This is a genomic window from Rubritalea squalenifaciens DSM 18772 (assembly GCF_900141815.1).
Taxonomy (GTDB): domain Bacteria; phylum Verrucomicrobiota; class Verrucomicrobiia; order Verrucomicrobiales; family Akkermansiaceae; genus Rubritalea; species Rubritalea squalenifaciens.
The window spans coordinates 1-57,671 of record NZ_FQYR01000007.1 but is presented as its reverse complement, the minus strand read 5'-3'; the positions used below and the strand labels follow the sequence as shown (position 1 = coordinate 57,671).

Here is a 57,671-nt window from a genome sequence, read left to right as displayed (position 1 = left end):
CTAGGGGGAGAAAAATGAGGCCACAGTGGAAGCCTGCCACTAAGGATAATATTCAGCGTAGCCTCAGTGCTATCCAAAGTACTCCATTGGTGTGGGGAACTGCTTGGGAGGCTCCAATCGAAATGGCTCTTGATATGAATCCTGCACCGGATGTGGTTTTCTTCATGACTGATGGTAGTGCTGGTCCTGATTCCGAGAAAATTGCCAAGCGCATGGGGCATAGGGCCAAGCGTCGTGGTGTAGTGGTTAATACCATTGCTCTGATGGAGCCACAGGTGAAAGGGGCGATGGCTACTTTGGCTCAGGAGACTGGTGGGGCATTCTCACTCGTTGATCAAAACGGTAAGAGTACCGTGATTGTTAAGCCCAAGGAAAAATAATCGTCCAAGCCGACGCAGAGTATTTAGCGAAGGGCTCAGGTTTATCTGAGCCCTTTTTTGAGTCTGAATTAGATGGTGTAGTGAGGCAGTAGCTGCGGAAGATGAAAGATTGAACTAGGTGAATCTCCCGAGGAGGGGCTTACATCAAGCTCGGATAGGAGCGTTTAGCCAAGTCTACGCTAAGCTCAAGCACCTCACTGCTGAATCGGCAAGCAAGGGCCTCATCGGCCATGACTGAGCAGGCAGCATGGGAGAGGGAGCGAATGGCCTTCTTGATCTTTGGCAGTTGGTGGGTGCCCACTGAGAGTTCATCGACACCCAACCCGATAAGGAGTGGTATGAGGTTGAGGTCGCTGGCCATTTCTCCACAAACGCCAGTCCAGATGCCATTTGCATTGGCGGCCTCGACAGTGCGCTTGATGAGTCGAATGACGGCAGGGTTGGTTGGCTTGTATAAGCCGGCAACATGCGGGTTCACTCGGTCCACGGCTATCGTGTACTGAATGAGGTCATTCGTTCCGATAGAGAAAAAGTCTACTTCCTTGGCTAGTTCGTCAGCCATGATGGCGGCAGAGGGAACTTCGATCATCACGCCGATTTCGATGCCTGGATCGTACGGGATGCGTTCTCTGTCGAGTTCGTCCATGCACTCGTGGAGTGCGCTCTTGGCTGCAATCAGTTCACCAATGCCGGAGACGAGAGGGAACATGACGCCGATGCGTCCATGCGCGCTTGCGCGTAGGATGGCTCTGAGCTGCTCTTTGAACATGCCTCTGCGGGCAAGTGATACGCGAATGCCACGCCATCCTAAGAACGGGTTTGGTTCGGGCTCAGGTAGCGGCTCGGCTGGTAGTTTGTCGCCGCCCGCGTCTAGCGTGCGAATAATGGCCTGATGCGGGGAAGTGCATTTTGCGGCTTCCGCATAAACTTCATACTGGCGTTGTTCGTCTGGGATTTCGCCGCCGCTGAGTAGATAGAATTCCGTGCGGAAGAGGCCAATGCCTTCTGCGCCGCTTTCTTCGACCTGTGGGAACTCGTGCTTGAATTCCACGTTGGCAGAGAGGGTGATTTTTCTCTCGTCGGTCGTGTGGGTGTCTCTTCCTCGTAGACTGGAAAGTTCTTGGTCTCCCTTATCTTTCTGGTCCTTGAGGTTCTGGTAAGCCGCAATGGTGGATGGCTTGGGGTTGATGATCATCTTACCCTCGTAGCCGTCCAGAATGGCGAAGCTTAGAGATTGTACCTCAATCACGGCTCCTTTGAGGCCCACTACGGCTGGAATGCCAAGGGAGCGGGCTAGAATCGCGGTGTGGGAGTTGATGCTGCCTTGTTCCGTAGCGAAGCCAAGTGTGCGGCTGCGATCCATGGAGGCCGTGTCTGACGGAGTCAGGTCGTAGGCGATCACCAAATGCTGATGGTCAGGTGAGTCATCGCCCTCCTCTTGCTCAGATGCGGAGAAGTTTCTCAGAACGCGTTGGGCGATGTCATCAATATCTACGGCTCGTTCCGATAGGTAGGGGTCGTTTACCCTACGCATGGCTTCGACGTAGTTTTGAATGACGGCGTAGAAGGCGTATTCGGCATTTTGCCTTCTTTCCTCGATAGCCTTGTCTACTCGTTTGGTGAGTGTCTTGTCCTCAAGGATCATGATGTGAGCCTCGAAGATCCGGCCTTCAGCCTCGCCGGAGATATCGTTGATGTGCTTCTGTAGTTGGTTGATCTGTCCTTTGGTGCGATCAAGTGCTTCAGCAAATCGAAATTTTTCAGCTTCAACTTTGTTCGGTGAGATCTCGTAGACCTCAGGAGCTGTCATGCCACGGGCAATGACGTGCACAGGTGCAAATGCTAACCCCGGAGATACGGGAGTGCCCTCAAAGATCACTTCCTGGTTGTTTGGGATTAGTGGCATCTTGTTTTCTCAGATCAAATTGAACGCGTAAATTCGTAGGTTAACGCAGTGAGGTTACCGGCGTTTGGCAGTTACCTGTAGCGTAGGAGGCAGAAATCTTACTCCTCAAAGTCTCTGGCGATAAGGTCACCTAGAGCTTGAAGTGCAGCATCTGCATCAGTTCCTTCGGTTGTGATCGTGAGGAGTGAGCCGTGTCCAGCCGCCAACATCATCAGACCCATAATGCTCTTGCCATCGACTTCTTCACCATCTTTTTCCACAGTGATGTCTGCTTCATAGGCGTTGGCTGTCTTCACGAACTGAGCCGCAGGTCTGGCGTGAATACCGAGCTTATTGGTGATGGTGAATTCCTTTGTAGGCATATATGTTATAGGTGCAATTTGTCGGGGCTGCGGTGACTTTAGTGCGTCAGTTAGGCTTGGGGAAGGGAAAATTTTATAGAATCTGAAAAATGTTTATTTTCAGGGGGTTGCGGTGCTGTTTTTAGGCTAAAAATGGTTTTGCTGGGCCGCGAGTTTCTCCTGAAGGCGGTGATTGAACTCCTCAGCCATGTCAAATCCCATCCTGCGAAGCTGAAGTTCCAAGGCGGTCACGGCGACTAGACGTACGGTGTCTCGTCCCGGAGCCACAGGGATGTCTACGCAGGGGACTTCGACTCCGAGTACGTTCTCTTTTTCTCGAGTGATTCCCAATCGGTCGACTTCGTTCAAGTCGCTGTGGGGTCTGAGGTTGACGATGAGATCTAGTGGAGCGTCGGGGCGCAAAGAGCCTAGGCCATAGATATTGGTGACGTTGATGATGCCGATACCTCGCATTTCGATGAAGCCTCTTGAGAAGCCTTCGGTGAAGGCGGTGAGCTGGCCGTTGACATTACGGATTTTTACATGGTCATCAGCGATCAGGGCGCCTCCGCGCTCAATCAAACCAATGGCTGTCTCACTCTTACCTGCGCCGCTCTTGCCTTTGATAAGTACGCCGATACCGCGGTAGTCGATCATGCACCCATGGGCTGTCGTGGTGCGTGCAAACTCATGTTCCAGGTGAAAGGTTGCTGCGTTTGCGAATCGCATCGTGCTGCGGGGAGTTTTGAAGATGGGGGTGTTGAGTGACTCGGCAGCGTTGATCATATCTTGCTCAAGTTTGGCTCCACGGCATACGACTAGGCAGGGGACGCCAGTGCTGCAGATGTCCTTGACTCGCTGCACGCGCACTGCTGAGGGTTGCGAGTGTAGGTAGGAAACTTCAGAGTTTCCAAGGACTTGAACCCGATTTTTGGCGAAATGCTCCAAAAAGCCAGCTAGGGCCAATCCGGGGCGGTTCACTGCGGGCTCAGAGATGGTGCGTTCGAAGCCGTGATCTGAGGTGATGAGCTCTAGTTTGAGATCTTCTCCGTGATTTTCATAGAATTTACCGACACTGATGTGAGGGATACGTTTGGTCTTCCGCGCCATGGGCGTGATTGTAGTTAGAAATGGACCTCGCAGAAATAAGAAAAAGCCTCACCCAAATAAAAATTCAGATGAGGCGGTGATTACGGGGTTTGGGTGATTTTAAAACTTACCGTTCACGGAGATGCCGAGGATACTGACGTCCCCCTCGGAAGTTCCCTCAAATGTAGCTCCAGGCCCCAGGGCTTCGACTATTTTGACTTTTTCCGAGAAAATATAGGTGAAGGCGAGATCGACTGAGTAGCAGTCATTGATCTGGTAGGTGGCGCCTGTACTAAGCCAATAGCGGTCAGAATCGGGAATACGGAGGGTGCGGTCTTCGGCATTCCGGACAGGGGATTCATCAAATGCCGCGCCAGCACGGAATGTCCACTTGTCATTGTGTTTATAGGTGGCACCTACCGCCAAGCGGAAGGTGTCTTTCCAGTTCTCTGGTGTCACAGGAAGTGGACCGAAGTCGTCTGTCTGGGGAGCTAGCTCATCAAACGTGCTCCAGCGGGTCCAAAGGATGTCTCCGTGGATTGCCCAGCAATTGTTGATCTCGTGATAGACACTGAATTCGATGGAATCCGGGAGTTCGGCTTCCAGGGTGGCATCGCTTTTTCCTCCGGGTGGAATGAGGAGAGGGAAGCCGGTGTCTGAACTGGCGTCACCATCAAGCTTCAAATCAATACTGGAGTGATAGGCTAGACCGATTCGGGTTTTGTCTGAAAACTCGTAGAGTAAGCCGATATTGAATCCGTAGCCCCAGTCATCTCCTTGGAGGCCCAGCAATTTTGCTCCGTTGACTTGGTTGGTGAGCTCTCCGTCAGCATAAACGGCATCAAAGCCTACGCCTAGTGAGAGTCTGTCAGTTGCCTTGTAGCTGAGCTTTGGGCTGATATAGATGGTTTTGATCTCACTGTTGTCTGCAACTGCTCCCGCAGCGAAGCTATTTCCATAATCTGTGCTGAGACCAAATCTGGAGTGAAGGGCTAAACCGACTGCCCACTCTTCGTTGAATTTGTGTGTGGCGTAAAGATGGGGGACGAAAGCATGCTGGCCTGGGCCTCCATCATTGGCGGGGACGACTCCGTTGATTCTTCCTTTAACTGTCAGATCGGGGCTTATAAAGGCAAGTCCTGCCGAGACGGCATTATCTCCCAGCAGGGTCATGATGGCTGGGTTGGAGGCGATAGCTGTGGCATCATCTCCAATAGCGGCTTCACCTGAAAATGCGCGGCCTAAGCCAGAGGTGGAGCGTTCTTGCAGGGCAAAGCCTGCTGAGTGGGCTGAGTGGACAGCAAGGAAGGTAATAGCAACGGGTGCTAAGTATCTTGGATGGCTCATGACATTTGGGGATTGGATTGACACTCTGGTATAGAGTGTCGAGCATCCTAGCAGATAATATTAACTAAAGTCAATATTTTGATGAGCGGGATTACTTAGGGCGAGCGATGACAATGCCCGCGTGCTTTTTGAAGTCCTGAAGATAGTCTGAGATAGATTTGTCTACGACGACCTTCTTGTAAGTCGTGGAGGCGTGCATGAAGCGGGCTACCTTGTTGGAGTCCCTGATGATTATGCCGACGTGCGAGCAGTAGGAGCCATTGTCGTGGCGCACGATGCCGATGATGTCGCCATTACGAAGCTGTGACTCGATCGCTTTTACTTTTGATTTTGGGATGAACTCCACTTTCATCGCTGTGAGTCGCTTCTCGTGCTGAGCCATGCCGGTTCTGAGGTCCGGATTGTGCTTGAGGTAGCGATAATGTTTCCAGAGCTGAGTCATCTCTTCACATCGGTTTTGTGCGATGGATGTAGGAAATTTTCTGGTGATGTCCGTGATGGTGCGGCGCTTTGCGTTGTCGCGGTACCAATCAATCAGGTAGTGGAGACGATCAAGGTAATTGCCTTGGCACTTTCCGTCACGGTAGCGGGTGTGCTCTATTTGAGCGAGTAGATCGGAGGGGGTGTAGCTGGGTTTTTCTTTTTCCAGCATGCGGGCCATGCCGAGAACCGTTTCAAAGAATGTCCAGCAATCGAGTCCTTGGAAATTGACGGAGGGGGATTCGATTTTGTCGTGAATTTCCAGGGTGTAGGCTTTGTAAGGAATCCCTTCCAGTTCCATGGCGATTTTAGCCATGCGATCACCGATAGGGAGTTGGCTCCATCGGCCATCGATGGCCTTGCGCGTAATGCTCTCGAATTTGCTTTTCCCAATGAAGGTGACCGATTGTGGTAGGAACTCCCTAGCTGTAAGCGGAAGTATTAGGAAAAGCAGGGTGAGCAGTATACGCATCATGGAGAATGGTGTGGATTTCTATCCTTGTGGAATCTCAGGGAGAGCGTCGAGCAGCTCCTTGTATCGAGCGATGTCGAAATCCCGTTTGTCGATGAACATGCGATTGGACTCATCGGCCAGACAGATAGCCATCATATAAAGGACATCCTCTTCATCGGTTTCCTCGTCTTTCATGAGGCGCTCATAGGTCTTCTTGACGAAAGGGGTTTCTGGAGATTCGAGTTGTTGTTCGATGGCGGGAATGAGGGAGGCGACGAGATCTGTATCTTCCATGGTGTTTGTTAGCGTTGAAGCTGTTGTCATACTACCTGATTGGATGGGCATCCTGCGAGGTAGTTTTTGATGTTTTCTACGAGGCCGTCCAGCAGGCGGTGGCGGGCCTCGATTGTCGCCCAAGCAGTATGTGGTGTGATGAAGAGATTCGGGTGCTGTGAATGGATCAAAGGGTTGTCCTCAGCGGGTGGTTCTACGGAGAGCACATCAAGACCGGCACCGGCAATGATGCCCTTGTCCAGCGCTTCGGCGAGGTCAGGTTCATTGATGAGTGGTCCACGACCCGTATTGATGAGGAAGGCGGTGGATTTCATCATGGAGAGAGACTCTCGGTTGATGAGGTGTTTTGTTTCTTCAGTGAGCGGGCAGTGGAGGGAAATGACATCCGAGGTTTTTAGTAAAGCCTCTAGGTTTACTCGGGGGATTTCTCCTGATGGTGCGCTGGAGGCAGAACTATTCAGAGCTTGGACATTCATGCCAAAGGCTTGGGCTATCTTTGCTACTTCTTTACCGATGGCTCCCAAGCCAATGATTCCGAGTGTTTTGCCCTGTAGGTCGAATGCCGGATAGTCCAAACGAGTGAAAATGGGCGATTGTGGCCATTGCTGCTTCTCGGAATCGAGTTTCGGGATGCTCGTAGCGAAGTTGAGTAGAAAGGTGAAAGCATGCTGGGCTACTGAGGGGGTGGAGTATCCGGCCACATTGCAGACGGTGATGTCGTGGGCTTTAGCGGCTTCGAGATCAATCTGGTTCACGCCCGTGGCGGCGGATAGGATGAGCTTCAGGTTTTTGGCTCCCTCGATCAGCTCTTTGTTGAGGACGGCTTTGTTGGTGATGACGATCTCCGCATCTGCTATTCTGGTGGCAATTTCCTCGATGCTGGATGTCTCATAAAGCGTGAGATCTCCGAACTGCTTCAATGGTGAGAGATCGAGATCATTCTTGTGATGGAGGGTAGAGGAATCGAGGAAAGTGATGTTCATGCATCAGTTCTCATGGATGGGTGAGGATTTGTCAGTGATTTTTCCTCATGGTTTTCAGTGATTCTATGGGTGAGAAATGTGGCGTGTTGGGCTTGTGCGGGTCGGAGAGCTGAGGTATGGGAGCTTTATGAGGATGAGCGGGTTTCAAAAGGTGGCGCTGGCAGCGCTGGTTTTTGTGGTAATGCTGATATTTGTCGGCGCCATCGTACGTGTGTCTGGTGCTGGAATGGGCTGTCCAGATTGGCCGAAATGCTACGGGCAATACATTCCACCTATGAGTGTGGAGGAGCTGGATACGAGCCTGCTAGATATTGATAAATTCAAAGAGAAGGCGGAGAAGCACGGAAGAGATCCGGATGCGATCACCGAGGAATCCATCGTGGCAGAGTTTAATGCGGTGCACACCTGGACGGAGTTCATCAATCGTCTATTCTCTTTACCTATTGGTATTTTTACCATGCTCACATTTATCATGTCCCTCTGGTGGCTCAAGAAGAGGCCGGCGGTGACGATAGGGGCTTTTCTGGCTGTCCTACTTGTGGGAATCAACGCTTGGATGGGAGCTAAGATCGTCTACTCGGGTCTAAGGCCGGGAACAATCACTACGCATATGGCGCTGGCCATTCTTCTGATGTGTGTGCAGACCTTTGTGGTCTGGGCTGCAGCTGAAAAGAAGTGGGCTATCAAGTACTCTTCTTCAGGGAATACTCTTCGCTGGGTGGCAGTGACGGCCTTTCTCTTTATCCTTCTTGAAGGGGTGATGGGGAGTCAGGTGCGTGAGGTGACGGATGCTCTGAAGAAGAGTCATGGCAATGCCCCACGGATCGAGTGGGTGGCTGAGCTGGAGCATACCTGGATGTACCTCGTGCATCGTAGTTTCTCCTGGGTAGTCTTGCTCTCCGCCATCGCTTTCTATGTCTTGAGTGGGCAAAAGCGTGAAGGTGGTCGCGGGTGGCATGAGCATGTCATCTTGGGGATTGTGCTGGCGCAAATGGTTCTCGGGCTGGTGCTTTCACAGGTTGGCATTTTGGCGGTGGTACAGGTATTGCACATTGGCTTGAGTTCCATCTTGGCCTGCGTCTTTTTCCACTGGCTGCTTGGGGCATTTAATAGAGAGAAGACTGCGTGACGGAAGTCGTAGAAAAGAAAGTCTGGCAAAAGACCTTTGGTTTGGATCTGCTCCGGGCGGTTCCGATGGGGATTGTGGAGACGGTCGGCTCTACCTTCGCCATGTTTGTGGCGGTGGGTATTCTTGAAGTTGGCACCCTCTCGAAGAGTGCGATCATTGGTGGTCCTGCCTTGGGGCTGCTGATCAGTCTGTTTAGTGTGGCCATGGTGCGGCGCATGGGGATGTCAGTGAATGTGGCGTCGGCACTTGGTTGGGGCGTGAGTGCGGCGAGTTTTGCCGCTGCGGCTCTATTTCCGCACCAGGCCGGCATCTATGTCTTTGGCATCGTCTTGGCAGCTTTGACCCACACCTTGGCTTCGCCTTTGCAGTCTCAGATCTACCGGCAGTTGTACCCGGATAAGATACGCGGCAAATTATTCTCAAGCGTGGGTTTTGTGCGGGCGGGAGCGGCTGCCTTGTTCGGGTTTTATGGTGGTCGCTGGCTGGTAGCTCAGGGGGTTGATTATAGCGGGCTGTTCTGGGTGTTTGCGGGCTGTAGTCTCTTAAAGGCGGTCTTCACACTTTGTATGGACCGGGTGTATTTAAGGAAAACCGGTAAATTGTCGCTACTCTCTGCTTTCGAGCATTTGCGCGATGACGCGCCATTCCGGAAGTTGATCCTGACCTGGATGTTGCTTGGGCTTGGCAACTTGATCTGCATGGCCCTCTTCGTGGAATACATCACCAATCCACTCTATGGCTTTGGTTTTGGCGCGGAGAAGGTGAGTATGGTGACGACCACGGTTCCTATGCTGGCCTTCATTCTCTCTGTCATTGTCTGGGGGGTGATATACGACCGGGTGGAATTTTATCGTTTGCGGGTCATTGTGAATCTATTCTTCATCGCAGGTGTGCTCGTTTACTATCTCTCGCCGGGCTATCTGGGGCTCTGCATTGGCATGGCTTTACACGGAATGGGCAAAGCTGGCGGAAATGTGCTCTGGAGTCTCTGGGTGACCAAGTTTGCGCCAGCGGACCGGGTAGGGGAGTACATGAGTGTGCATACCTGTTTTACCGGGATTCGTGGGGTGATTTCAGCCTTTGCTGCTTTCCAAATTGCCTTGATTCTGGGGCCGACTGCACTGGGGATCATCGGAGGATCATTGATGCTGCTATCCTCCTGCCTTTTGATTCCTGAGGTGAGGGCAAATTGGGGGAAGTGAGACTACTACTTAGCCATGGTTAAATTCCTCAAGCGCTAGCTTGAAACTTTGGATCGGCCTGACATGGTGCACGCGTGTTACGGATAATCACCATCGGACTCTTGTTACTTAGCTTGGTTATTGGGCCTCTCTATATGGGGTCTTATTACGGTGAGTACCGCTGGCCGTTGATCTACATCTCATTACTAGCTGGAGTCATGCTGACGATTGTTCCCACGGGGGCGCGCTTGAAGCGTGGCCGGCTGGGTATGGTGGTTTTGGCTCTCAGTCTGGTGGCGCTCGCTGCCCAAGGTATCTGGATGTGGTGGAATGCGCGTTGGGATTTTGTCCAGCAGTCCACGGAGGTGAGTGGTGGGGTTCCCTGGAGTATGCTGCCTGTAGAAAATGTGCCCTTTCCTGATATGCCAGGAGCTGCCGCAAAGAATGAGGCCTGGGATCGTCTGACCTATATTTGTCCGGCTTTGTTACTCATCTGGGGGGTAGCGCGCTGGGTGTCTCGTAAACCAGCGGTAGGCATCTGGATCTGCCAGACGATCTTTGTCACTGGGGCCTTGGTAGCGGTCTTGGGCCTAGCCATGCGTTGGACGAATGCTGAGGCGGCCTACTGGATGTCTGCTGAAAAAGGTTCACAGTATAATCTCTTTTTCGCCACCTTCCGCAGTCCAGCGATTGCCACGGTGTATATGAATATCGCCCTGGCTTTGGGTTTGTCTCTCTTCCTGCGTGCGTTATGCGGAGTGCTAAGAGATCGTCGTGGATTGGGCTTCGCCATGCTCTATCTAGTTGGAGTGGTGGTTCTATTCAATGGCGTCATGGGGGCAGGTTCTAAAGCGGGTATGGTCATGACCGGGGTCACTTTGATCCTCTGGGGCGTGATGAATTGGCGGGCTTTGTGGGATGTCCTGAAGCAATCAGCCTCACTCTTACCGAGTGGCAGTCCATTGGAGAGAAATCTCCTATTTGGCGCTGTAGCGCTTATCTTGATTCTTTCTGGCCTGAGTTGGGCCGAGACCACGGTGGTTCGATGGCAAGACGCCATGGATAAGGAGTACACGACTCTGGATGCCCGCTCAGCGATCAATACGGTGCAAATCAAGATGATGAAAGATCCAGACTGGAGCGTGCTTGGCTTTGGGCCGGGCTCTTTCCATCCCTTGTTTCCTTATTACAGTCACAATGCGGAGCTGAAAGGCATTGTCGTCTACGCTCATAACGACCACTTCCAGACTCTGGTGGAGTGGGGCTCGGTAGGTTTTGCTCTCTTCGTAGTTCTCATTGCTGGGGCTTGCTTGATCTTGCTCAGTCATTCCTATGCAGCGGAAAAAGGGGGGCTAAGTCGCCGAGGGCGCGTGATGCAGCGGGGGATGTTCATCGCGATCCTAGTGAGTTTGATTCACGCCTGTGTTGATTTTCCTTATCAGATCGAATCCATAGCGATCACTCTGGCGGCTCTGCTTGGTGTGGCCTGGGGTGGTGTTGGATATGGTCGGCGTTCTTCTAAAAAGCCTAAGGCTGAGCAGGAAGAAGAAGTTGTTCCTGCTTAACTTGGGGTGAACTTCTTCCGTTCTTTGTCGTGATTTCTCGTCAGGGTAGGTTGGCTCGAAGCGCTAAATTAGTATCATGTTTTGGCTGCGAGTTTCGCAGGTGAAGGGTAAGTTCCTCATCTGGTGCTGTCTATCAATTTATATGTTGGTCTGGAGGCTCAAGAAATCACCGAGCTATCTAGGCATGACATTTCGTTCATCTTAAAGATCGTGCTTGACGCTAGCCCTCTAGCTTGCTGACTTATGCCGTACTAACACATCAAACGATTATTTATGACTAAAAATCCTATGATCACAACACAAGGCCGCACAGCACTACTGTTGATGGCTGCCGCCATGACCAGCCCACTCTGTGTAGCTGGTGGATTCTCCGATGAGGAGCCAGTAACACCAGTAGTGATGGAGCAGCAATCCTCCTCTGATTGGCGTGATTGGGTAAGCGCTACTATCTCTGGTAGCCTGCGTTACGATGATAACATTTTCCTTCAGGAGGAAGATGAGGAGAGTGACTTGATCGCTTCCTTGGCTCCAACTCTCTCCATCGCAAACTCCGAAGACGCCACCAACCAGTGGTCCTTCGACTACACTCCAGCTGCTCGTTTCTACTTCGATAACAGCGATCTCGATAGTCTTGATCACGATGTGAATGCCAAGTACGCCAAGCGTCTTCCGAAGACAAGCTTCGACGCTCACGCATACTACTCACTGGCTTCTGGTAGTAACCGTTACGTCTCTGGTTACATCGATTCCACCAACTACGGTCTCAAGTCCAACGTGAGCCACTCTCTCAGCGGAAAGACTCGTCTTGATGCCAACTTCGTCTACGACGTCAATGAGTTTGACGCATCCAACATTTTCGACCGTACCAAGTACTTCCTTCGCCTAGGTGGAGTTTATCAGGTGACTGGTAAGATTAATGTCGGTCCTTACGTTTCCTACGAGAACATCGACGTTGTCGGTGGTGTGGACCACGAAGCTTACGGTGCTGGTGCCAAGTTCGAGTATCAGGCTACTGGTAAGACTCTCTTGACTGGTTTCTTCGGTTGGGAAAACCGTGAGTTCAATGGTGATAACGGTGACGACCGCAATGCTTTCGTCTACGAAGTAGGTGCTACTCACCAGTACACAGCTAAGACTCGCTTCTCTGGTGCTATCTACCGCAACTCCCAGCCTTCTTACAGCTCCGGTCTGGAAGGTTTCGAGACCACAGGTATCAACTTCCGTACCGATTACCAATACTCTGAAAAGCTTAACTTCTTCGGCCTCGCAGCCTTTGAGGTGACTGATTATTACGCGACTCAGTCCGGTGGTACTTCCGAGGATAGAGATGCTGACTACTACTACATTCGTGTGGGTGGTGACTACCGCTTCAATGAAGACTGGACTTTTGGGGCTTCCGCTCTCTACCGCGAGAATGGGGCTGATTCATCCATCTACGACTACGAGAACTTCCAGTTCTTGGTGAATGCAACCTACGAATTTTAATCGGGATAAATTACTCTGGACAAAGCTCTAAGAGATTCATTTACTCTCAGAAACCTCGAAATAACTAGATTATGAAAATTTCTCAAAAATTCGCCTTTGGTGGTGTCACTACAGCTCTCCTCCTCACTGGTGCGATGGTGGCCAATGTGTCCGCCCAGCAAGCTGTGAAAGAGACTCAGGGTGCAACTCAAACTGCACAGAAGAGCGGACTTACTGTGACTGTTCCAGAAGGTTCAGGTACTGTGAAGTACACTGTCGGCGGTCAGGAATACAAGATTCTCCCAGGTAACTCAGGATTCATTCCAGAAGGAGCTACCAAGGTCAAGCTCACCAAAGGTTGTGAAGTTCGCGTCACCAAGGTGAAGGACAATGGCAAAGTGGCAGTCACTCACTACACCGTAGATTCAGCTGTTGAGGTAGCAGTTCTTGATGTTTCCGGTTACGAAACTCTGAACGGTGCCATGAGTGTGATTACAGCACTTGATAAGGTGAATGTGATTCCTGGTCCAGCTACTGCCACTGGTGGTAAGAAGAACAATGGTCCGAACGGGAATACCGGCGTGAACCCAAGTAACGTTCTCGGTCCAAACCAGACCGACGGCAACGACTAATCATTTGATCATTTCGGAGCTGTCATTTGATTAATGGCGAGATTGCCTTACAATCTGACAGTATCCCAAATTTTACACGAGGTGGTGGGGTCAAACCCACCGCCTTTTTCATCCTCACCTCTAAATCTCCTCAATTGCTGCCATGAAGACCTTGCTAGCCCTCAGTGCCTTGCTCTTTTTGTTGAATCTCTTCCCATCTGCTTATGCAGAGGGGGAATATGTGCTTAAAAAGGATGACACTGTCCGTATGACGGTCTTCCAGGAAGACGAGCTGGCGACTCAAGCTCAGATCGGAAAATCCGGTGCCGTTTCTTTCCCGCTGATTGGAAATGTTCAGCTGGTTGGTCTCTCGGTAAAAGATGCTGAGCAAAAAGTCAGGGATCTTTACGAGAAAGACTATCTGGTCAATGCTCAGGTAAATATCGCGGTTCTCGCTTATGCTGAAAAGTGGGTGATTGTCGGTGGTGATGTACGTCGTCCAGGAACCATTAACATGCCTGAGGAGGGTGCTCTTGACTTGCGAGGAGCGATCGCTCAGGCCGGAGGAGTCGCAGAATCTGCCAATACCAGCAGTATTGTGGTGCGCTCTAAGGACGGTAATGTCCGTACACTCAGCTTGGATGGATCCGGTAGCGTAGTACTCAAGCACGGGGACAGTGTGACTGTCGGTCGTAGTACGCTGAATCGATCCACCGTGACAGTTTCTGGTAACGTCAACCGCCCGGGTATCATCGAATTCCCCAAAGTAGGTAGTCTGGATATTGTGACCGCCATTGCCCAAGCTGGTGGGTTTACACGTATTGCGAATACCAAAGAGGTGATTGTGCGTCGCGACAAGAAGCAGTACACAGTCAGCTTGAAAGACATCGAGCGAGGCTCTGCCAAGATGTTTTACTTGAGAGCTGGTGACCTGGTGATCGTGCAAGAAAGCCGTTGGTAGTATTTATAGTCCTACTTATTTTTAGTGCTGATTCATGAAGCTTCTTGTTTTTCTTCGTTGAAATGAATCAGCACCTGACTAGAACGTGTGTGTCTTTAGTGACAGCTCTCACTGTATCTGGTGATTTGCTGTGTTAAGGGCCTCGATAAGATTTTAACAAGTTTCTGAGCTTAACAAGTTTCTGAGCTGGCTGGCGTCAGCTCCATTTAAATTTCATACCTATGAAGAACGATATTGATCCATTTGCCGATGTGGAGAGCAGCAATGAGCGCAAAGGGGATATGGATGAGGTAGTGGTGAGCCGTTTTGGTAGTGGCAGTATTCGCCAGGCTCTATCTCGCTGGTGGATGATGCTCGTCTTTGGTGGCTTGGGCTACGCTGCAGCCCTCTACTACATGTCCATCATGCCGCTAAAAACAGAAGCTGTGGCGGTTCTTGAGGTGGATATCAAGCAGCGCCAAGTCATGGGGGAAGAGCTGGAGACCGATCGTATGTCTCCTGAGTTGGTTTTGGCGACTACGGCGAGCAAACTGACTTCACCTGCCATTTTGGCTAAAGTGGCCAACAGCCCCGAAGTTCAGGCCCTGCAGCGTGTCGTTCCTCCCGAGTTTTCCTTCAAGCCTCGCTACTGGCGTGCGGAAGATGAACTGGAGTTTAAGCCCGCTTCTGCGGTAGAGACCGTCGAGATCGTCGACATGATGGCAAAAGAGTGGGTGAGCATTAGTGGCCGCCGAAATACCTCTCTGATCGATATCAAGGTCAAGCATCCTGATCCCGAGGCAGCTCGTACCATTGCCGATACCATCCTGCGAGTCTTTATGGATCAGGAGGAAGAGTCCAAGAGTGGTGGTGCCAGTGCCGTATTTCAGTCTCTGAAGCAGGAGGCGGAAGCGGCTCGCGAAGATCTCGAAGAGGCACAGAACTCTTTACAGGTCTATGTCGCGGCCACCAAGTTGAGCGAACAGATTCAGGTGGCTCGTGCTGAATTGATTAATCTCCGGCAGCGTTATAAATCCAAACATCCGAAACTCGTCCAGTTCACCGCCGTCTACAAGGATTTGAATCAGCGTTTCCGCATCGAGATTAAGCGTGCTTCCAATACGGCCAGTGAAAAAGCCTTCTGGCTGAAGTACAGTGAGCAACTTGATCAGCTGGATGCCAAAATCAAGCAGGAGGATGATCATTTAGGGAAATCCTCAGACGAATGGCTGTCTATAGCCCAAAATGCCCTGGCGACTCGTGCTCACTTGCTCAACGCTCGAATTACACAGGGTCAGCAGCTTTATGAGAAGCTCACCCAGCGTCTGACCGAGCTAGACGTGGCTGATGAAGAGAATGTGGATGATTACAAGATCGTCCAGTCTGCCTTCATCGGGCTGGCTGAGGATTCTTTGCGTTTGATTTACTTGGCTGCGGGCACGGTTCTTGGTGCTGCAGTGGGCTTTGGCTTTGCCTACCTGATGGGGGTTATCGATTTCAAAATCTACGATGTTCGCTCCGTCGAGGAGGCGACTGGTTTGACCTGCATGGCAGCCGTCCCAACCGATTCAGGCTTTGCCCGTAAAGGAAACTGGAAACCCATTTTGCAGCGTGAGCCACATTCAGCCAATGCGGAAGCCATCCGTAACCTGAGAGCCTCAATTGTTTTGCTTGGTAGAAAAGACCGTCACAAATTCCTCCTGATGACCAGTGCCCAGCCTGGGGAAGGGAAGACTACCATGGCGGCCGAGCTAGCCTCGGTCTTCGCCATGAATAAGGAAAAGACCTTGCTGGTGGGGATGGATCTCAGAAAGCCTCGCCTCAACGCCTACTTCCCATCCATTGATGACAAGATCGGTCTCACCGAGGTGCTTGCCGGCCAGAACTCGCTCGATGAATGTATCGTCCCATCAGGGATCGATAATCTGGATGTTCTGCCGTCCGGTGGCAAATGCCCGAATCCTTCAGAGCTATTGCATGAAGATGAGCTTGAGAAGTTGTTTGGTGATCTGAGAAGCCGCTACGAGCGCGTGATTATTGATTCGGCTCCGCTCCTCCCAGTCTGCGATACCCGTCTGCTTACCGAGTTTGTTGACTCTGTCGTCCTCGTGGTGCGCTCCCGTAAGGCTCCTGTAGGAGCACTGCTTCGCTCCATCCAATTGCTCGACCATGCTGGCAAGAAGCCAGTGGGTGTGGTGATCAACGGTCTCAAGGTCAGCGGTGGTTCTACCTACTACGGCTACAAAGGCTATGGTGAGTACGCCACCGAAGGTTATTACTCAGACTAGCACCCTGAAAGGGTGCGATTACTGATGAAGTCCTGCGGACTTGTCATTGGTCAAAGGTCAATAGTGTGCCATCCAGCATGATGATTTTGTCTAAGCGATCCCTTTGGGGTCGCTTTTTTATTCAGGGAGGATGGCCCGTGCCGGGATGTAATAGGGGAGGGACTAAATCCATGGCTGGAGGAGCTCCACATCAGCTACTGGCCACCCGCTACGGCCAGAGCCCACTATAAAGCGCAGCAGTGCCCTATTTCCCCTTAAGGTCAAATTTAGTTCCTTCGGAGTGTGTTCGGTAGGTAGCGCCCTGAATGGGTGCAATTACTGATTCGTGATTACTAATTACTGATGAAATCTTGCTTGATGCATTATAGCCACAGATGAAGTCCTATGGACTTGTCATTGGTCAAAGGTCAATAGTGAGCAATCAAGCGTGATAATTTTGTCTAAGCGATCCCTTTGGGGTAGCTTTTTTATTTAGGAGGGTGGCCCTTACCGGGATGTAGTAGGGGAGTGACTAAGTCCATTGCTGGAGGAACTTTACATCAGCTACTAGCCACCCGCTACTCGCTACGGCCAGAGCCCACCATAAAGCGTTGTAACTAGCGAGTGGCGAGAGGTCTTCCTTAACGTTGTCAGTATCCTCCTAGCATGAATCAATGCTCTCCGGTTAACCCGGAGAGGCTACTTCCTACTCCCTACTAGCTACGCTTCCGAACCACCGAGCAGGGGTCAGCTGGCAACCAGCGAGAACCTGGTCCATGAACTTCATTGATCCTTTTTGATAGCTAGCTTAATGATTCTTTCATCTTAAAGATTAAAACTTTGTAATAAAGATTTTTGTTCTGGCAAAGTAGAGTCAGGACGTCCACAACCCCCTGCGTACGATGGAAAGCAGGCCCCTCCGCATCACTGTTTTCAGATTGCCGATATAAAATCTAAACTCCTAACGACTGACTCTATACAGTTGTTTAATCCCATGAATAACGAGGATATCGACCCCTTTGCCGAGCTTCAAGATTCCCCAGAACCCCAAGTAGAGCAACAGAGCGCCAACCGTTTCGGAAGCGGCAGTATACGCCAAGCCCTGTCTCGCTGGTGGATGATGCTCATTTTTGGAGCCTTGGGCTATGCAGCCGCTCTCTATTATATGTCCATTGTGCCTACCAAGAACGAAGCCATTGCGGTACTTGAGGTGGACATCAAGCAGCGTCAGGTGATGGGCGAAGAGTTAGAAACGGAACGCTTGAGTCCAGAGCTTGTTTTGGCCACCACTGCCAGTAAGCTCACGTCACCAGCTATCTTGGCCAAAGTGGCAGAAAGTCCTGAGGTACAGGCTCTGCAACGGGTGATGCCACCGGAGTTTTCCTTCAAACCACGCTACTGGAGAAGCGAGCAAGATCTCGCCTTCACTCCAGCTTCCCAGGTGGAAACCGTTGATCTGGTCGACAAAATGTCCAAATCTTGGGTCAATATCAGTGGTCGTCGCAATACCTCCTTGATTGACGTGAAAGTGAGTCATCCTGACTCCGAGTCAGCTCGTGTGATCGCGGATACGATTCTTAAAGTCTTCTTGGAAGAGGAAGAAAGTAGCAAGAGTGGGGGGGCCAGTGCTGTTTTTCAGTCCATTAAGAAAGAAGCCGAAGATGCTCGTGTAGATCTTGAGGAGGCTCAGAATTCGGTACAGGTCTACGTGGCTGCGACCAAGCTGAGTGAGCAGATCCAGGTGGCTCGCGCTGAGCTAATCAGCTTACGCCAGCGCTATAAATCGAAGCATCCCAAGTTGGTGCAGTTCTCTACAGTCTACAAGGACCTCAACAAGCGCTTTCGACGCGAAATCCTCCGAGCCTCCTCCACCGAGAGCGAGAAAGCCTTTTGGATGAAGTACAAGGACCGGCTGCAGGAGCTCGATGAAAAGATTATTGAGGAGCAGGATAGCACTGGCGAAGCTGCCGATGAATGGCTGGCCGTCGCACAGAATGCTCTCTCGACTCGCGCGAATCTTCTGAACGCACGCATTGAGCAAGGTCAGAAACTCTATGATCGCCTAACAGAGCGTCTTACTGAGCTGAATGTTGCGGACGAGGAAAGCATTGATGAGTACAAGATTATTCAGTCCGCTTTCATTGGACTGACTGAGGATTCCCTGCGTCTCATCTATCTTGCAGGAGGATCCATTCTCGGAGCGGTAGGGGGCTTTGGCCTCGCCTACTTGCTTGGAGTCATTGACTACAAGATTTACGACGTCCGTTCGGTGGAGGAAATCACCGGCATCGGCTGCATGGCGGCCGTGCCGATGCACAGCACCTTCCTGCGCAAGGGTAAGGAGTGGCAGCCTGTACTGATCAAAGACAAGAACTCGGCCAATGCAGAGGCGATCCGTAACTTGCGTGCCAGTATCGTGCTGCTTGGTCAAAAGCATCGCCACAAAATGATCTTGGTGACGAGTGCGATACCTGGTGAAGGAAAAACCACTGTGGCCTCCGAACTCGCCGCTTCCTTCGCGATGAACAAAGAACGTACCTTGCTGGTGGGCTTGGATCTACGTAAACCCCGTTTGGAAGGCATGTTCCCTGAACTTAAGGACAGAACTGGTGTTACCGAGGTCTTAGCTGGCCAAGCTGAGTTAAAAGATTGCGTGATGCTCAATCACGTGGAGAATCTTTATCTCTTGGGCTCTGGAGGTAGGTGCTCAAATCCCTCCGAACTCCTTCATGAAGAAGAGCTTCACGATCTCTTTAGCAGACTGGCCGGTAATTTTGACCGCATCGTGATCGATTCGGCACCGATCTTACCCGTCTCGGATACACGAGTGCTCGCGAAGTTTGCCCAGTCCATCGTGATGGTGGTGCGTGCACGCAAGGCCCCAGTGGGGGCGGTCTTACGCTCCATCAACTTGCTCAAGTCTGCAGGTAAACCACCAGCAGGTGTAGTCATCAACGGCCTCAAGAAGTCCACCGGATCAGGCTACTACGGCTACAAGGGCTATGGTGAGTACAATGGCGAGTATGGGTACTACGGGGATGAATAAATCCATCTGTTTAGTCTAAAAAATAATACAGCTGAGACAAATCAGCTTTATGCGAGCAATCGCTTCAACTGACCCCTATGAAGATTTTATTAACAGGAGTCGCTGGTTTTATCGGCGCAAGAACAGCTGAGATGTTGCTAGAGCAAGGTCATTCAGTGCTTGGTGTCGATAACCTCAATGACTACTACGATGTCCGCGTGAAAGAATATCGACTCGGTAGACTGCAAGAGCTTGATGGCTTTGTGTTCCATCAAATAGATATCGAAAATCGCGATGCCTTGGACGCTCTTTTCAAAGAGCATTCTTTTGACGCTGTGATGAATTTGGCGGCACGTGCTGGAGTGAGAGCCAGCATTGAAGACCCTTATGTCTATCTCGCCACCAATACCCTGGGAAGTTTGAATTTACTGGATCTCATGGTGAAGCATGGGCTCAAAAAATACCTCATGGCTTCCACATCCTCACTCTATGCCGGCTGTGACATGCCCTTTGTCGAGAGTATGGATGTGCGTAGACCACTCTCTCCCTATGCCGCAAGCAAGCTTGGAGCAGAGGCAATGGCCTACAGCTACCATCATCTTCATGACTTGGATGTCGCCATTGTACGCTACTTTACCGTCTACGGACCTGCTGGTCGTCCAGATATGAGCCCCTTTAGGTTTATCGAGTGGATCAAGCGTGGTGAGCCCATCACTCTCTACGGCACTGGAGAGCAGACCAGAGACTTTACCTACATCGACGACATCGCCAGTGGCACCATCGCAGCTCTTCAGACTCAAGGTTATGAGATCTATAACCTGGGAGGAGGCAATGAACCGATCAGTATCAATCAGATGATTGAGCAGATGGAAACACATCTGGGGAAGAAGGCGCTTATCGACTACCAGCCCATGAACAGTGCAGACATGCAGGATACGTCTGCGACGATCGATAAGGCGAAGAGTAATCTAGGCTGGGAGCCAGTTGTTTGCCCAATGGAGGGTTTTAAGAAAACGGTGCTATGGCATCTGTCAGAGGAAAGCTGGTTGAACAAAATACAATTATAGAATCGTTCCCATGATTTCACACAAACATAAATGCATTTTCATCCACATTCCTAAATGTGCTGGTACCAGTATTGAGAAGGCTCTGGGCCATTTTGATGGTCATGAGGGCAGGGGGGGACAAGATCATCGAAGTGTTCGTATGATTGAGCAGCCTTTTCCTCAATTCGCTTGTCTGAGAAGTTTTGAAAATATTAAAGATGTATTAAGGCGAATTAAGTATGCTAGACGTAATGACCGTAACCCTAATAACGTTATTACGGCTTCATATCAGCAATATATAGACTACTTTAAGTTTACAGTAGTACGAGATCCTTGGGATAGAGCTTATTCATGGTATAAAAATGCTACACGTGATGAATTGCATCGCAAGCATCTAGGGATAAGTGAGGATATTGAATTTGAAGAGTTTCTGAAACGTTTCATAGGAAGTGGCTTTCTTCGGCCTCAGTTATACTGGCTGAAGAATTTTAAAGGTCAAATCGATATGAATTATATAGCGCGATTTGAAAATCTTGAGGAAGATTATAATCGAATCATAGATCAGTTAGGAGTTGATTTTGTCAAGTTGCCTCATGAACTCAATAGTGGCGAGGTGAATTATAGATCAAGATTTAATAAAGTTACAAAGGAAATAATTGATCGATTCTACCAAGAGGAGATACAGTTTTTAAATTATAAATATTAGGCTGTATTTTGTCGTTATAATATTTGTGACTATTTAGGATGTAAAAAAGTAATTTGCTTAGTAGATGAGGCAATTTCTTGCCAGCTTAAAAAGAAATCAAATCATTAAGAGTTTGATGATTTTGATGAGCGGTTCAGCACTAGCTGAATTAGTAGGTATACTGTGTTCGCCTCTTCTGTCGAGATTGTACACGCCGGAGGAATTTGGTGTGATGGGTTCATTGATGGCAATAGTTGGAGTTCTTTCAATGGTATGTACATTGAAATACGAAATGGCTATAATTTTAGAAAACGATAATTATAAAGCCTATAGGCTGAGACAGCTGTGTATTATTTTGCTGATTTTCGTTTCTTTTCTATTGTCTTGTTGTATATTTTTCTTTCCTGGTTTTGTGGGGAGTTGTGTTAGTGATCAAGCATATTTGTATATAAAATGGGTTGTTCCATTGGTTTTTTTAGTAGGTTTTACTAATGTTCTTAGTTCAGTGTTGAACAGAGAAAGAGACTATAGAGCTATTTCTATTTCTTTAATATATAGACGTGTTGGCCAAACAGTAATTCAACTGATAATGGGTTTTTGTGGAGCCCACGCACTTGGGTTGATTATAGGGAATGTTACAGGAGGAGTAATAGCTTCCATAATTTTATTTGTTGCCAGCAATAAATTTTTTTATAAGGGGAGCAAAGGTGAAGATTCTGTATTGAGCTTAGCTCGAGAATATTATAAATTTCCACTCTATTCTACACCACAGAGTGCTCTTAGTGCTATTTCTACACAGTTACCTGTTTTTGGACTGGGTTATTATTATGGGATCGAAGCAGTCGGTGCATATTGGTTTGCTATTCGAATTTTACAACTGCCTGTTGCCGTTTTTGGTCAGTCACTCAGACAAGTTTTTTATAAAGAAGCTTCTAGTTATAGAGATAATTATTCCAAGGTTTTTTCAATATACAAAAGATTTACTGTAGGCTTGTCTCTTGCTGTTATTGCTCCTGTTTGCCTTATTTTTTTGTATGGGAAATATTTATTTCTTTGGTTTTTCGGAGAAGAATGGCTATTGGCTGGGCAATTTACTGAATGGATGGCGCTGTGGATAGGTGGGGCTTTTGTAAATCCGCCTTCGATGATGTTGTTTACTGTATATCAAGAGCAAAAAAAATTACTGATTTATGATTTTGTATTAGGAGTCGCCAGGTTTGTGAGCTTGTTTTTATTGCCCAGTTTACTTGAAAGCTCAGTATGTGTTATTGCTTATTATTCGTTAATTTCATTATTGTTCTATTTTATTTTGGTGATTTATTGGTGGTGTAAATTAAAAGTCTTGAGTAATCGTGTTAACGTTGGCTGAATATGGAGGTCCTCTGTAATGAAAATTCACCTACTAATTAAATCGTTGTTATATCGTGTGCGATACAAACTAAATCCTATCAAGGCATCCAAGAGCATCGGAGTATCCATAGGTACGGATTGTAGGCTGTGCGGATTGATTGATTGGGGGTCAGAGCCTTATTTAATAAGACTTGGACATCATGTGAGTATAACGAATTCGAAATTCATTACGCATGATGGCGGCGTTTGGGTGTTTAGAGATCGGTACCCAGATTTGGACGTCATCGCTCCAATTAATGTTGGTAGCAATGTATTTATTGGTACAGATTGCATTGTGATGCCTGGCACAGAAATACAAGATAACGTGGTTATTGGTGCAGGAAGCTTGGTTAGAGGTGTACTTGAAGCTAATGGCGTATATGCAGGAGTTCCTGTTAGAAAAATTAAAAACATAGATGATTATCTCGATGCTCTAGGAGATAAAAAGGTTAATACGAAAATGTATTCAAAGAGTGATAAGAGAAACTATCTTCTTAAAAAGTTTTTTGATGGTGATGAAAGCTTATCCTAGATTTGGTTTTAAGTTTATTTAAAATATAACTATATTGTTGTGAGGGTTTATATACAGTTGTTTTACTTTGTTTTGGCTTTAATTCTAAAGCCTGATCTTGTTAGCTCCTTTGATCCGCTTCGTGTTAGTCTTTTAACAGGTCTTACCGTAGCATCGGTTTTGACCGAATGGTGTATTTATGGCCGCCAAAAAAACTTTTTTAGACTCGATGTGTTATTTATTCTGGGCTTTTTCATTGTTCATTTTCAATGGCCTCTGATGTTTTTATTTGGCGTCGAGATGCGAAAGATGAGTGTTGAGGCGTCAATATCGAGTATTAACTATGGAACTTGGTTGTCAGCATTGGGGCTCATTGCGTGGAATGCCGGTTGGGGAGCTTTTACTTTTAAAAAGCAACCTCGCAAACGGATCATTAAAGTAGAGTACAAGAAATTAAAAATAGCATTTGTACTATTATTTGTATTGTTCTTGATTACAGCCGGAAGGGACTATCTAACAGGGGCGATTTACCGAGGTGAGCTTGAGGGGGGGGACTACTCCGGAGCTGCAGGTGGTATTGCTTCCTATATTCAGTTACTTTTAGGTTTAGTATTAGCAGTCCTCTTAGCTTACTTCATGCCAATGTCTGGTGCATATATCAGAAATGGCAGAGGGTGGTGGGGAAAGGTTGATAAGTTTATCCCCATTGCTGTAGCTGGTTATATATTTATGTACTTGGCTGTCGGTGACAGAGGTGGAGCAGTTCAAGCTGCCAGTGTAGTTCTTATATTGTACGGCGTTTTTGTAAAACCCATCACAGCCAAACAATTCATTATTTTAGCTCTAGTGGGGGCATTCGTACTTACAGTGATTGGATGGGGTAGATCTTCGCTTGATGAGAAGGGTAAGAGAAACATTATAGAAGCGGGCATTGAAAAAATTCAAGAAAGAGACGATCAAGGATTCTATATCTATACTCTAACCTTGGCTGACAGTGTCACCTGTTTACATGGGTCTATTGCCGATGTAAACAGCTCAGGAGGTATCTATTGGGGTAAGCTATGGAGAGGAGATATTTTTTCTCTTGTACCTCTATTAGGGAAATACACGATGACTACTTTTGGTTTGAAAAACCATGATGTGAGTTCCTCCGGTAGATTGACATATCTTTCATTTGGTGAGGATTCCAAAATTGGCTCTGGATCTACTATTATTGCTGATTTGTATCACAACTGGGGCACCGCAGGAGTTGTGATATTCATGTTTGCTCTTGGAGTGCTTTATCAACGAGTGACACAAGGTATTGTTAGGCGTGAGGGTTTCAAGTGGGTAGTAATGGCAGCAGCATTAGCAACGGTAGCTTTTTATTCTTCTCGTGCTGGCTATTTGATCTTTCTTCGACCATTGGTATGGACGTATCTCATCGCTAAGTTTTGTACTACTGTAAAAACACTTAGTTCATCCGAGGGAGAGACTGCAAATTAACCAACTGACTAATTATTTTTATATACAGCAGTTTAGCTACATGAAAATTTGTATTCTTATTCCTAGCTTGAAATCAGGTGGAGCTGAGCGAGTCCTCAGTATTCTAGCATCAGAGTTTGTTAAACTGGGGCACGATGTTGATATCGTTTTGACGGCTAGTGATGAAGTCTTTTACGATCTCGCAGAGGAAGTAAATGTACACAAAATTTGTTATCCGTACAAAGGGGCTTTGAGCAAAGTGCACGCTTCTTTTCGTGTAGCTGTTAGAATGCGAAAAGTTATAAAGGAAGTACGACCTGATTGTATTGTATCTTTTCTAGAAAAGTATAATGAGTTGAATCTATTATGCACTCGTTTTCTTAATGTACCAGTGATTGTATCAGATAGAAATAATCCAAGTGCCGATATTTCATCACTAAGGGTGTTTTTTAAAAAAGCGACATATTCATGGGCTCAGGGAGTCGTTGCACAAACTACTAAGTCCAAAGAAACTATTCAGCTACTTCTGAACAATAAATTACCAGTACATGTAATTGAGAATCCGATAAGGGAAGTCATCAGATACCCAAATATTGAAAGGCAAAATGTCATTTTAAATATTGGACGTTTGGTGGAACAGAAAGGGCATGAAGATCTTATACGCGCTTTCGCGCTCTTACCTGATAAAAAATGGAAACTATGTATTCTAGGTGAAGGCTATTTACGCAATTCCTTGGAAGAACTGATATCTCAGATGAATCTTGAGGGGAGGGTAGAGATGCCAGGAACTCAGAGAAACGTTGACGAATATTTCGCCAGATCCTCAATTTTTGTCTTATCCTCATATTTTGAGGGTTTTCCGAACGCATTATGCGAGGCGATGGCTGCTGGTTTGGCCTGTGTATCGACTGACTGTCCTACCGGCCCTAGCGAATTAGTTAATTCTAAATTTAATGGCTTATTAACGGAAGTCGGAAATATAAACGATCTGGCTTGCGCTCTCCGGCAACTTGCGGAAGATGAAGATTTGAGGTCATTATATGGGAGCGAGGCGAGTAAGATTGTTAGTAGACTAGACTCTGAAGAAATCGCGAAACAATGGTTGGATTTTATACAAGAAATTATCCACTGCTAAAACAGATCTAATGATGAAGAAGAAAAAACTATCAACTCTAATTTCATCAGCTTCTCGCAATGCAGGCGGTGTATTCGAGGTCGTCCGGTGTTTGAATAGTAGATTAGATCAATACATCGATAATCAAGTGCTTAGCATCGTTGATGAGTGTATTGATGACGATTTAGATTTGTGGGGTAATACTGAATTAATCCTAGAGAAACACATTGGCCCTCGTAGCCTTTTATTTAGCCCAGGCTTGATTAAAGCCTTACGGAGAGAAAATCCTGACATTGTACACGTCCATGGTATTTGGCAAGGGACATCACTCGCCAGTTTAAAGTACCATAAGGGAAATCAGCGGCCCTATATAATCTCTCCTCACGGAATGCTAGATCCATGGGCAATTCGCAATTCACGGTGGAAAAAGGAAATTGTTGGTAGGTGGTATGAATACGAACATTTAAAATCTGCATCATGCATTCATGCTTTATGTGAATCGGAATATGATTCAATTAGGCAATTTGGTCTTACTAACCCGGTATGTATAATACCTAACGGAATTGATTTACCAAGCTTACCAAGTGTTAGTAGATCTGGAAAAAATGTTCGGAATATAGTTTTCATAGGCAGAATCCATCCTAAAAAGGGGATAAAAGAATTAATTACGGCTTGGTCCAAACAGGCAAAAGAAATTACTGAAAATTGGAACCTGGTAATCGCTGGATGGAGTCAATTAAATCATCAAGATGAATTGATTGAGCTGTGTGATAACTTGGATATCGCTAATCAACAAATGAGTGTTGACGATTTTGTAAGTCAACAATCCAGTATGACTGGAAGTAGTGTCTATTTTGTGGGGCCTGTCTTTGGAGAGCAAAAGAATTCCCTGTTGCAAGTTTCTGATGTTTTTGCGCTTACGAGTTTTAGTGAAGGTCTTCCCATGTCAATATTAGAAGCGTGGTCCTACTGTCTGCCTGTACTAATAACACCTTTCTGTAATCTGCCGGAAGGCAAGCAAGAAGAGGCTGCTATAGAGGTTATATTTGAAAGTGATGTTCCGAATTCCATAGATATTGTGCAAGGCTTGCAAGTAGTAATGGAGATGAGTGATGATGATAGAATTGCTATGGGGATGAGAGGAAGAAAGTTAGTCGAGAATAAATTTACTTGGGATCATATAGCTAAGCAAATGAACTCAGTATATGATTGGTTGCTTGGTAAAACAGAAAAGCCTAAATGCGTTAAAATGAAATAGTGCAACTATGCATCAATCTAATAGATATTCTTACAGTGTTATTTGTTTACGTACAAAGCTTGCGCGCTTGATATGGTTGTGTACGTACCACGTATTATTCAGATTATCTCCGACACTGGGGTGTCAATGGTGGCGTAGATTTTTGTTGCGTGTTTTTGGGGCAAAGTTGTCCAAGGGGGCAAACATATACCCATCAGCAAAAGTTTGGGCGCCTTGGAATTTGGTTATGCATGAAAATAGTTGCCTTGCATCGGGAGTTGATTGTTACAATGTTGCTCTAATCACACTGGGGAATAGCTCCACAGTCAGTCAGAGAAGCTATTTGTGTACCGCTTCTCATGATATCGAAAGCGAAAGTCATCAGTTAATTCATTCTCCGATCACCATCGAGTCAAATGCTTGGGTTTGCGCGGAGGCTTTTGTAGGCCCAGGTGTTACAGTCGGTGAAGGAGCTGTCTTGGCTGCTCGAAGTGTGGCTGTTAGAGATCTAGAGCCGTGGGGTGTCTATGGAGGCAATCCAGCGAAATTCTTAAAGGAAAGGCAGATTAAAAGATGAATGTTTCTGTTCTCATTCTTACCTATAATGAGGAAGTTAATATCCAAGGGTGTCTCGACTCTCTACAATTTTGTGATGATATAGTGATTTTGGATTCTGAGAGCACGGATTCTACTCTGAAAATTGCTCAAGATGCTGGAGCGACAATCCTCACTAGGCCATTCGACAATTATGCAGCCCAGAGAAATTTTGGATTATCCCATGATTTTAAACATGACTGGATCCTTATGTTGGATGCTGATGAGCGTGTGGATGATATGTTTGTTGAGGAAATGGCATCTCTAACTAGGCTAACAAATAACCCTGTGACTCTTTACAGGATGAGACGCAAAGATATGTTTATGGGGAAATGGATAAAGCGTTCGAGTGGATATCCTACCTGGTTTGGGCGATTATTTAAAAAAGGATGTGTTAGGGTAGAGCGTGAGATCAATGAGGAGTATTATACTGATGGAGAGATTGGCCTGATGAAGGAGCACCTCATACATTATCCCTTCAACAAGGGGATAGACTATTGGTTTGAGAGGCATAACCGCTATTCAAGTATGGAGGCCGTTAAATTGGCTGCGGAGCAGCAGTCGAAGATTAGGTGGAAGGACTTCTTGAACCATGATCCAATGCTAAGGCGTAAGGCTTTTAAGGCGTTGGCATATAGGATGCCCATGAGGCCAGCTTTGACATTCTGCTTTCTGTATTTCGTGAAGATGGGTTTTTTAGATGGTAGAGCGGGCTTTCACTTTAGTCTTATGCGCTCGATCTATGAATACATGATCAGCTTGAAGATGAAGGAGGGTCGTATATCATGAAAATCAGTATTATCACAGCGACTTACAACCGCGAAAAAACAGTAGGAGAGGTCTGTGAGTCCATGGCTGCACAGACTTATTCCGATTTGGAGTGGGTAGTCATTGATGGAGGGTCGAAGGATGCCACCTTGGAAGTGCTCAAGCAGGGACAGCGCCAGCCTGATGTCCTCGTCTCTGAGCCCGATAAGGGTATTTATGATGCCCTCAACAAGGGGCTGAAGTTGGCGAGTGGAGAAGTGATAGGTCTCTTGCACTCTGATGACTTTTATCCGACTGAGGATGTGCTTGAAGAGGTCGCGAAGGCTTTTGAGGATCCCAGTGTGGACGCGGTTTACGGTGATCTGGATTATGTATCCTCCGAGAACACTGACAAAATAGTCAGGCACTGGGTGAGTGGGGAGTATGATCGCGAGAACTTCCGCAAGGGATGGATGCCACCCCATCCAGCATTTTACATGAGGCGAAAGTATTACGAGCAACTCGGAGGTTTTCATCTCAAATACAAGATAGCCGCAGATTACGACAGTATGGTGCGTTATCTATGGAAGCATCAGTTGAGAGCCGTCTATCTTCCCAAAGTACTCATGAAAATGCGCACGGGAGGTGCCAGTAACCGCAGCTTGAAAAATATCCTGCAGAAGTCTCAGGAGGATTATCAGGTGATGCGTGAAAATGGACTCGGGCTCAGTACTTTACTGAGGAAGAACCTGTCCAAAATTCCTCAGTTTTTTAAACGACGTGCATCTTAAAGCACGGCTTCACGACTTAAGTATTTTAATGATCTAGAACGAAGATATGGCAAAACGAATTGATACAAAGACGAAGGAGGAGATCATCCGCCTGTCTCAGGAAGGTGTGACCCTGGCTGACATTGCAGAGAAGACGGGAGTGAGTGTTCCCTCGATCTCCAAGATCCGCAAAGAGGCCGGTATCGGCCGCAGCCGAAAGTCCAGTGCTCCGGTAGAGGAGGGGGTGACGACCAGTAAGCAGCTGGAGGCAGCGGTGAAGAAGCTGCTCTGGCCAAGTCTTTCCAAGGTGCAAAAGGCGGCTCCGAAGAATGCCAATGCAATTGCGATTGAGGTCAAGGTTACCGTGGGTTCCCAGTCTTATGGGGTGGAAGAATTGATTGCGGAAGCCTCCAAGGAGGAGCAGCTCAAGCAAAAACAGCAGGAGCTGGAAGAGGCTCGCAAGCGTGTCGCCGCGATTGAGGCTGAAATGCAGTCACTCAAGTAAACTGGTTCTCAGATCCATGCATGGCAGTGAGAGAACTGCCGTGTGTGGAGGTTTCTTGTCGCGACGTCCTATAAACGTTTGAACGACACCCGGCTGTTGATTTGGACGAGATATGATGTAGGTAAACAAGACCTCTCTGTATTTTATCTTTGCTAACTATCATCGTGAAGGTTTAGCTACAGTCTGGTTACGGTGGTTGATACAGCCGCCTAAGATCACACTCTAAGAGAGCTGAGAGCTTAACGTTCAGGCTCGAAAGAGCGCTGTTTCCTCCCCCAAAAAAATGAAACTTACCCTTTCTTCTTTCGTTCAAAACGATTACAGCAAACCCCATCAAACCCTGCCCATTGAGATATGAAGAGACCCCTGAAGAAAATAAAGCGATGGCTTGAGCGCTGGCTCCGTGTCTTGCTGATTGTCATCGTAGTGGGGGGATTCCTGGGCTTTGGGGCGTGGTATGCCCTGACAACTGATGAAAAGCCGGTACAGCAGGATTTCGGTGATGCCCGGGTGTCATCCATTGCGATGGAAGAGGCGACCGTGGCCTACGCGAAAGCTGAGGACCTGATCAAAGAGGGGCAGCCGGCCGAGGCGCGCAAGATCATGCTGCGCTTGGCTCCGCTCGCGGAGGTGGGTAAGAAGGCCGAGGGATATGCCAAGGCTCATCTCTGGCTGGCTAAGGATATGCTGGCTGGTGGTCTGGGAGGATATCTTGAGGTGCTGCCAGTGGAGGGACGCAGTGAACTTAAGCGTGCTGCAGGTGGGCGCTGGGCCTACAACGGGCCGCTGCCTCAGGCGGATTTCATTGAGCAATCCCGCAGGCACCTAGAGGATGCTATCGAGCTGGAGCCTGAATTGGGAGAGGCTGCTAGTCTCTTGGCGGAGCTTTTGGTGGCTTCAAAGCAGCGCAATGAAGCGATTGAGCTCCTGCTGGACAGGGTGTCTGCTCAAAATGCGGATGATCTGAAGATGGGGGTGCTTTTGGCGAATTCGATTGCTTTTACAGGCGATGAACTTGGACTACAGGAGCAGGCTTGGCTGGAGCTGACGACTCTGGGCAGAGAGGTGACCCGAGGAAAGCGCAGTGACCTGAATGCGAGGGTGCGCTATTTGATGCTGATCTATCTCCTGGACAAGCAGGAATTGGCCGATGTAGCCCTGCAGAAATTTGAAGGCGATTTCGGAACGGGCAAGGAAGGTGAGGCGAGAATGGCCCGCCTGAAATCTCTGCATCATTATTTTAGAGCAATCACGCTATTGAATCAGACGAACACGGTGCCTGCTGATGTGGTGGATGAGCTGATCAAGGCCTATGCGGCCCAGCCGGCTGAGAAACACTATGTAGCTGCTCTGGAACTGCTGGCTGAGCGCCATCCGGACCAGAAGGCCAGAATTCTGGAGGTGCTGAAGAACACCTCAACCAGCCGTATCCAAGAGATGGGGGCCGCAGGACTGAGCTGGTGTCTGGTGATGGCTCAGCTCTTTCCTGAAAAGAGCACGGAATATTTGACGATGGCACATCAATTGAAGCCAGGGAATCCCGAGGTACTGACCGCTCTCTTGCAAGAGGCGCTGAGAGAGGGAAGTCAGATCGATGGTCCAAGTTTAGCGAAAGAGGCTCAGCTGGTGTTGGACAGCAAGTCCCAGACTGGAGCCCGCAAGATGAGACTGGAGTTGGCACTCGGGGAGTTGGCTTGGAAAGAAGGAAAATCTGACGAAGCCCTGCAAATGCTGGAGCGAGCACTGGTGGGGAAGGTTTATGCCTCTGAAGCGGAAATCCAGAAAATCCATCGCTTGCTCGCGACTATCTACAAAAGCCACGGGGAGCTAGCCTTGGCTTCGACTCACGAAAAGATGATCCGCTAAGTGGTCCACCTAAAGTTTCTCTCTTCGCTCATCCTCAGTATTCTACAGCAAGTCTAGATTACTCATCGTCAGGAGATAACGGCTTTATCATTCTAATACCATGACAACACAGGAAACTTCCATAGCTCAAGACAGCGCGTCCAGCAGGCGAGGCCTGATCTGGCCGTGGCTGGTGACCTTTGCCATTCTGGGCGTCTTGAGTCCGCTACTCTCAGAGCACTTTGGAATTCTGTGGGGCAGGGTTCACTACCGTTGGTGTGCGATTCTGGTGGTATGGGTGGTCGTTTCTCTCTGGCTGCAGTGGCGCCAGGCTGAGAAGCCGGAGCGAGTGGCTCCCACGTGGATCTCTGTGATAGGTTATCTGGCTGTATTTATTCAAATCGGGGTGGCCTACCTTTACTTTACAGGTTGGGTGGCGATTGTTGCGGCGATCTGTACGGTGGGGCTTTTGGTTCTGCATTTGAGCCGACAGAGGCGTATGCTGCACGCCTTCGGTACCTGGGCCTTGCTCTTTCTCTTGGTGCGTCTTCCGAACCAACTGGAAGGGCGTCTGCTCCGCGTATTTGAGGAGCTAAGTTCGAGGATAGGATCTGCTATTCTTGAGTGGCGAGGAGTCTACCACGTCTCCCAGGCTAGTGAAATGGTGCTGGATGCGGCCGTGGTGGATATCAGAATCATTTGTAATGGCTTCTACTCCATCTACATGATGGTCTTCATGGCAGCGCTCTATGTCGTGTGGAAGCAAAGACCTCTGCTGTATGCGCTCTGTGTGCTCGCCAGCAGTACCTTGGTCGCCGCTGTTGTGAATGGTATCCGAGTCGCCGTGGTGTGTATGATTACCAATGCTACCGAGGTGAATATCATGGAGACCGGATGGCTCTGGCTCTTGCTGGCCGTGTCTCTGGCATTAAGTTTCCTCTTGCTACTGAGCTTTGATGCCTTCTTTGGGTTTTTCTTTGCCGAAGTGGAAGAGGAGCGCGCTCAGAAAAATCTTCTGGTGCGTGGCTGGAATCATCTCTGCCATTTTGGTGCGCGCTCATTGACCAAAATCTTCAAGGCCAAGGGCGTTGAGGCCAGCGGTGGTCGCTGGCTCCCGGTGGCGGTTTTCTCAGGCCTGCTGGTGATGGCAGGCTTTGCGGGCTCTATTCTATACTACGAATGGACGGCTGAGGGTGAGGGGAGAACGAAATTCATGCACAGCAGGGATGAGCTCAAAGTGATCGATCAAGAGAGTATCACCTTTGAACGCCCAGGCTGGCAAGTACTGGAAAAGACCTATGAGGAGCGTGAGTTTGCTAGCATCTGGGGACAGTTTTCTCTCATTTGGAAGCTCAAGTATGAGGATCTGTTCGTCATCGTGGCTTTGGATTATCCCTTCGATAAGTGGCACGACGTGAAGGTTTGCTACTCCAACGAAGGCTGGAAGATCGATGAGGAACGTCTGACCGACCTGCCATCCTACAATGGCTGGGGAGCATCCGAAACGGAGATGAGTCTGCCGACTGGAGACTATGGATTCATCATGTGTAGTCACCTGTCCCATATTGGCGAGCCAGTGCAGGCCAAGCCGACTGCCCACCAGTTTGATATGGTGCTCTACTACCTGCACCCGAAGCAATGGAAGGCTCCATATGGTACTTCTGTGAACAAGGATAAGAACACGTTCTACCAGTGCCAGGTCATGGTGAGAAGTAGTTTCCCGCTGAGCGAAGAGCAGAGGGAAGAGGTACGCCAAATGTACGGGGACTTCCGTAATCAGGTGAAGCAGCAAATCGAGCAAATGCCGACACCATGAGGAACCCGTATCACACCAGAGGCATGCGCCGTCTGCGACGCGAGTGGAAGATCATTTATCCACTGGCCGCGCTTCTACGTTTGCCCGAGTACCTATACTGGTGTCTTCAGCGTGGAGGTGAGTGGCTAGGTGACAAGATGGCTCAGATCCATTGGACCCGAGGGCCGATGGCACCAGTCGCAGGGGTCTTTCGATTTATAGGCTATTGGTTTCGCTCTCGTCCCTACGGTAAGCTAGTCTTTGCGCTGCCGATCTTGCTAGGTATCTTGGCGGTATCGAGTATCTACTTTATTAGCGTGAACCGTAACCGCGGTGGTAGCGAAGAGAAATACTATGAGAACGCCAACGAGGCTCTGACTGGCGGTGATTACAAGAAGGCCGATTTCCTTTTCGCCAAGGTGCTGCATTACCGTCGTTACAAGGATGATCCACAGGTGCTCTACCGCGCAATGGTAGCAGCTTATGCTAATGGAAACTTTTTCCGATTCAATGATCTCCGGGTAAGATTGGTCGGTGAGCTGAATTACGAGCCGGCCAAGGCATGGTACGTATCCACGATGATGCAGCGCCTAAATCCAAACGATCAGCAGCTCACCAACGAACTCATGAAGATCTGCCTGGAGATGGTGGAATCTGGTGAGACGGCTAGCTGGGGGAGTGCCTGGCGAGTGAGGCTGGCTAAACTCTACCAAAGATTAGGACGTGTGGACGATGCCATCGACCTGCTGGAAGATGTGAACTCTCCCACGGTGGAAGAGCGGTCTCAACTCAGTGTTCTCTATGTGCTGGACGATCAACGTCAAGAGGCCAAGAAGAATCTGGAGGCGACTCTGGCGCAGATTGCGCGTGAGGATCCGATGTTTGAAACCTACCTGTCGCACTGGGCTGAATGTAAGGTGGTACTGGCCTCACAAACCGATACCGTAGAGGATGCGGTGAAGCATCTTGAGGATGCTTTGCTGATGGTGGCTAAAGAAAAGAACAAGGCTGATGCCAATATTGCTTTGCTCGATGAATGGTATTCAGGTCTTCAGGTGAAACTGATCCTGGAGTATTCTCGTCAGACTGATGGCAAGTCACTGGTGTATCAGTGTGCGGAGGAAGCGATTTCTGGTACGAGCATCCATCCCTTTGTGGGAGGGATGGTCAATGACTTGGCGGATGAGAACTCCGAGCTTTCATTCCGACTTGGTAATTTGGATGCTTCGGTGGCTGAGTATGGTGGTGCGATTTCCCATCTGGCCTTGAGCTTAAGGTCATGGGATCAAGGAGATTTCGAACAGGCCAGGAGACATATGCAGGTAGCTAAGTGGCTACATCCCAAAAATATGGTCACGGTATTGCACTTGGCGACTCTCGACCGTGTGAAGAGGGCCAGGGCGAAGGATGCCGAGCGAGTCTTCCGTGGTACGGAAGAGTCTGAGATTTCCAAAGTTCATCGCTTGTTCGAGGAGCAGGTCAGGATTGATCCAAGCAGGGAAGCGGATGTGATGATCGAGCGCGCCAGGTTGTATGCTGCGGACGAGAGCTGGCAGGAGATCGTGGCGATGATGGATTCACATGTAGGTGACTGGGAGCCTGATGATGCGGAGATTGGTTACCGGATCCTGATTCAGGCCAGCCAGGCTCAGGGGAAAATGGTCGATGTGGAGAAATACCGCACCGAGCTGGAAAGTTTGGACAAGCTCTCAAGGAAACGCTGATGCGCTCGGATGCGTCTGTGAAGCTGCCGATATTTCGGCTTTGTTGATCACTGATGACTTTGAATATTGTAAGAAGTGTGGATAAGTCTTGAAATCCATCAGAACTAGGGGCAAGTTCTGCGCATCCCAAAGGTTGCAGCTACCCCAAGATTCAACTGATTCACTATCAAGGGCCAAGGCCTGAGAGTGAGTATCACTGCACAACATCCTCAGGAAGCGATTGATGTAATGATGTAGCCACATCTCATAGAGATTATGAGGTGTATCGCTCAGCTCAAAACATTGATTCGACGGGTAAACCAGGGCGACTTTGCACAGAAAGTTGCTATCATGAGTAAACAGAACATTAGCGAAGAACCGGTAAAGAGGGCCAGCCACGGCTCGATCTTTTCCGAATGCGGTACAGAGAGTCATAAACCTCTGCACTGGAAGAGGCATTTGGTCATTCAGATGTATCCCTATGTGCTGTTTTTGATCGATGCTCTGCTCGTTTGTCTAGTTTTCGGTCTCTTTGTAGCGATGCGCTATGATGTGTCTCTGATGGATGCGGTAAGCCGCCGAGTACTATTAGCGATCGCAGTGCCGAGCTTTTTTGGTCTGTTTGTGGCTGGGGGCTACAGTTATTCGACAGACAAGGCCAAGTACCGCTTTTTGAGTGAGTACATCATCATGGCTACGGCGGTATTTGTCGTGGCCTTTGGTCTGATCTATGCGGTGGTTGCCTATGGGGTGCCGCTCAGATCCTCGCGCATCATCGTGGCAGGTACTTTGGTGATTTTTCCTTTATGCGCCATGGTGTACCGGATCATGCTGACCAAACTCCAGCGCTATTACGAGCAAGGGAATGTGGTTTGTATCATCGGTGCTGGAGATAGAGCGAAGGATGTCTACAAGAGACTCAAGGCTGAAGGGACGAGACATGATTATGTGGTTCTCAGCATGGATGATCACCGAATCGGGAAGAAGTTTATCCCAGAAGCTGAGGATTCCCCGATAGTGGAGAACTTTGATGTTCTGGAGACCCACTCCTCGATTCGTAAGAAGTACGTTGAAGCTTATGTGGTGGCGGCGGACATGAATGAGCTTCCTGATGAGGTGAGTCGGAAATTGGTAGTGTCTTTCTTTAACAACAACCGAGTCTATTCCTACGAGCACTATCTGGAGCACCAATTTAGGATCATTCCTCCCGGACAACTTTCAGTGAGTTGGCCGCTGCAAGAGGGCTTCAGGCTTAGCCGTAGCATGACCTATGACCGCATGAAGCGGGCAGGCGATATCGTGGCTTCTTTGATTGGGATCGTGCTGGCTGCACCAGTCCTGATCGGCACGGCGATAGCGGTCAAGGTGACCAGCCCAGGTCCGATCATTTTCAAGCAGGCTCGTACAGGTCTGCGCGAGAAGCCATTCATGATCTACAAGTTTAGGTCCATGACTGTAGGCTCCGAGAAAGGCTCTAAGTATACTTCTCCTGACGATGTGCGGTTTACCCCGATTGGGAAATTCATCCGTAAGACGAGACTGGATGAGCTTCCACAGCTTTGGAATGTACTGAAAGGGGACTTGAGCCTGATCGGTCCAAGGGCCGAATGGGTGGATCTAGTCGAGCGCTACGAGGCAATTTTCCCGTATTATCATTTCCGTCATGCAGTGAAGCCGGGCATCACAGGCTGGGCTCAGGTCAACTATTCCTACGGAGCAAGCAACGAGGATACTCTGGAGAAGCTCTATTATGATCTCTACTACGTCCGTCGCTATTCCTTGGCGCTCGACGTGGCGATCGTCATCAAGACCGTCTACATGATGGTATTTGGTCGAGGCCAGTAGTGGGCAGCCTGCGTAATGGGGGGATACGCCTCTCGTCAGAAACAGATCTTTGCTATTTGGTCACTTCCTCAACATCAGGTAGCTTGTACACTCGGTTGATGACAGATTCGCCGGGACGGTACACGCGCATGAGGAAATTCCATCCTTCTGTGATGTCTAGCCTGTTCGGTTTGTCTCCGCAGTTTTCTTTTGAGCCAAAATATACGGTAAATGTACCATCGTCGTTAAGCGTCACATTGCGATCATTAACGATGTTGTTATCTGACTTCATAAAACCGTCTTTACCATATACGGTGATGGACCAAAATGCGTTGTTTTCAGGGACTTTATAAGTTGCCTTGTAGCATTTGTTGGGATCTGACGGGCCTGTGTAGTTGATATATACAGCATCTTTCTCGGGAAATAAGCCCCACGCCCCAGCTACGCCAAGATGGCGTGTTTTTTCATCAGCTTCTCCTCTTGGTCCCATCCAGCCGGGCTCGTATTGATTATATTTTTGGAATTCTTTTTCGTATTCCGCTCTGAGTGCCAGCATGGAGTCTTTGTCCCATTTTGGAGTAGGGAAGGGGTCTGCACTGGAAGCCGTGATCTTAATACTTTTCTGTAGTTGGTTGACCAATTCCACATCTTTTTCATCAGAGGAGTCCATAAGTTGGATTCTTTGGATGAGTGTCACATACTTTGTATCGTCTGGTATTTTGTGGGTGCCTGGTTCATAGAAGACGGCGGCTGCATAATGGTCATTGTCAATGACGTATACTGAGAAGTAGCGGTCATCTGGAAACTCAGGAATGGTGACCGTGGCGCCTCCCTCAGTATCCACAACGGAGCCGGCATAGAGAGTGTCCTTGTTCATGCGGACAACACTTTGCTGGTCCAGAGGAGTGGGTTTTGTAATGTAGAAAAAGCTGTTTATTTTTCCTCCAGCATTCTTCTGGAAATCCGCGAAGGCAAAGTCTGTCTCGGCTCTGATATAATTTTCGGCGGTTACTTTTTCTTCTGCTTGCAAGCTATAAATAGAGAGCAAGGCGATGGCATATGTTGGGATAGCTTTCATAATGATATACGACACGTGATTGCTGTTCTTGTGACAGCAAGTGTCTTATTTTAAGCTATCAATGATTTTGTGTCAATGCGACGGAGTTACGTGGTTTGCTTAGGCCAGAGGGTCAACATTTGATGTATTTTCTTCCAGTCTACGCCTATATTGCGGAAAAGTTGTTAGCCCTGCTTCAGTGTGCTAGGTACTATCCTGCGCTTTTTTTGCCTGTTAGGATCTCTCTGAATTTTGGGTAGGCGTAGCAGAGCATGATGCAGAGGACAATGCCGGGGAAGATGACGCAGATCCAGACTGATGCTTCGACATAGCTCCATCCGATGGTTTGGAAAGATTTCAGGAAGATCACGGATTGGTCGAAGAGCCGGTCTGAAAATGACTCAAAGTCCGGGATGAGGAATAGGCCCGTAATGACTGCTGCAATGTAGGTGATTTTAAGGATATGTTTTTTCCAAATTTTGTCCGCGAGCGCTACATAGATAAAGGGAAGAACGATGTAGTAGGTAATGATATTTATCTCATTGTAAGTGAACCCGGTAAGTTCAGAGATTCCTTTTAGAATAAGGTAGACGATGTGGAAGAGCCCGGACATGCAGTGGAAGTGTCTGCAAGAGGCTTATTCAGCCTCGTTGACAAAGCCGTAGCTGCTGAAGATGTAGGCTTGCTCGCCGGAGAGCACGGTTTCGTAGGCTTGGCGGTTTTCCTTACTTGGCTGGAATCCTTCCTCGGGAATGATCGTGTGATCGGTCATCTCGTCGATGTTCCAGTGTTTGGCATGAATGTTGGCGCGAGCCATATTGTCAGCGGCGATGTGGTTTGCTGCGTCTACGCTTGGGATCCAGGCGGCGACATAAGCTCCCTCGATAGTGCCGTGTTGTTCGTGCTCTTTAGTGGGGGTGGCGTGGTAGGTGAGGATGTACATGTTAGGAATGTGTGTTAGTGAAATCAGATTCTTTTGTGCCAATAGTTAGGCTTTCTGTGGTTCGATGCTAGGGCTATGATAACGATGGTTTCATCGCGGATAACGTAGGCAATGTAGTAGGGGGAAATGGGAGAGTTAACCCGGCGGTATCCACCCTTCCTCTCCCTCCATAGTAGTGGGGCAGATGATACGGTTTCCAGTAGAAAGGCAACCTCGTCACGTAGGCGAAGTCCCAGACCTTGGTCCATGGATTCATAGTAGCCAATGGCGTCCAGAAAGTCCTCCCGAGCTTCCGAGATGAATTCTATTCTCATTGTGCAAACTGCTCGTCGATAGCTTGGAAGACATCGGAGGCGGAGTGGCACTCAGTGGAGTTTGCGTCAAGGCGCTCGATCCTCTCAAGAATCTCTGCGTTCCACAGGTTCTTGACGTCCGAGTTTTCGGGCAGTTCTGATTTTTCAAGGATGCGGTGAATCAAAGAAACACGTTGGTCCTTGGGTAATCTGAGTACCTCGTTTTCGAGTTCGGAGAGTGTCGCCATACTTCGGATATTAGCTCTGGATTTGAAAATCTCCAGCTAATTTCTCCTATGTGCGAGGGGGATTGGCTGTCGTAAACTATGGATAACTTAAAGAAAATTTGAGCTTTCTTCAGCATGGATACGACACTCTGGTGGCTTGGGAGCGAGGGGATAGGCGGTTTTGGCGCTAAAAATGGGCAAAATAGTGCTCAAAAGCGGTGATTCTGCTTGCTATAAGGGGGCAGGTGACTAGATTGCCCGTCCCCGCAAGGGGTACTTTTCTTCCAGTTGACCGGTGGTTGGAGCCCCGGTGCCGGTCAGCGATTCTGGGGCAATGCAGGAAGGAAATATAAACCAAGGAACTTAACCTTAACAACAAACAAATGAGCATTAATGCTGAACTCTCGGACTTGATCGATTCCAAGTTCCGTGAATTTAAAGAAGGTACCATCGTTAATGGTACTATTATTGATATCCGCCCACAGGTCGTTCTTGTCGACATCGGCTACAAGTCCGAAGGCGCAATCCCATCCTCCGAGTTCGAAGACGATGAAATCGAAGTAGGTGACGGTGTGGAAGTTCTCCTCATGAAGCTTGAGGATGACAATGGTATGGTTGTTCTCTCCAAAGAAAAGGCTGCTCACAAGCAGAACTGGGAGAAGATCGTCAAAGTTTACGAAGACGGTGGTCTTGTCAAAGGCAAGGTCAAGAGTGTGGTCAAGGGGGGCCTCATGGTCAACGTTGGCGTGGAAGCATTCCTTCCAGGTTCCCAGGTGGACATCATCCCACCAAAAGACCTCGGCGAGTACGTTGGTAAAATTTTCGAATTCAAGATCGTTAAAGTTAACGACGAGCGTAAGAATATCGTTCTTTCCCGCCGTGAAGTTATCGAAGCTGAGCGCGCTGAAATGCGTCAGCAGTTCCTTCAGACTGTGAAGGTTGGCGACAAGGTCGAAGGTGTTGTGAAGAACATCACAGACTTCGGTGCATTCGTTGATCTCCAGGGTATGGACGGTCTCCTTCACATCACAGACATGAGCTGGGGCCGTATCTCTCACCCATCCGAGATGCTCCACATCGGTCAGGCACTCGACGTGCAGATCCTCGACGTAGATCGTGACAAGGAGCGTGTTTCCCTTGGTCTCAAGCAGATGACTGAGAACCCATGGGAAGACATCGAAGCCAAGTTCCCAATGGGCCAGCGCGTCAAGGGCAAGGTTACCAAGCTTCTTCCTTACGGTGCTTTCGTGGAAATCGAGAAGGGTGTCGAAGGTCTCGTACACGTTTCCGAACTTTCCTGGGTCAAGCGCATCACACGTCCATCCGACGTTCTCGAACTCGACCAAGAGATCGAAGCAGTTGTTCTCGGTATCTCCATCGAAGAGCAGAAGATCTCCCTCGGCGTACGCCAGCTCGAAGAGAACCCATGGGACGAGATCGAAGCTCGCTACCCAATCGGTCAGCGCATCACCGGTACTGTGCGTAACCTCACTACTTACGGTGCATTCGTAGGTCTCGAGGAAGGCATCGACGGTATGATCCACGTTTCTGATCTTTCCTGGACACGCAAGATCAACCACCCATCTGAAGTCCTCAAGAAGGGCGACGAAGTTGAGGCAGTTGTTCTTAGCATCGACAAGGAGAACCAGCGTGTATCTCTCGGCGTGAAGCAAGCTGAGAACGATCCATGGTCCGACATCGACGACAAGTTCAAGGTTGGTGACCTCGTTAAGGGTCAGGTTGCTAAGATCGCATCCTTCGGTGCTTTCGTGAACCTGCAGGACGACATCGACGGTCTCATCCACATTTCCCAGCTGAGCGAAGATCACGTAGAGCGCGTGAAAGACGTTCTCAAGGTTGGCGACGACGTGGAAGCCCGCGTTATCAAGGTGGACAAAGTCGAGCGCCGCATCGGTCTTTCCATCAAGGCTGTCGAGTACAGCGAAGAGCAACTCCGCAAGGAGTCCCAGTCCTTCGAGACACTCAAGCCTTCCAGCGAAATGGTTGGTCTCGAGCAGGCCTTCAACCTCGCCTCCGGTGGTGGCGAAGAGTGGAGCCCATCCGAAGACTAATTCCTCTCGCTACAGAGAAGATTCAAAACAAAGCCTCACGGGAAACCGTGGGGCTTTTTTTGTGTCCAGTAGGTTCGCTGGCGAAAGTAAGATTAAATTGTAACCTTAGCTTGAGAGGTGTTATCTCTTAGGTGATGGAGAATGCTTCCCGAGATCCTGAAAGCGAGTTCGTTCATCTGCTGGTAAATCACCAGTCGATGATCCGGGCTTTTGTGATTTCGTTGCTACCAGGAGCTCCGGAGGTGGATGATGTGATCCAGAACACGAATGAGGTACTGTGGCGCAAGAAGGATGAATTTGAGCTAGGCACTAACTTTAAAGCTTGGGCTTTATCGATAGCTCGGTTCCAAGTCATGGCTCAGCAGCAGAAAGTAAGACGCAGTAAATGCGTGATGCTAGATGACGATGTGCTGGACATGCTTGCGGAGGAGGCATCTGGCCTGGATGAGCAGAATTTGAATCGTAAAATGGCAGACCTGCAGGACTGTATCGGGCGCCTGTCGATCAAAGATCAGGAGTTGATATTACACCGCTATTGGAAGAAGGCTGGACTGTCAGATTACGCTAGGGCGACCAAGAGAAGTGTAGGTGCCCTGAAAGTAGCTTTACACCGTATCAGGGGAAGTTTGAAGACTTGTATGGAGATCAAGCAAAGCTTAGTAGCAGGGAAGGTAAACTCATGAGGCCTGCAGAAATTAAAAAGAATGAGCGTGCCGAAGAATTAATCCAAGAGCTTGAGGACGGTACGATCAGTGAGGCTGGTCACCAAGAGCTTATGGAGATTCTCCGCAATGATTCAGCAGTACGTCTGCTGTATCTGGAGCATATGCAGCTCGTGTCCTTGTTGAAGCAAACTGCCGAAGATCGTGTCAAGTTAGGGACTATGCCAGTGAGCCCGGATATGGTCTTGGCCGAGCGCAAGAAAGGGGCTCTGAAGTCCGTAGTTTATGGATTGGCGGCTATGCTGCTAATAGGTCTCGCGGCTTTACTGGTAAAGACTCAGTTCATACCAGCTCCTCCCAGCGAGGATGTGATAGCTTTTGAGTATTCTAACCATGCTTCTCTATCTGTTAGCTATGACGGGAAAGATCTTTCGCCTCAAGATCAGCTCAAGGTGGGATATCAAGTGACTTTGCGTCATGGGCTAGTAAGATTTACTTTTCCAAATGGTGTGCAAGCTATAGTGGAGGGTCCGAGCAAGTTGAAGGTGTTGAGTGACACGTCTGTGCAAATGAAGGAGGGCTTGGCCTGGTTCAAAGTTCCCCCTGAGGGTGTGGGTTTCAAGGTGGTAACAGAAACAATGGTTGTGGAGGACTTAGGCACTGAGTTTGGTGTCTGGTTTGATTCAGACGGATTTGAGCAGGTACATGTCGGCAAAGGGAAGGTGCGTGTTTTCTACAAAGAAGAGAGTGAAATCTTGCTAGAAGGCCAGGCTGTCAAAGTTAGCCCGTTAGGCGGAATGCTGGAGCAGGATTTTCAAGTTCAGAATTTTAGGAAAGCCTTTGACCGTGATCTGCCCTACATGCACTGGAGTTTTGATAAGCTGGATGATGGAGCATTTGCTGCTGAAGGGAATATAAGTGAGCGTGAGCCTGAACTTGCTCGTCTTGAACTCAAGAAGTTGTTTGGAGAGCAAGTTGATGACGAGGCGTCTTATGTTGCTGCCGGCCGATTCGGTAGTTGCTTTTCCCTGAATGGTGATGGGGTATATGGAGAGACGCAGTTGAAGGCGATTGGAGGTAATACGCCCCGTACCATCGCGGCTTGGGTCAGACACCGTGGTGATAGCTATGGATTAGGTGGGCGCACTCCATACTGCAGTTGGGGTAAGCGTGAGAGTGGCAGATTATGGAAAGTATTCTTGGAAAAAGGTGACAATGATTTGAGACTCTTTACGTCAGCGATGCATAGTGCTGTGTATTCACCGCTGGGTAGTAGGGGTATAGATGGGAAGTGGATTCATATAGCTAGTGTCTATACAGGCAAGGTTAGGCAAGATGGGTTTCCTGAGGTTTATCATTACGTGAATGGAGAGCTCTTGTATCCCAAATCGTTCGAGAAAAAAACGGAGATCAATACAGATGTTGCTTCTGCGGGTGCTATGCCTTTGAGGGTTGGGGCGGCAATAGAAAACAAAGAAGGAGCCCAATCTGTGGACGGAGACATAGACGAACTTTATATTTTTCGCGGTGTCCTTAGTGAGACGCAAATCCAGAAGCTGATGCTTGAAAATAAATTCGAGTAGCAGACTAACCTACTGATTTCAGGGTTATTAGGTAATAGGTGAACACGTTGATGAGTTAACTTTTTGTTAGCTAAACAGGCGCCTAATAACCTCAAAGTAACACACTAGAATGAAATTAAATACACTTACCGCTACGCTCGGCGGCATGTTGATGAGTAGCATGATAACTCACGGAGCGATTACATTTGTCTCGGTAGCTGATGATCTGAGTAACATTAGTCCTAACTCAGAGATCAATACGACGAACTCACAAGTTGATGATTTTTGGAGGCAACGTGATGGGTTCGGTGAAGGAGGTATCACGGTGTTGGAAGCCTGGAATGATACGGAGGATGTGGCTATTCTCACCATGACCCTGACAGGGTTGGCGATTGGAGAGACTTACGACATCTATACGAACTATATTCGCTTTGGAGCTGGAGCTGATGCGGATGGCAATCGTGGAGGTGTACGTGCATCACTGAACGGGATTGATTTTACCACATTCAACGGAGCTGGTGGTACTAGCGGCGTTGTTGGCTTTTCTGAGCTGACAGGCCATGCTGCAAGTGATCGAGTGGGTTTGCGCGGTTACTTGGGAACGGCTGTGGCTGACGGTTCAGGCCAAATTCAGATTTTCATGGATGACGATGGCTTGTCTGGCGGTATCGAGGAGAGAATCTGGCTTGATGGTGCCTCCTATGGACTGGCAGCAGTACCAGAGCCAGGTACTTCAGCTTTATTGGGTATCGCTGGTCTTGGCATGATATTGCGCCGCCGCCGCTAAGGTTGAATACATATTATTTAGTGAGAGGGGCAACTACGGTTGCCCCTCTTTGAGTGATAGCTGAAAATTTTCCACGATATGACTAACCTTTGAGAACCTGTGTTATTGATTAGTGAATATCTCTTTCGGTGAATAAGATGTGAAGCTGTTCGTCGGAGGAGAAAATACTCAAAAACATATGAAAAACACCTCAATATACACCAGCCTCGCCATATTGGCATCTGCGTCACTCAGCCACGCAGCCATTACCTATGTGGATGCAACGGAAGCCAACACCGATTTAGCTAATGGTAATTCCTATTCACCGACTGGAACGACGATTAATGATGATGACCAATGGTCACTGCGTTCAACGTTTGGTAACAGTGGAGCGGTTTATACTGCTAATGATAGTAATAGTAATCCGGGTGAAGATGCACCTGAACTTCGCACCACTATCTCAGGGTTGAACTCTGGCGAGACATATACTCTGTATGCTTACTTCTGGGTTGCTGGCACGACGGGCAATGGACAGTGGGACATTCAGGCTGGAACTGAATCAGGCAACTTGACTGTCTTTGATTATAATACGGCGACTAGCTTGGGTGATGGAAACGCTAATGATGGCACCGTGATGAATACGGTGGAGTTCACGAATGGTGGTGGTGTCATGGTGGAAGAGGGTAATAGAGACCTTTACCAAGCTAGTCTTGGGACATTTACCGCTGATGGCTCGGGCAATATCTATGTCTATATAGATGACAATCCGGGGAACGATGACCGTACTTGGTACGACGGGGTAGGCTATGAACTGGCCGCCGTACCGGAGCCTAGTTCTTCTGCGCTTCTTGGTTTGGGGCTTCTAGGCTGTATCTGGCATCGTCGCCGATAATGGCTTGAGTACCAAAATCGTCTTCTATTGAAGGCGCTGGATCTCTGGCGCCTTCTCTATCCTGATCAAAGATAGATCAATTAATATGTTAGGAGCCAAGAGATTTAATAAACATGGGTGGGTCGCAGTGTTTAGCCTGCTGATTGCTATGGTCGCACAAGCTGCTACTCCAACATACGTGGATGCGAATGCTGCGAACACTGAAGCAGTAGGCGGTACACCATCACCTTTTTGGACCACAAGCATTACGAGCGATAATCTATGGAGATTTAGAGACGGTTTTGGCTTTGATGTAGCTGGAAACAATGGCATTTATGAGAAAGACGGGGCGTCAGGTGGTTATGGTGATGCCGCCAAGCTGGTTACTACGATCACGGGACTAGATGCCGGAACGGAGTATGGTGTGTACGTCAACTTTCTCTCTGCGAGTGGGGCCAACTGGAGTGTGCAAGCGGGGCTCACTTCTGATAGTTTAAGTGTCTATTCTCCCAGTGGTAATAATGTTGAAAATTTGGGGCTGACGTCAGTGGCTGGCAGTAACCGTAATCAGTTAAGGGCGTTTATTGGAAATACTAATGCGGATGCCAATGGTCAAATTAAGGTATATATAGATGATACAGGTGCCTCATCAACGAATGATCGGGCTTGGTATGATGGAGTGTCTTACAGTGATCCAGTAGACACTACTGTACCCGGGAATAGCGAACCTGTGCTTGTTGAGGACGGAGTTTGGACATGGTTTAATGATGAGAGGGCTGTCTGGCACAATAGCAAACTCTACATTGGCTATGTGAAAAAGAATGGGCGCATCAGTGTAAGCCAGTATGACCCTGCCACAGGACAAAGCCATGAGAGTGAATTAAGCAGCGTTACTCAAGTGGATGATCACAATAATCCTTCCTTGCATGTTTTGACGAATGGCAAGCTGCTAGCCTGCTATGCACGACATTCTAGTGACAATTATTTTTATTATCGAATATCGAATGTTACCGATCCACAAAGTCTAAGCGACTGGGGAGCTGAGCAAACTCACGGCTCTGGATCCAGGCATTCTTATGCGAATACCTACATGATGAGTGCAGAGGGTAGTAAACTCTATACTTTTACACGAGGTATTGGGTGGAATCCCAACTGGACCGTATCGACTGATCAAGGGGCCACATGGAGTACTTTACAGGAGTTGGTGAGAAATGGAGGGAGTAGTACCAGACCCTATGTAAGATACACTGGCAACGGGCTTGATGCGGTAGATTTTATCTACACTGACGGTCATCCGAGAAACGAGAATAATTCGATTTACCATGCACGCATCAAAGGTGGAAATGTTCTTCATTCAGATGGAACTGTGATCAAACCATTGGCCGACACTCCACTGTTACATGATGCAACCACACCCGAGAGAGGGACAGTGGTCTATCAATACAGTAGTTCAGCTCAAAGCGATCCGAATCAGTGGATACCTGGTGGTCGGGCTTGGACTTGGGATATCCAGTACCAGAAAAACGGCGATCCGGTGATCGTCTTTACCGTACAGGTGGATCTGGCCACAGGTGGTTCAGATTGGACGAGTGACCGTATTTATTACTACTACGCAAGATGGAATGGCAGTCAGTGGGAAAAGCGCTTTATCGCCCATGCAGGGAGACCCTTGTACTCGTCTGAAGATGACTATGCTGGTGGTATCTGTATTGATCCAGAAAGACCGAATGTGGTCTATCTATCAAGTAATGCTACCGAGCCATTCCAGTTATCCAGTCTGAGTAATGTCCCATTGAATGCGAACAACCGTTATGAAATCTGGAAAGGTACGACTACGGATGGGGGAGCGAGTTTCGAATGGGAACCCGTTACGGTGGATTCATCAGTAGACAATATCCGGCCTTTTGTTCCGAGAGGTCATGGCCTTGGTGAGAGCGTGCTTTGGCTCCAGGGTACGTATTCAAGCTATCAGAATTACAATACCAAGGTGAACGGAAAGTTTGGAAGTACTCAAACAAGCTTCAACGACTGGATGCTCATGAAAGGCTATCTGGGAGGAGATGATGATGATGACAATGCGGATGGTATCTCCAACCTCGTAGAATATGCGGCATTTACAGCAGGTATCGCGAATGCTCGAGATCTATTGGCGATGGATGGTGAAATTTTGCAGCTGCCATCTATGTTTGAAAGTTCCTCTTTAAAAGCCGTGCTGGAAGTGAGTGACAATCTCCTGGACTGGGAGACTTTAGCTAGCAGCCTATACGGATCACGATTTCAGATACAGAGAGTGGGTTTTGGTATTCAGGAAAGCAACGGAGAGCTCTTTGTGGAGCCAGATTTGCCGGATGAGAAGACTTTCTATCGATTGAATTTAAGCTTGGAGTAAGGAGAGCTGAGAGCCGTGTACTACTACAGGACTGTCGTGATCTAAAAGTATCTGAGCCGTATTTTTTTGATTAGTAAGAGAAGTTCAGGCGTAATGCTGTTTATGAAGCAGGTACCGCATACCTTGACTGTATTATTCTCAATCGCATCGTTAGCAACTTTCGCTCTGGGAGAGGTTCCGAAGAAGACATGGACAGACGCTAAGCGAGCTGCGAGTGAGTTTGGTAAATTTGATTACATTGGTGAGTACTTGAATGCAGCCAAGGACCGCGGAATACAGGTCACTGTGCTCAAGGATGGCACGTTTTATGTAAGGGCATTTGCGGGTGGATTACCTGGTGAGGGGTGGGACGGTAAAAATTCTGAAATTTCTGTATTGAATGAGAAGGCGCTTGTGGACGCCCTGAAAGGTTATGAGAAAGTGCAGCGCCAGAGTCCAACTCTGGGTAAAAAGGCTCCCACAGGAGCTGTGACGATGCCTGATGGCTTCACAAAGGTCAAAGATGGCTTGTTGCAAGCTGGTGGAAAAAGTCGAGACGAATTCGGCTCTTTCAAGATGCATGTGGAGTTTCTCTTGCCATTCAAGCCGCATCGTAACCCGAGCAATCAGGATAAAGGAAACAGCGGTATCTATATCTTTAATAACTATGAGATCCAGGTGTTGGATTCCTTTGGTCTAGATTACAAAAACCGTGAGGCGAATAAGATCAAGTTGGAGTCTGCAAATGAGCAGTGGTGTGGATGTCTCTACAAAATGAAGAAAGCAGACCTCAACATGTCCTACCCACCTTTGACGTGGCAGACCTATGATATTGAGTTTACTGCCCCAGTCATGGAAGGGGAGGCAAAGGTGAAAAATGCCCGCCTCACACTGTGGCATAATGGTGTGAAGATTCATGATGATGTGGAGCTGAAAACCGGAACTGGAGCTGGAGCTCTCAGAAAGCAAGTGGCACGTGGACCTATCTACTTTCAAAATCACGGCAACCCGACTGTGTACCGTAATGTCTGGATCCAGCCAGTTTCTGATAAAGAGTAAGTCTTTGCATAGGATTTTGGTGTTCCGTAGTTCCTCTTGTGCTTATAGACTATAAGCATGGTCGAAGTGCTCGACAGTCGATGGTTGGAGAGAGCTAGAGATAAACGCTGGTTAGTGGCTGTCTCTGGAGGTCGTGATTCAGTAGTCCTTCTGGATTCCCTGGTCCGTGAGGGCGTAGAGAATTTGGTGGTTCTGCACGTGAATCATAGTTTGCGTGGAGAGGCGTCAGATGCTGACGAGCATTTTGTTGCAGATTTGGCTGACAGGTATGGGTTACCCTTTCTCCTCACAAAAGAAGATGTTGGTGGGATAGCAAGTTCATCCGGGAAAGGCCTTGAGTTGGTTGCCAGAGAGGTTCGCCTGGCTGCATATGTAAAAGGGGTGACCGCCTATGGCTGTGAAGGTGTGGCGCTAGGTCATCATGCTGACGATCAGGCTGAAACTGTACTTTTTAAGCTACTGCGTGGCTCTGACGGGTTCAAGGGAATGAAGTTAGAGAATGAACTGTATGTGGATCCAATCTTCCTAAAGGTTTACCGTCCTATGTTGGGCGCTAGGCGATCCACTATTGACCGCTATGTGCAGGAGTACGAGTTAGAGTATCGAGAGGATGAGACGAATAATGAGCCTTTTACCCCGCGTAATCGTATTAGGCACGAAGTTATGCCTCTGCTGTCAGACGTGATGGGGCGTGACGTGGTGAGTGCGATCAACAATGCCTGGGAAGCCTGCTATCAAATGGATGACTTTCTAGATAGCCAGATCAATTTTCACCAGATGCTTGATCCGCAAGGCCGGTTATTTTTACCACTCTTGGAGAAACAGCACGAAGCCGTCCAAGGGCGTGTAATCCACTGGTTCTTGAAGGAGAAAGGAGTGAAGGATTTATCCCGTGGAGTGGTGCATAGCTGTGTGGCCCTGTGTCATGTGCACGGCGTGGCCAAGGTGAACTTGCCCGGTGGAGGTTGGATGCGGAGAAAAGAGAAGCGCCTGTTCGTGGAGTGGGGGGAGTAGTTGTTTTATTTGTTTTGTAGTGCTGAGGATATGGGGGCGATCGAACTGCCAGGTTCCAGTTTTGCTTCTAGCAGATTGTGTCCATCGATGTTAGTTGGATAGTTTTCCACCCATTGGCAAATTTGCCTGACGAATTCGGCGACAGGGAAAATGTAGTGAGCAGGTGTAGGGCAGAACCAAGAGAGGTTATCGCATTCTTTGACGATGATGAATGATAAATCCTGAGGGATGCGGATACCTTTACTCATACAAAAGGAGTAAACAGTGCTGATCTGCTGAGGTTCGGTAGCAATCAGGGCTGTGGGTGGGGAGACAGCAAAGAGCTTTGACAGGCATTCCCAATGGCTCTGGACGTTATCGTGTTCGATGTGAGGTAAGTGATAGTTTGAGTGGAAATGGATCTGGTGTTTCGTAAGCGTGGACTTCAGGTGATTGGCTATTTTGTCTCTACCATTGTTAGAGGTGTTTGTGAGCAGAATGCTTAGTCTACGATGGCCTAGCTTGATCAGATTGTCAGCAGCACTGGAGAGGAGGCTGGAATAGCACACCGCCACAAGTGGCGGTCTGAGCTCTACCGGTTCACCTCCGAGGCAGATGATGCGCAGTTGTTTCTCCATGCACCATTGGATCATTTCATACTTGGGAAGGATGAGTATCCATCGGTGGTTCGGGCAGTCTCTCTGAAGACGTTCTGTGATAAGACCGGGTTTTCCTTTGGCGAATTCCGAGTTGTGATGGAACTCGATAGACCAACCTTTTTTGTTAAAGCGTTGTGTTACTTTTTCCAGGATTTTGCGGACGACCACGTCCAGATCCTGAAGTGCCTTTGGGGAGTAAATGAGCAGTGACTTTCTCTCTGATGGGGATGGAGCATTAAGCTTGGCTAGATCTGGGTTGATTAGTCGCGCTTTTTTGCCTTCAGCTGGAAGGATGATTTCTCTTCTGGTGAGAATTTGAAGAGCAGTCTCCATGGTGCGACGGCTGACGCCCATTCTAGCGCATAGCTCGCGATAGCCTGGGAGTTGTTTTGTCCACCTTTGATTGAGTATTTCTTGTTCGAGTATGTCTGCTGTTCGTCTACCAAGTGGAATGCGGTCCGGTGACTTCATGGGAGTTTGCGTGTGTATGTGAGCAGGGGGGCATTAATGTATTGTATGGAATAGAGAGCTGTGGGGAGAAGTGAGTAACTCTGAATAATCTGCGTCCTCTAGGGTCTCAGGTGTAGGATGGCTTTCATGTGTTCATCCAGAAAGGGGGATCTATGGTCTGTCTCCTAAAATTCCGTTGACGCCTATGTATGAGCAGGAAAAAAACTATAGTAAGATCAGGTCTGATTTTGAAGGAGATAGATTAGTATGTCGTAGATTCTTTGATCGGATAGACGTCCGTAAAGGCCTTTCTTTTGTGTTTATTGTGTGGTCTGTTATCTCTACCAGTTTGGTGGCACAGCCTGATTCTGGTGAGGCTGACACGGCACAATTAGCGACCAATGGCAGTAAGGTGCCGGTGAAAAAGCTGGGCGAGGGGCGCTATAGCATGGGGGATGTGGAGTTCGATATTCAGAAGAAGGAGATTGTGATTCCTGCTGAGGTAAACATGCCTAAAGGACTAGTGGAGTATGTCTTGGTACACGATGAGGGAAAAGTTCATGAGTCCATCTTTACTACCGTTGCCAGTGCGAAAAATGTCCATGTGGCGATGCTGCTTCTGGGGATGAAGGGCAAGGATGGGGCTGTCAGGGGGGTGCCGATGGAGGTGATCCTTGAGTGGAAAGGTAAAGATGGGAGCGATAAGCGTTCAAATCTGCTCGAGTTGCTAGAGCTGGGTAGCGGGGATTCAAGAAAGTCAAATGAGGCTAAGCTTCCTGAGAATACATGGAGGTATTGCGGTGATGTCGTGGATAGAAGCGGGCCTGTGAATCTGGAGTATGAGGGTTCTTTGATTGCATTGATGAAAGATCCGGCGGCCTTGGTGAACAATGTTTGGATCAAGCAGGATCCTCAGAATAACTCGAGTGGAGGTCAAGCTGCTGACGAGAATCAAGAAGGCCAGCCGAAACCGCATATGCACGGTAACCAGAGCGCCAAGAAGGATCTACTGCCTAACAAGGGCACACCAGTTCGCATCAAACTCAAGCTCTATGAGTATCCGAATAAGGATACTAGCTCAAGCTCTACGGCTGAATCTATCGGCAAAGATTAATTTCTCTCATAACCCTTAAGCTACACACAATGAAACTACGAGACTGTCTATTTACAGTATTTCTATCTTCCGCCGGCTTGTCTCAAGCCCAGTTGGAGAACTTACCTCAGGTGTTCAAGCCCTTGGACGTTTCTCATCTAAACACGTATTACCCCGGCCCGCATGGCGGCTGGTTCCCATCAGGGATCGACCAGCAAACTGAGGCTAGGCAGCGTTACCTCTACTTAGGTCCACTCGGGGTGCAAGGTCTGGCCCATGTGCCGGAGTACATGTATCGCGAGTCATGTAAGGCGATAACCAATCCCGCATTGAGGTCTAGTCATGGTGAAATCGAAATTCCCTATTATGAGGTGCTGGGAGTAGACCCTAAGGCACCTGCAGCTAGTTTTCTATTGGCTGGCGACCTTATTGTTGGGGTTGATGGTGTGGATCTCAAGAGTGGTAGCCTCTATAATCCTGATAACGACTACAGTACCAAGAATACCCGCACCTTGTTCGAGTGTCTTGGAGATGCGATCGATCGAGCGGAGGGAACAGGCAGTATCACATTCAATGTGATGCGTTTGCCTGCTAATTTACCGCCGACAACGACGATTCCAGACCGCTATGTAGAGGTACACCGCACGGATTTGGTCGATAACTATGAGGATAGAAATATCGAGATCGATGTTAGTGCAGCAGGTATGATGAAGCTCATTGCTGAAAACGCGGGTGATGGTAATGGTAACGACCACGCATACTGGCTGGAGGCTCGGTGGGTAAAGACAGACGGGACAGAGGTCTTGGTGACGGACCAAGAATGGTTGAGTATTTCAGTAGGCTACGGCAGCCCTACGTGGGGGAACCAAATTACCTATTCCGGAGGAACGACAACAAACTCACTCTTTGCCCATGCTCCAAGTGAGGTGCTGTTCAAAGTGCCAGATGGAATGGATAAGTTTCGCGTTACGCTGAGAAACAATTCCTATGGTAGTATTATTGGTTCTCTTAAGACATCCGCCGTTGAAGTCGATTACGGAGATCTTGAGCAATACATTACAGATGTCACCATTCCGGTGGCAAAGATAGGTAGCTATCTAGCAGGAGGTGCGGAGAGAGAACATAAGCTTGAGCAGATGATTGTGTCTCAGTCCGCATGGCTTCTGGGTGAGCAGCGTGCCGATGGCGGTTGGAGTAGTTTGGGAAGCTATACCTCTGATATCTGGGATACAGCATACATTGGGTTGGCGATGCTTGCTGCGGATGAGCCTCGATTTGATGAGGCTGCGAAACGGGCTGCTTATTACATCGTGAATGAGGGAAGGGTGACTGACTGGAGCTCGCCGAGAGGCATCGTTTTGACCTTTCTTGGTGAATATTACCTGAGGACTGGCGATGAAGGGATTCTACCAGGTTTGCAGGTCGCAGTGAATATGGTGGAGCAGAATTTGTTGGCCCAGGGCTATGCTGGTCACAAAATCGGCTACGGTTATGGGACTGGTGGACAGAACTCTGGATTCTCCTACATGGCTATGGGGTTGGCGGTAGCATCTCGCACTCCAGTGGAGGTGGATAAGAACCTGCTGGATAAAATGCTAGTGCGGATGGACGCGATGGCTGTGAATGGAACGATTGGATACGGTCGCTCCACAAGTACCACATTTAACGCTAATGCTGGAGCTGTGAACGCAGTGGCTATGACTGGGCCTTGTGTTGCAGCAAATAGTATTACTGGTACTTCACAAAGGTTCTTTGATTTGTCTAAGGCTGCTATGGAGCGTAGCGTGGGCGGGTTGGACTTTGGTCACTCCAGTCAGACCTACGGTTTGTTTGGCGGTACACTCTCTACCATTAATTTGGGAGACGCGCTCTATCTACGACATCAGGAACTCACGATGCCCAAGATGATTCTGCAGCGCTATTATGCCGGCGGTGTCATCGCAAGTGAATGCAGGAATGAGTTCATGGGCGCGGAGGGCTTCTTCCGTCCACGTATGGCAACGGCCATCCAGGTGCTTACATTGGCGGCGGGTCGCAAAAATCTGGCAATTACCGGAAAGAGCGAGCTGCAGGCTGCAACGATGAAGCCAGGTCACTATACGCATGTTTGGGACATGGAGACTCACCGTTTCTGGATGCGTGCTTGGTCGGTGGCGATTGAGCTTCTCGGTGATGATGCTCCGGCTAGTCTATACACTGGCTATAATGCACTAAAGACAGTGAGTTATGATGGTGCGCTGAATGAACTGCATGATGATATTTATGCAGCCTTGGAAACGCATGCTTTGACAGCGGTGGGGGATATCAATGCACTCACAGGAGTCTCTGATCAGCTGAAGGCAGAAGCGATCGAGATGTTGTTGGGGATGGATCTCAATATCCAAGTAACAGAGAAAGATACGGATCTCGCCGACGTCAGTCTTTCCGCTTATTGGCCGCTGCGCGAGAGAAACCGCTGGGCAGATTCAGCAACCCAGAATGCTTGGAAGGCCAATGCCTCTTACATTACTTCAGGAAGCATCAGCATCGCGAATGGAGGGGCTCTCAGCAGCGATGTGACTATTGCCTTTGATAGTAGTACAGCTGGAACAGATATGAAGCAGGGCTACTCGTCTAGTTTGGGCACCGTACAGGTCACTCGTCTGGATGGAGCAAATACATTTACCTTGCCGGTACAGATTAGCTACACAGTGGGCAGCCACAGCATTAGCTACACGAGAGATGTCACCTTTGAAGCTGGGCTGGGCGGAAACGTAGAGGACGCCCGATACGTGACGATCCCATCATGTAGAGTTCTCCGTAAGACTAAGGGGGACGAACTCGTGGTAGAGATGGAGCGTACCGGTGAATATCTCCAAATGCATGGACCGCTCCCAGCAGTTTTCCACCAAGGTGAGAAAGTCAGTGTGGAGTTCAAACAGCTCAATCTTGCATTGGGAGGCCATAGAAATGCGACGACACTTGGGTCACCTCTGACTTGGTATCGTGGTGTAGCTTTCTCCGCTACCCCCGGCGCAACGATGACTCAGGGAGATATCGATAACTTGCTTGATGCGAACGTGGGGACTTCTTCCCGTTCACAAACTCAGTCAGGGCAGACTTGGGCTGGTTTTGAGATGGATCTCGGTTCCGCCAAATTGATTAATGGCATTCTGATCGAAGATCAGGGTTACAACGTCTACAAAGTAGAGGCCGAGATTGGTGGTGAGTGGACGCAGATATTCTCTGGAGGCTTTTTCACCGGTCCTGATTATTTCGGCGACTACACTGTACAGAAACTCAGGATTTACTGGCAGACCAATGGTAGTGGTTATACGCCTAACATCACAGATATCCAGGTCTTCTATAATGCTTACGGTTCCAGCGAGACCGAGGTGGCGCAAAACCACGAAGATGGCGTGTCCACACACTGGAGACTCTGGCAGGAGAAGTATAATGGATTGTCCTCAGGCACCATTGCGGCTCTGACATCAAATGTGAACTATCCGGATTCACCTTCCTACAGTGGTTTTTTGTATGAAGCGGACTCAGGGAGCAATATCGGAGACAACTATGGTCAGCGCTGGACGGGTTGGATCACTCCGGATGAGACAGGTGACTTTGTTTTCTATGCTGCTGCGGATGATCAGGTGGAGCTCTATTTGAGCACTGATGAGCATCCGAGCAATAAGGGGCTTATCGCTTCCAAGTACACATGGACTTCAGCATACAACTGGAGTGGGGGAGCCATATCTGCTCCAGTCAGTCTGATAGCAGGGAAGAAATACTACATCGAGCTACTCCATGCAGAAGGTGGCGGTGGAGACAACTGCGCGATTGCTTGGAAAAAACCGAGTGACACTGCGGCACCAGCAAATGGCACGGCGGGTATTGGTGAGTCGTACTTCTCTACTGTTGTTGGCGGGGTCAATACCAATGTAAACTACGTATACCCGGCTATCACCAGCCAACCTAGCGCTGTGGTGGCGACTGCTGGTCAACCAGCGTCCTTCTCTCTAGTAGCAGGTGGTGCTGGGTCGCTCAGTTACCAGTGGATGAAGAACGGCGTTGTGGTACCGGGTGCAAATGCTGCCACATACAGTATTGCTTCAGCCAGCGCTGCCGATGCGGGTACTTATACCTGTATGATTAGAAATGAGTATGGTCAGGTACTTAGCCAAGGTGCTGATCTGAGTTTTACAAATCAGTCACCCGTGGCGACCGATGCTTCATTCAGCTTGTCAGAAGGTGTAACCGTGGGAACCTCCGTGGGTTCAGTCACTGCGACAGACCCCGATGTGGGTACGGCACTGAGCTATGCCATTACGGCAGGAAACACGGAGAATGTATTCACTATCAATACAGCTACAGGCGAGATCTCGACTGCGGGGGGGCTGGACTATGAGTACCTCAATGGTTATTTATTAGAGGTTACGGTCACAGACAATGGCTCACCAGCACTCAGTGATACTGCACTTGTCGCCATTACCGTGGACAATGCCTATGATGTGGCGCCAATCATGGCAGATGTAGATGCCAAGGTAGTAGACGATGTTGTAGCAGGAACACTCGTAGCACAAATGAGCGCCTTTGATCCTGAGGATGGAGATAGCGTTTCATTCAGCATCACAGCAGGTAATATTGGTGGGGCGTTTGTGATCGATAGTTCGACTGGCCGTGTCACGACTGCCACTAGTCTGGATTCAACAGTCACAGGCATCTATTCGCTAGAGGTTACAGCCACTGATTTGGGCGGTGCTTCGGACACGGCCACATTGGACGTAATCGTCTTTAAGGCTGTGGGGGCTATCGCTTGGAACTTCTCCCAGAGGGGGGATTCAACAATGGTGCAAGGGGATGGAAGTATCTTTGGTACTGACCAATGGACAGATAGTGTGGATCACGCAGCTCCTAACGGCACTGTGGCGGCCAATAGTACTGACTCTTGGGCTGTGACGACTCCGATCAATGCGTCCATGGTATCCGTTGCTTGGTCATCTTCTAATATGTATCAGTCTGGTAACTCTACAACATTGGTAGATCAGCTCTTTAGAAAGTATCTGGATGATGGTGGGGCTGGACCACAAATCTCTGTCTCAGGGCTGAACCAATGGCTGAGTGGTGTGGGTGCCAGCAACTATACAGTGACCTTTTACCAGGGTTCTGACGCGTCTAACAATAACTTCGCTCAGATGAATATCTACGATGGCTCGGACACCAGTGGGACTCTTCTGGAGAGTATGCCTGCTACCTTAACTGATGGTTCAGGCGCGGGCGGAGGTTCACGTCTGGTGAGAATCGCGGATGGGTTGTTCACCGGAGATGCGATTACTTTTCATACCGACAGAAGTCTAGGAGGAGGAAACAGGGCAAGTGTCTCAGGTTTCAAGATTACAGCCGTTCAATATCCTAATTCTGCACCTTTGGCGGACAATGCTACAGTGAGTCTCGCAGAGGATGCGGTTGTGGGTACGGCTGTTGCCACAGTCAATGCGACAGATCCAGATGTAGAGGATATCCTCACCTATAGCATCACGGCAGGTAATGGCGGTGGCGAGTTTGCCATCAACTCCTCCACCGGTGAAATCACCACGACCACAGCTCTCGACTACGAGGCTGCAGCCCAGTACGTGCTGACCGTGGAGGTAAGCGACGGCTCCCTCACCGACACCGCGACCATCACCGTGGACGTGACCAACGTGAACGAAGCCCCTGTCGCCAACGGTGCCAGTGGCAACGTGAATGAAGATGCAGCCGTAGGCTCTACCGTGGCTACCGTGACCTCGAGCGACCCTGATGCCGGTGACTCCGCGACTTATGCGATCACGGCGGGCAACGACGGCTCCTTTGCTATCAACAGCAGCACAGGTGTGATCACCACGGCAGCCGGTCTCGACTACGAAACTACCAGCAGCTACACGCTCACCGTAGA

General features: G+C 48.8%; 46 protein-coding genes (1 of these 46 running past the window's edge). 33 read left to right on the top strand and 13 right to left on the bottom strand.

What is annotated here, in order from left to right; genetic code table 11:
- A protein-coding gene (locus BUB27_RS16930; protein ID WP_159435049.1) for a vWA domain-containing protein crosses the window boundary here: on the top strand, window positions 1-380 show its final stretch. The gene continues 586 nt to the left of window position 1, outside the view; only the last 380 of its 966 coding nucleotides appear in the window; its start codon lies off the left edge, out of view; it ends in the stop codon at window positions 378-380.
- A gap of 139 nt (window positions 381-519) precedes the next feature.
- On the opposite strand, the gene ptsP is transcribed toward BUB27_RS16930, so the two are convergent.
- The 7 genes from ptsP to BUB27_RS16895 all read right to left on the bottom strand — a co-directional run bounded on the left by ptsP (window position 520) and on the right by BUB27_RS16895 (window position 7,274).
- Window positions 520-2,286 carry a phosphoenolpyruvate--protein phosphotransferase gene (gene ptsP, locus BUB27_RS16925; protein WP_143185075.1) on the bottom strand — a complete coding sequence of 589 codons (1,767 nt, stop codon included), beginning with the start codon at window positions 2,284-2,286 and terminating at the stop codon, window positions 520-522.
- 98 nt (window positions 2,287-2,384) lie between these two features.
- A complete protein-coding gene (locus BUB27_RS16920) occupies window positions 2,385-2,648 on the bottom strand; it encodes an HPr family phosphocarrier protein (protein ID WP_143185074.1) in 264 nt (87 codons plus the stop codon).
- Between the two features lie 126 nt (window positions 2,649-2,774).
- Window positions 2,775-3,737: an HPr(Ser) kinase/phosphatase gene (hprK, locus tag BUB27_RS16915; protein WP_143185073.1), complete on the bottom strand. Its 963-nt coding sequence runs from the start codon at window positions 3,735-3,737 to the stop codon at window positions 2,775-2,777.
- A 99-nt stretch (window positions 3,738-3,836) separates the two neighbouring features.
- Window positions 3,837-5,063 carry an OmpP1/FadL family transporter gene (locus tag BUB27_RS16910; protein ID WP_143185072.1) on the bottom strand — a complete coding sequence of 409 codons (1,227 nt, stop codon included), beginning with the start codon at window positions 5,061-5,063 and terminating at the stop codon, window positions 3,837-3,839.
- A gap of 91 nt (window positions 5,064-5,154) precedes the next feature.
- Entirely contained in the window at window positions 5,155-6,018 is an 864-nt protein-coding gene (locus BUB27_RS16905) for an N-acetylmuramoyl-L-alanine amidase-like domain-containing protein (protein WP_143185071.1), read from the bottom strand.
- Between the two features lie 18 nt (window positions 6,019-6,036).
- Complete coding sequence (locus tag BUB27_RS16900) at window positions 6,037-6,291, bottom strand: hypothetical protein (protein WP_143185070.1); 255 nt, start codon at window positions 6,289-6,291, stop codon at window positions 6,037-6,039.
- Between the two features lie 26 nt (window positions 6,292-6,317).
- Entirely contained in the window at window positions 6,318-7,274 is a 957-nt protein-coding gene (locus BUB27_RS16895) for a D-2-hydroxyacid dehydrogenase (RefSeq protein WP_143185069.1), read from the bottom strand.
- Window positions 7,275-7,407: 133 nt separating this feature from the next.
- On the opposite strand from BUB27_RS16895, the gene BUB27_RS16890 reads away from it, so the two are divergent.
- From BUB27_RS16890 to BUB27_RS16780, 22 genes are all read left to right on the top strand, one after another.
- Complete coding sequence (locus tag BUB27_RS16890; RefSeq protein WP_159435048.1) at window positions 7,408-8,403, top strand: COX15/CtaA family protein; 996 nt, start codon at window positions 7,408-7,410, stop codon at window positions 8,401-8,403.
- Complete coding sequence (locus BUB27_RS16885) at window positions 8,400-9,605, top strand: MFS transporter (RefSeq protein WP_143185067.1); 1,206 nt, start codon at window positions 8,400-8,402, stop codon at window positions 9,603-9,605. Before BUB27_RS16890 ends, BUB27_RS16885 begins: the two co-directional genes overlap by 4 nt.
- Before the next feature lie 134 nt (window positions 9,606-9,739).
- Complete coding sequence (locus tag BUB27_RS16880; RefSeq protein ID WP_143185066.1) at window positions 9,740-11,149, top strand: O-antigen ligase family protein; 1,410 nt, start codon at window positions 9,740-9,742, stop codon at window positions 11,147-11,149.
- Between the two features lie 273 nt (window positions 11,150-11,422).
- Window positions 11,423-12,634, top strand: a complete 1,212-nt coding sequence (locus tag BUB27_RS16875) for a porin family protein (protein WP_159435047.1) — start codon at window positions 11,423-11,425, stop codon at window positions 12,632-12,634.
- A gap of 71 nt (window positions 12,635-12,705) precedes the next feature.
- The gene (locus tag BUB27_RS16870) at window positions 12,706-13,245 is read left to right on the top strand and encodes a hypothetical protein (RefSeq protein ID WP_143185064.1); all 540 of its coding nucleotides are present in this window, start codon (window positions 12,706-12,708) and stop codon (window positions 13,243-13,245) included.
- Between the two features lie 142 nt (window positions 13,246-13,387).
- Window positions 13,388-14,185 (top strand): polysaccharide biosynthesis/export family protein, encoded by a 798-nt coding sequence (locus BUB27_RS16865; RefSeq protein WP_143185063.1) that lies wholly within the window; start codon window positions 13,388-13,390, stop codon window positions 14,183-14,185.
- Window positions 14,186-14,406: 221 nt separating this feature from the next.
- Entirely contained in the window at window positions 14,407-16,452 is a 2,046-nt protein-coding gene (locus BUB27_RS16860; protein WP_143185062.1) for a polysaccharide biosynthesis tyrosine autokinase, read from the top strand.
- A gap of 973 nt (window positions 16,453-17,425) precedes the next feature.
- Window positions 17,426-19,477, top strand: a complete 2,052-nt coding sequence (locus tag BUB27_RS16855) for a polysaccharide biosynthesis tyrosine autokinase (protein WP_143185061.1) — start codon at window positions 17,426-17,428, stop codon at window positions 19,475-19,477.
- Window positions 19,478-19,554: 77 nt separating this feature from the next.
- Window positions 19,555-20,523, top strand: a complete 969-nt coding sequence (locus tag BUB27_RS16850) for an NAD-dependent epimerase/dehydratase family protein (protein ID WP_143185060.1) — start codon at window positions 19,555-19,557, stop codon at window positions 20,521-20,523.
- A gap of 10 nt (window positions 20,524-20,533) precedes the next feature.
- Window positions 20,534-21,208, top strand: a complete 675-nt coding sequence (locus BUB27_RS16845; RefSeq protein WP_143185059.1) for a sulfotransferase family 2 domain-containing protein — start codon at window positions 20,534-20,536, stop codon at window positions 21,206-21,208.
- A gap of 64 nt (window positions 21,209-21,272) precedes the next feature.
- Entirely contained in the window at window positions 21,273-22,556 is a 1,284-nt protein-coding gene (locus BUB27_RS16840; RefSeq protein WP_143185058.1) for an oligosaccharide flippase family protein, read from the top strand.
- Between the two features lie 18 nt (window positions 22,557-22,574).
- Window positions 22,575-23,108: an acyltransferase gene (locus tag BUB27_RS16835; RefSeq protein ID WP_143185057.1), complete on the top strand. Its 534-nt coding sequence runs from the start codon at window positions 22,575-22,577 to the stop codon at window positions 23,106-23,108.
- A 39-nt stretch (window positions 23,109-23,147) separates the two neighbouring features.
- Window positions 23,148-24,572: an O-antigen polymerase gene (locus tag BUB27_RS16830; protein WP_268793986.1), complete on the top strand. Its 1,425-nt coding sequence runs from the start codon at window positions 23,148-23,150 to the stop codon at window positions 24,570-24,572.
- A 40-nt stretch (window positions 24,573-24,612) separates the two neighbouring features.
- Window positions 24,613-25,686 (top strand): glycosyltransferase family 4 protein, encoded by a 1,074-nt coding sequence (locus tag BUB27_RS16825; protein ID WP_143185055.1) that lies wholly within the window; start codon window positions 24,613-24,615, stop codon window positions 25,684-25,686.
- Window positions 25,687-25,696: 10 nt separating this feature from the next.
- A complete protein-coding gene (locus BUB27_RS16820; RefSeq protein WP_143185054.1) occupies window positions 25,697-26,923 on the top strand; it encodes a glycosyltransferase in 1,227 nt (408 codons plus the stop codon).
- 552 nt (window positions 26,924-27,475) lie between these two features.
- The gene (locus BUB27_RS16810; RefSeq protein ID WP_143185052.1) at window positions 27,476-28,285 is read left to right on the top strand and encodes a glycosyltransferase family 2 protein; all 810 of its coding nucleotides are present in this window, start codon (window positions 27,476-27,478) and stop codon (window positions 28,283-28,285) included.
- Window positions 28,282-29,034, top strand: coding sequence for a glycosyltransferase family 2 protein (locus BUB27_RS16805; protein ID WP_143185051.1), 753 nt, complete (start codon window positions 28,282-28,284; stop codon window positions 29,032-29,034). The genes BUB27_RS16810 and BUB27_RS16805 overlap by 4 nt, the downstream gene beginning before the upstream one ends.
- Before the next feature lie 46 nt (window positions 29,035-29,080).
- Entirely contained in the window at window positions 29,081-29,518 is a 438-nt protein-coding gene (locus BUB27_RS16800) for a helix-turn-helix domain-containing protein (RefSeq protein ID WP_143185050.1), read from the top strand.
- 354 nt (window positions 29,519-29,872) lie between these two features.
- Window positions 29,873-31,384 (top strand): tetratricopeptide repeat protein, encoded by a 1,512-nt coding sequence (locus tag BUB27_RS16795; protein ID WP_143185049.1) that lies wholly within the window; start codon window positions 29,873-29,875, stop codon window positions 31,382-31,384.
- A 100-nt stretch (window positions 31,385-31,484) separates the two neighbouring features.
- Window positions 31,485-33,179 carry an exosortase U gene (gene xrtU / locus BUB27_RS16790; RefSeq protein ID WP_143185048.1) on the top strand — a complete coding sequence of 565 codons (1,695 nt, stop codon included), beginning with the start codon at window positions 31,485-31,487 and terminating at the stop codon, window positions 33,177-33,179.
- Between the two features lie 23 nt (window positions 33,180-33,202).
- Window positions 33,203-34,882 (top strand): tetratricopeptide repeat protein, encoded by a 1,680-nt coding sequence (locus tag BUB27_RS16785; RefSeq protein WP_143185047.1) that lies wholly within the window; start codon window positions 33,203-33,205, stop codon window positions 34,880-34,882.
- Between the two features lie 330 nt (window positions 34,883-35,212).
- Window positions 35,213-36,706 carry a sugar transferase gene (locus tag BUB27_RS16780; RefSeq protein WP_159435045.1) on the top strand — a complete coding sequence of 498 codons (1,494 nt, stop codon included), beginning with the start codon at window positions 35,213-35,215 and terminating at the stop codon, window positions 36,704-36,706.
- 52 nt (window positions 36,707-36,758) lie between these two features.
- Here BUB27_RS16780 and BUB27_RS16775 read toward each other — a convergent pair whose 3' ends face one another.
- From BUB27_RS16775 to BUB27_RS16755, 5 genes are all read right to left on the bottom strand, one after another.
- The gene (locus BUB27_RS16775; protein WP_143185045.1) at window positions 36,759-37,763 is read right to left on the bottom strand and encodes a DUF1214 domain-containing protein; all 1,005 of its coding nucleotides are present in this window, start codon (window positions 37,761-37,763) and stop codon (window positions 36,759-36,761) included.
- Between the two features lie 190 nt (window positions 37,764-37,953).
- Window positions 37,954-38,355: a hypothetical protein gene (locus BUB27_RS16770; protein WP_143185044.1), complete on the bottom strand. Its 402-nt coding sequence runs from the start codon at window positions 38,353-38,355 to the stop codon at window positions 37,954-37,956.
- A gap of 24 nt (window positions 38,356-38,379) precedes the next feature.
- Window positions 38,380-38,685, bottom strand: coding sequence for a hypothetical protein (locus BUB27_RS16765; protein WP_143185043.1), 306 nt, complete (start codon window positions 38,683-38,685; stop codon window positions 38,380-38,382).
- A 23-nt stretch (window positions 38,686-38,708) separates the two neighbouring features.
- A complete protein-coding gene (locus BUB27_RS16760; protein WP_143185042.1) occupies window positions 38,709-38,999 on the bottom strand; it encodes a type II toxin-antitoxin system RelE/ParE family toxin in 291 nt (96 codons plus the stop codon).
- Window positions 38,996-39,226, bottom strand: a complete 231-nt coding sequence (locus tag BUB27_RS16755; protein ID WP_143185041.1) for an addiction module protein — start codon at window positions 39,224-39,226, stop codon at window positions 38,996-38,998. Before BUB27_RS16755 ends, BUB27_RS16760 begins: the two co-directional genes overlap by 4 nt.
- A 362-nt stretch (window positions 39,227-39,588) precedes the next feature.
- Here BUB27_RS16755 and BUB27_RS16750 point away from each other — a divergent pair, with 362 nt between their 5' ends.
- The 8 genes from BUB27_RS16750 to tilS all read left to right on the top strand — a co-directional run bounded on the left by BUB27_RS16750 (window position 39,589) and on the right by tilS (window position 49,579).
- A complete protein-coding gene (locus tag BUB27_RS16750; RefSeq protein WP_143185040.1) occupies window positions 39,589-41,277 on the top strand; it encodes a 30S ribosomal protein S1 in 1,689 nt (562 codons plus the stop codon).
- A gap of 134 nt (window positions 41,278-41,411) precedes the next feature.
- A complete protein-coding gene (locus BUB27_RS16745) occupies window positions 41,412-41,960 on the top strand; it encodes a sigma-70 family RNA polymerase sigma factor (protein WP_143185039.1) in 549 nt (182 codons plus the stop codon).
- Window positions 41,957-43,522, top strand: a complete 1,566-nt coding sequence (locus tag BUB27_RS16740; RefSeq protein WP_143185038.1) for a LamG-like jellyroll fold domain-containing protein — start codon at window positions 41,957-41,959, stop codon at window positions 43,520-43,522. The genes BUB27_RS16745 and BUB27_RS16740 overlap by 4 nt, the downstream gene beginning before the upstream one ends.
- Window positions 43,523-43,631: 109 nt before the next feature.
- Window positions 43,632-44,288, top strand: a complete 657-nt coding sequence (locus BUB27_RS16735) for a PEP-CTERM sorting domain-containing protein (RefSeq protein WP_143185037.1) — start codon at window positions 43,632-43,634, stop codon at window positions 44,286-44,288.
- 178 nt (window positions 44,289-44,466) lie between these two features.
- A complete protein-coding gene (locus BUB27_RS16730; protein ID WP_143185036.1) occupies window positions 44,467-45,159 on the top strand; it encodes a PEP-CTERM sorting domain-containing protein in 693 nt (230 codons plus the stop codon).
- A gap of 148 nt (window positions 45,160-45,307) precedes the next feature.
- On the top strand, window positions 45,308-47,527 hold the full coding sequence (locus tag BUB27_RS16725; RefSeq protein ID WP_159435044.1) for a BNR-4 repeat-containing protein: 2,220 nt from the start codon (window positions 45,308-45,310) through the stop codon (window positions 47,525-47,527).
- Window positions 47,528-47,650: 123 nt separating this feature from the next.
- Window positions 47,651-48,565, top strand: a complete 915-nt coding sequence (locus BUB27_RS16720; RefSeq protein WP_159435043.1) for a 3-keto-disaccharide hydrolase — start codon at window positions 47,651-47,653, stop codon at window positions 48,563-48,565.
- A gap of 57 nt (window positions 48,566-48,622) precedes the next feature.
- Window positions 48,623-49,579 carry a tRNA lysidine(34) synthetase TilS gene (gene tilS, locus BUB27_RS16715; protein WP_143185033.1) on the top strand — a complete coding sequence of 319 codons (957 nt, stop codon included), beginning with the start codon at window positions 48,623-48,625 and terminating at the stop codon, window positions 49,577-49,579.
- Window positions 49,580-49,584: 5 nt separating this feature from the next.
- On the opposite strand, the gene BUB27_RS16710 is transcribed toward tilS, so the two are convergent.
- Window positions 49,585-50,688 carry a substrate-binding domain-containing protein gene (locus BUB27_RS16710; RefSeq protein ID WP_143185032.1) on the bottom strand — a complete coding sequence of 368 codons (1,104 nt, stop codon included), beginning with the start codon at window positions 50,686-50,688 and terminating at the stop codon, window positions 49,585-49,587.
- Window positions 50,689-50,992: 304 nt separating this feature from the next.
- Here BUB27_RS16710 and BUB27_RS16705 point away from each other — a divergent pair, with 304 nt between their 5' ends.
- Together BUB27_RS16705 and BUB27_RS16700 are read left to right on the top strand one after the other, a co-directional pair.
- Window positions 50,993-51,781 carry a YdjY domain-containing protein gene (locus tag BUB27_RS16705; protein WP_143185031.1) on the top strand — a complete coding sequence of 263 codons (789 nt, stop codon included), beginning with the start codon at window positions 50,993-50,995 and terminating at the stop codon, window positions 51,779-51,781.
- Between the two features lie 29 nt (window positions 51,782-51,810).
- Window positions 51,811-57,671: cadherin domain-containing protein (locus BUB27_RS16700; protein ID WP_143185030.1), on the top strand; the 5,861-nt coding region annotated here is incomplete at its 3' end.

Bases quoted from the DNA above. Each gene is read 5' to 3' on its own strand.
- tilS (WP_143185033.1), top strand. From the start codon at position 48,623: ATGGTCGAAGTGCTCGACAGTCGATGGTTGGAGAGAGCTAGAGATAAA.
- BUB27_RS16890 (WP_159435048.1), top strand. From the start codon at position 7,408: ATGAGCGGGTTTCAAAAGGTGGCGCTGGCAGCGCTGGTTTTTGTGGTA.
- BUB27_RS16870 (WP_143185064.1), top strand. From the start codon at position 12,706: ATGAAAATTTCTCAAAAATTCGCCTTTGGTGGTGTCACTACAGCTCTC.
- BUB27_RS16850 (WP_143185060.1), top strand. From the start codon at position 19,555: ATGAAGATTTTATTAACAGGAGTCGCTGGTTTTATCGGCGCAAGAACA.
- hprK (WP_143185073.1), bottom strand. From the start codon at position 3,737: ATGGCGCGGAAGACCAAACGTATCCCTCACATCAGTGTCGGTAAATTC.
- BUB27_RS16760 (WP_143185042.1), bottom strand. From the start codon at position 38,999: ATGAGAATAGAATTCATCTCGGAAGCTCGGGAGGACTTTCTGGACGCC.
- BUB27_RS16755 (WP_143185041.1), bottom strand. From the start codon at position 39,226: ATGGCGACACTCTCCGAACTCGAAAACGAGGTACTCAGATTACCCAAG.
- BUB27_RS16730 (WP_143185036.1), top strand. From the start codon at position 44,467: ATGAAAAACACCTCAATATACACCAGCCTCGCCATATTGGCATCTGCG.
- BUB27_RS16855 (WP_143185061.1), top strand. From the start codon at position 17,426: ATGAATAACGAGGATATCGACCCCTTTGCCGAGCTTCAAGATTCCCCA.
- BUB27_RS16710 (WP_143185032.1), bottom strand. From the start codon at position 50,688: ATGAAGTCACCGGACCGCATTCCACTTGGTAGACGAACAGCAGACATA.
- BUB27_RS16895 (WP_143185069.1), bottom strand. From the start codon at position 7,274: ATGAACATCACTTTCCTCGATTCCTCTACCCTCCATCACAAGAATGAT.
- BUB27_RS16860 (WP_143185062.1), top strand. From the start codon at position 14,407: ATGAAGAACGATATTGATCCATTTGCCGATGTGGAGAGCAGCAATGAG.
- BUB27_RS16750 (WP_143185040.1), top strand. From the start codon at position 39,589: ATGAGCATTAATGCTGAACTCTCGGACTTGATCGATTCCAAGTTCCGT.
- BUB27_RS16725 (WP_159435044.1), top strand. From the start codon at position 45,308: ATGGTCGCACAAGCTGCTACTCCAACATACGTGGATGCGAATGCTGCG.
- BUB27_RS16795 (WP_143185049.1), top strand. From the start codon at position 29,873: ATGAAGAGACCCCTGAAGAAAATAAAGCGATGGCTTGAGCGCTGGCTC.
- BUB27_RS16800 (WP_143185050.1), top strand. From the start codon at position 29,081: ATGGCAAAACGAATTGATACAAAGACGAAGGAGGAGATCATCCGCCTG.
- ptsP (WP_143185075.1), bottom strand. From the start codon at position 2,286: ATGCCACTAATCCCAAACAACCAGGAAGTGATCTTTGAGGGCACTCCC.
- BUB27_RS16765 (WP_143185043.1), bottom strand. From the start codon at position 38,685: ATGTACATCCTCACCTACCACGCCACCCCCACTAAAGAGCACGAACAA.
- BUB27_RS16775 (WP_143185045.1), bottom strand. From the start codon at position 37,763: ATGAAAGCTATCCCAACATATGCCATCGCCTTGCTCTCTATTTATAGC.
- BUB27_RS16745 (WP_143185039.1), top strand. From the start codon at position 41,412: ATGGAGAATGCTTCCCGAGATCCTGAAAGCGAGTTCGTTCATCTGCTG.
- BUB27_RS16845 (WP_143185059.1), top strand. From the start codon at position 20,534: ATGATTTCACACAAACATAAATGCATTTTCATCCACATTCCTAAATGT.
- BUB27_RS16735 (WP_143185037.1), top strand. From the start codon at position 43,632: ATGAAATTAAATACACTTACCGCTACGCTCGGCGGCATGTTGATGAGT.
- BUB27_RS16880 (WP_143185066.1), top strand. From the start codon at position 9,740: ATGGGGTCTTATTACGGTGAGTACCGCTGGCCGTTGATCTACATCTCA.
- BUB27_RS16810 (WP_143185052.1), top strand. From the start codon at position 27,476: ATGAATGTTTCTGTTCTCATTCTTACCTATAATGAGGAAGTTAATATC.
- BUB27_RS16805 (WP_143185051.1), top strand. From the start codon at position 28,282: ATGAAAATCAGTATTATCACAGCGACTTACAACCGCGAAAAAACAGTA.
- BUB27_RS16820 (WP_143185054.1), top strand. From the start codon at position 25,697: ATGATGAAGAAGAAAAAACTATCAACTCTAATTTCATCAGCTTCTCGC.
- BUB27_RS16840 (WP_143185058.1), top strand. From the start codon at position 21,273: ATGAGGCAATTTCTTGCCAGCTTAAAAAGAAATCAAATCATTAAGAGT.
- xrtU (WP_143185048.1), top strand. From the start codon at position 31,485: ATGACAACACAGGAAACTTCCATAGCTCAAGACAGCGCGTCCAGCAGG.
- BUB27_RS16900 (WP_143185070.1), bottom strand. From the start codon at position 6,291: ATGGAAGATACAGATCTCGTCGCCTCCCTCATTCCCGCCATCGAACAA.
- BUB27_RS16770 (WP_143185044.1), bottom strand. From the start codon at position 38,355: ATGTCCGGGCTCTTCCACATCGTCTACCTTATTCTAAAAGGAATCTCT.
- BUB27_RS16865 (WP_143185063.1), top strand. From the start codon at position 13,388: ATGAAGACCTTGCTAGCCCTCAGTGCCTTGCTCTTTTTGTTGAATCTC.
- BUB27_RS16920 (WP_143185074.1), bottom strand. From the start codon at position 2,648: ATGCCTACAAAGGAATTCACCATCACCAATAAGCTCGGTATTCACGCC.
- BUB27_RS16740 (WP_143185038.1), top strand. From the start codon at position 41,957: ATGAGGCCTGCAGAAATTAAAAAGAATGAGCGTGCCGAAGAATTAATC.
- BUB27_RS16905 (WP_143185071.1), bottom strand. From the start codon at position 6,018: ATGATGCGTATACTGCTCACCCTGCTTTTCCTAATACTTCCGCTTACA.
- BUB27_RS16910 (WP_143185072.1), bottom strand. From the start codon at position 5,063: ATGAGCCATCCAAGATACTTAGCACCCGTTGCTATTACCTTCCTTGCT.
- BUB27_RS16835 (WP_143185057.1), top strand. From the start codon at position 22,575: ATGAAAATTCACCTACTAATTAAATCGTTGTTATATCGTGTGCGATAC.
- BUB27_RS16825 (WP_143185055.1), top strand. From the start codon at position 24,613: ATGAAAATTTGTATTCTTATTCCTAGCTTGAAATCAGGTGGAGCTGAG.
- BUB27_RS16785 (WP_143185047.1), top strand. From the start codon at position 33,203: ATGCGCCGTCTGCGACGCGAGTGGAAGATCATTTATCCACTGGCCGCG.
- BUB27_RS16780 (WP_159435045.1), top strand. From the start codon at position 35,213: ATGAGTAAACAGAACATTAGCGAAGAACCGGTAAAGAGGGCCAGCCAC.
- BUB27_RS16875 (WP_159435047.1), top strand. From the start codon at position 11,423: ATGACTAAAAATCCTATGATCACAACACAAGGCCGCACAGCACTACTG.